This is a genomic window from Streptomyces sp. NPDC028289, from assembly GCF_055565975.1.
The window spans coordinates 471,366-527,030 of sequence record NZ_JBVHTI010000001.1 but is presented as its reverse complement, the minus strand read 5'-3'; the positions used below and the strand labels follow the sequence as shown (position 1 = coordinate 527,030).

54 protein-coding genes (1 of these 54 cut by a window edge) are annotated in these 55,665 nt (G+C 71.8%); 23 read left to right on the top strand and 31 right to left on the bottom strand.

Annotated features, from left to right (window positions below; all coding sequences use genetic code 11):
* The 7 genes from pulA to ACZ4UV_RS02390 form a co-directional block, all read left to right on the top strand.
* Positions 1–262: the 3' end of a pullulanase-type alpha-1,6-glucosidase gene (pulA, locus tag ACZ4UV_RS02420; protein ID WP_467835431.1), read on the top strand. It extends 5,111 nt beyond the left edge of the window; 262 of the gene's 5,373 nt are visible here — the last part of the coding sequence; its start codon lies off the left edge, out of view; the stop codon is at positions 260–262.
* 98 nt (positions 263–360) lie between these two features.
* Positions 361–1,995, top strand: coding sequence for a SpoIIE family protein phosphatase (locus tag ACZ4UV_RS02415; RefSeq protein ID WP_390037875.1), 1,635 nt, complete (start codon positions 361–363; stop codon positions 1,993–1,995).
* A 582-nt stretch (positions 1,996–2,577) separates the two neighbouring features.
* On the top strand, positions 2,578–5,274 hold the full coding sequence (gene lanL / locus ACZ4UV_RS02410) for a class IV lanthionine synthetase LanL (protein WP_467835427.1): 2,697 nt from the start codon (positions 2,578–2,580) through the stop codon (positions 5,272–5,274).
* A gap of 48 nt (positions 5,275–5,322) precedes the next feature.
* A complete protein-coding gene (locus tag ACZ4UV_RS02405; protein WP_293991177.1) occupies positions 5,323–5,478 on the top strand; it encodes a VenA family class IV lanthipeptide in 156 nt (51 codons plus the stop codon).
* 76 nt (positions 5,479–5,554) lie between these two features.
* Positions 5,555–6,655 carry an ATP-binding cassette domain-containing protein gene (locus ACZ4UV_RS02400; protein ID WP_467835424.1) on the top strand — a complete coding sequence of 367 codons (1,101 nt, stop codon included), beginning with the start codon at positions 5,555–5,557 and terminating at the stop codon, positions 6,653–6,655.
* On the top strand, positions 6,652–7,506 hold the full coding sequence (locus tag ACZ4UV_RS02395; protein ID WP_451021400.1) for an ABC transporter permease: 855 nt from the start codon (positions 6,652–6,654) through the stop codon (positions 7,504–7,506). The genes ACZ4UV_RS02400 and ACZ4UV_RS02395 overlap by 4 nt, the downstream gene beginning before the upstream one ends.
* A 71-nt stretch (positions 7,507–7,577) precedes the next feature.
* Entirely contained in the window at positions 7,578–7,934 is a 357-nt protein-coding gene (locus ACZ4UV_RS02390) for a 5-carboxymethyl-2-hydroxymuconate Delta-isomerase (RefSeq protein ID WP_451021401.1), read from the top strand.
* Between the two features lie 214 nt (positions 7,935–8,148).
* Here the strand turns inward: ACZ4UV_RS02390 and ACZ4UV_RS02385 are convergent, their stop codons facing one another.
* From ACZ4UV_RS02385 to ACZ4UV_RS02370, 4 genes are all read right to left on the bottom strand, one after another.
* On the bottom strand, positions 8,149–8,838 hold the full coding sequence (locus ACZ4UV_RS02385; RefSeq protein ID WP_451021402.1) for a TetR/AcrR family transcriptional regulator: 690 nt from the start codon (positions 8,836–8,838) through the stop codon (positions 8,149–8,151).
* Positions 8,839–8,894: 56 nt separating this feature from the next.
* On the bottom strand, positions 8,895–9,926 hold the full coding sequence (locus tag ACZ4UV_RS02380) for a PDR/VanB family oxidoreductase (protein WP_451021403.1): 1,032 nt from the start codon (positions 9,924–9,926) through the stop codon (positions 8,895–8,897).
* Positions 9,926–10,822: a metal-dependent hydrolase gene (locus ACZ4UV_RS02375; protein ID WP_467835419.1), complete on the bottom strand. Its 897-nt coding sequence runs from the start codon at positions 10,820–10,822 to the stop codon at positions 9,926–9,928. Before ACZ4UV_RS02375 ends, ACZ4UV_RS02380 begins: the two co-directional genes overlap by 1 nt.
* A 90-nt stretch (positions 10,823–10,912) precedes the next feature.
* A complete protein-coding gene (locus ACZ4UV_RS02370) occupies positions 10,913–12,841 on the bottom strand; it encodes a hypothetical protein (RefSeq protein WP_467835416.1) in 1,929 nt (642 codons plus the stop codon).
* A 162-nt stretch (positions 12,842–13,003) separates the two neighbouring features.
* Between ACZ4UV_RS02370 and ACZ4UV_RS02365 the strand changes: the two genes are divergently transcribed.
* The gene (locus ACZ4UV_RS02365; RefSeq protein ID WP_467835414.1) at positions 13,004–13,411 is read left to right on the top strand and encodes a hypothetical protein; all 408 of its coding nucleotides are present in this window, start codon (positions 13,004–13,006) and stop codon (positions 13,409–13,411) included.
* 97 nt (positions 13,412–13,508) lie between these two features.
* Here ACZ4UV_RS02365 and ACZ4UV_RS02360 read toward each other — a convergent pair whose 3' ends face one another.
* The 8 genes from ACZ4UV_RS02360 to ACZ4UV_RS02325 form a co-directional block, all read right to left on the bottom strand.
* Positions 13,509–15,059 (bottom strand): DUF1996 domain-containing protein, encoded by a 1,551-nt coding sequence (locus ACZ4UV_RS02360; protein ID WP_467835411.1) that lies wholly within the window; start codon positions 15,057–15,059, stop codon positions 13,509–13,511.
* A gap of 173 nt (positions 15,060–15,232) precedes the next feature.
* Positions 15,233–15,883, bottom strand: coding sequence for a response regulator transcription factor (locus tag ACZ4UV_RS02355; RefSeq protein ID WP_467835409.1), 651 nt, complete (start codon positions 15,881–15,883; stop codon positions 15,233–15,235).
* Positions 15,868–17,148 carry a sensor histidine kinase gene (locus ACZ4UV_RS02350; RefSeq protein ID WP_467835406.1) on the bottom strand — a complete coding sequence of 427 codons (1,281 nt, stop codon included), beginning with the start codon at positions 17,146–17,148 and terminating at the stop codon, positions 15,868–15,870. Before ACZ4UV_RS02350 ends, ACZ4UV_RS02355 begins: the two co-directional genes overlap by 16 nt.
* Positions 17,149–17,365: 217 nt before the next feature.
* Entirely contained in the window at positions 17,366–18,367 is a 1,002-nt protein-coding gene (locus ACZ4UV_RS02345) for an NAD-dependent epimerase/dehydratase family protein (protein ID WP_451023096.1), read from the bottom strand.
* 87 nt (positions 18,368–18,454) lie between these two features.
* Positions 18,455–19,042, bottom strand: a complete 588-nt coding sequence (locus ACZ4UV_RS02340; RefSeq protein ID WP_451023097.1) for a winged helix-turn-helix domain-containing protein — start codon at positions 19,040–19,042, stop codon at positions 18,455–18,457.
* A 388-nt stretch (positions 19,043–19,430) separates the two neighbouring features.
* Complete coding sequence (glnII, locus tag ACZ4UV_RS02335) at positions 19,431–20,462, bottom strand: glutamine synthetase (protein ID WP_293991202.1); 1,032 nt, start codon at positions 20,460–20,462, stop codon at positions 19,431–19,433.
* A 281-nt stretch (positions 20,463–20,743) separates the two neighbouring features.
* Positions 20,744–21,439 (bottom strand): hypothetical protein, encoded by a 696-nt coding sequence (locus ACZ4UV_RS02330; RefSeq protein WP_467835402.1) that lies wholly within the window; start codon positions 21,437–21,439, stop codon positions 20,744–20,746.
* Positions 21,440–21,556: 117 nt separating this feature from the next.
* Positions 21,557–21,925 carry an arsenate reductase family protein gene (locus tag ACZ4UV_RS02325; protein WP_351499187.1) on the bottom strand — a complete coding sequence of 123 codons (369 nt, stop codon included), beginning with the start codon at positions 21,923–21,925 and terminating at the stop codon, positions 21,557–21,559.
* 231 nt (positions 21,926–22,156) lie between these two features.
* Between ACZ4UV_RS02325 and ACZ4UV_RS02320 the strand changes: the two genes are divergently transcribed.
* Positions 22,157–22,477 carry a hypothetical protein gene (locus tag ACZ4UV_RS02320; RefSeq protein WP_293991212.1) on the top strand — a complete coding sequence of 107 codons (321 nt, stop codon included), beginning with the start codon at positions 22,157–22,159 and terminating at the stop codon, positions 22,475–22,477.
* Between the two features lie 312 nt (positions 22,478–22,789).
* Here ACZ4UV_RS02320 and ACZ4UV_RS02315 read toward each other — a convergent pair whose 3' ends face one another.
* Positions 22,790–23,974 (bottom strand): winged helix DNA-binding domain-containing protein, encoded by a 1,185-nt coding sequence (locus tag ACZ4UV_RS02315; protein ID WP_467835398.1) that lies wholly within the window; start codon positions 23,972–23,974, stop codon positions 22,790–22,792.
* A 38-nt stretch (positions 23,975–24,012) separates the two neighbouring features.
* Between ACZ4UV_RS02315 and ACZ4UV_RS02310 the strand changes: the two genes are divergently transcribed.
* Positions 24,013–24,369, top strand: coding sequence for a DUF2252 family protein (locus ACZ4UV_RS02310; RefSeq protein ID WP_467835395.1), 357 nt, complete (start codon positions 24,013–24,015; stop codon positions 24,367–24,369).
* A gap of 15 nt (positions 24,370–24,384) precedes the next feature.
* On the opposite strand, the gene ACZ4UV_RS02305 is transcribed toward ACZ4UV_RS02310, so the two are convergent.
* Positions 24,385–25,119 carry an alpha/beta hydrolase gene (locus tag ACZ4UV_RS02305; RefSeq protein ID WP_390037908.1) on the bottom strand — a complete coding sequence of 245 codons (735 nt, stop codon included), beginning with the start codon at positions 25,117–25,119 and terminating at the stop codon, positions 24,385–24,387.
* Positions 25,120–25,358: 239 nt separating this feature from the next.
* Between ACZ4UV_RS02305 and ACZ4UV_RS02300 the strand changes: the two genes are divergently transcribed.
* Positions 25,359–25,643: a hypothetical protein gene (locus tag ACZ4UV_RS02300; protein ID WP_390037910.1), complete on the top strand. Its 285-nt coding sequence runs from the start codon at positions 25,359–25,361 to the stop codon at positions 25,641–25,643.
* Between the two features lie 21 nt (positions 25,644–25,664).
* Here the strand turns inward: ACZ4UV_RS02300 and pspAB are convergent, their stop codons facing one another.
* From pspAB to glnA, 5 genes are all read right to left on the bottom strand, one after another.
* Positions 25,665–26,249, bottom strand: a complete 585-nt coding sequence (pspAB, locus tag ACZ4UV_RS02295) for a PspA-associated protein PspAB (protein WP_390038639.1) — start codon at positions 26,247–26,249, stop codon at positions 25,665–25,667.
* A gap of 2 nt (positions 26,250–26,251) precedes the next feature.
* Positions 26,252–27,172: a zinc metalloprotease HtpX gene (htpX, locus tag ACZ4UV_RS02290; RefSeq protein ID WP_467835391.1), complete on the bottom strand. Its 921-nt coding sequence runs from the start codon at positions 27,170–27,172 to the stop codon at positions 26,252–26,254.
* A 98-nt stretch (positions 27,173–27,270) separates the two neighbouring features.
* Positions 27,271–28,680, bottom strand: a complete 1,410-nt coding sequence (locus tag ACZ4UV_RS02285; RefSeq protein ID WP_467835388.1) for a hypothetical protein — start codon at positions 28,678–28,680, stop codon at positions 27,271–27,273.
* 106 nt (positions 28,681–28,786) lie between these two features.
* Positions 28,787–29,044: an SCO2583/SCO2584 N-terminal domain-containing protein gene (locus ACZ4UV_RS02280; protein ID WP_451022261.1), complete on the bottom strand. Its 258-nt coding sequence runs from the start codon at positions 29,042–29,044 to the stop codon at positions 28,787–28,789.
* A 102-nt stretch (positions 29,045–29,146) separates the two neighbouring features.
* Positions 29,147–30,556 (bottom strand): type I glutamate--ammonia ligase, encoded by a 1,410-nt coding sequence (gene glnA, locus ACZ4UV_RS02275; protein WP_123977765.1) that lies wholly within the window; start codon positions 30,554–30,556, stop codon positions 29,147–29,149.
* A gap of 211 nt (positions 30,557–30,767) precedes the next feature.
* Between glnA and ACZ4UV_RS02270 the strand changes: the two genes are divergently transcribed.
* Positions 30,768–31,235 (top strand): RDD family protein, encoded by a 468-nt coding sequence (locus tag ACZ4UV_RS02270; RefSeq protein WP_467835385.1) that lies wholly within the window; start codon positions 30,768–30,770, stop codon positions 31,233–31,235.
* 190 nt (positions 31,236–31,425) lie between these two features.
* Here the strand turns inward: ACZ4UV_RS02270 and ACZ4UV_RS02265 are convergent, their stop codons facing one another.
* A complete protein-coding gene (locus ACZ4UV_RS02265) occupies positions 31,426–33,066 on the bottom strand; it encodes an FAD-dependent oxidoreductase (RefSeq protein WP_390037921.1) in 1,641 nt (546 codons plus the stop codon).
* 212 nt (positions 33,067–33,278) lie between these two features.
* Here ACZ4UV_RS02265 and ACZ4UV_RS02260 point away from each other — a divergent pair, with 212 nt between their 5' ends.
* From ACZ4UV_RS02260 to ACZ4UV_RS02230, 7 genes are read left to right on the top strand one after another with little or no spacing between them, the layout of a single operon-like run.
* On the top strand, positions 33,279–34,349 hold the full coding sequence (locus tag ACZ4UV_RS02260; RefSeq protein WP_451021589.1) for a SchA/CurD-like domain-containing protein: 1,071 nt from the start codon (positions 33,279–33,281) through the stop codon (positions 34,347–34,349).
* Positions 34,350–34,396: 47 nt separating this feature from the next.
* Positions 34,397–34,810 (top strand): cupin domain-containing protein, encoded by a 414-nt coding sequence (locus tag ACZ4UV_RS02255; protein ID WP_390037925.1) that lies wholly within the window; start codon positions 34,397–34,399, stop codon positions 34,808–34,810.
* Positions 34,807–36,075, top strand: coding sequence for a beta-ketoacyl-[acyl-carrier-protein] synthase family protein (locus tag ACZ4UV_RS02250; protein ID WP_390037927.1), 1,269 nt, complete (start codon positions 34,807–34,809; stop codon positions 36,073–36,075). The genes ACZ4UV_RS02255 and ACZ4UV_RS02250 overlap by 4 nt, the downstream gene beginning before the upstream one ends.
* Complete coding sequence (locus ACZ4UV_RS02245; RefSeq protein ID WP_390037929.1) at positions 36,072–37,316, top strand: ketosynthase chain-length factor; 1,245 nt, start codon at positions 36,072–36,074, stop codon at positions 37,314–37,316. Before ACZ4UV_RS02250 ends, ACZ4UV_RS02245 begins: the two co-directional genes overlap by 4 nt.
* A 45-nt stretch (positions 37,317–37,361) precedes the next feature.
* Positions 37,362–37,613, top strand: a complete 252-nt coding sequence (locus tag ACZ4UV_RS02240) for an acyl carrier protein (RefSeq protein WP_351325347.1) — start codon at positions 37,362–37,364, stop codon at positions 37,611–37,613.
* A 1-nt stretch (position 37,614) separates the two neighbouring features.
* On the top strand, positions 37,615–38,094 hold the full coding sequence (locus tag ACZ4UV_RS02235; RefSeq protein WP_351499217.1) for an SRPBCC family protein: 480 nt from the start codon (positions 37,615–37,617) through the stop codon (positions 38,092–38,094).
* A gap of 34 nt (positions 38,095–38,128) precedes the next feature.
* The gene (locus tag ACZ4UV_RS02230) at positions 38,129–38,461 is read left to right on the top strand and encodes a TcmI family type II polyketide cyclase (protein WP_351715784.1); all 333 of its coding nucleotides are present in this window, start codon (positions 38,129–38,131) and stop codon (positions 38,459–38,461) included.
* Between the two features lie 81 nt (positions 38,462–38,542).
* On the opposite strand, the gene ACZ4UV_RS02225 is transcribed toward ACZ4UV_RS02230, so the two are convergent.
* From ACZ4UV_RS02225 to lipB, 6 genes are all read right to left on the bottom strand, one after another.
* Entirely contained in the window at positions 38,543–39,607 is a 1,065-nt protein-coding gene (locus tag ACZ4UV_RS02225) for a methyltransferase (RefSeq protein WP_451021587.1), read from the bottom strand.
* 42 nt (positions 39,608–39,649) lie between these two features.
* Entirely contained in the window at positions 39,650–40,750 is a 1,101-nt protein-coding gene (locus ACZ4UV_RS02220; protein ID WP_451021586.1) for a right-handed parallel beta-helix repeat-containing protein, read from the bottom strand.
* A 192-nt stretch (positions 40,751–40,942) separates the two neighbouring features.
* Positions 40,943–41,644 (bottom strand): DUF4191 domain-containing protein, encoded by a 702-nt coding sequence (locus ACZ4UV_RS02215; RefSeq protein WP_451021585.1) that lies wholly within the window; start codon positions 41,642–41,644, stop codon positions 40,943–40,945.
* Positions 41,645–41,714: 70 nt separating this feature from the next.
* The gene (locus ACZ4UV_RS02210) at positions 41,715–41,912 is read right to left on the bottom strand and encodes an SCO2195 family GlnR-regulated protein (protein ID WP_181806529.1); all 198 of its coding nucleotides are present in this window, start codon (positions 41,910–41,912) and stop codon (positions 41,715–41,717) included.
* A gap of 249 nt (positions 41,913–42,161) precedes the next feature.
* On the bottom strand, positions 42,162–43,127 hold the full coding sequence (gene lipA, locus ACZ4UV_RS02205) for a lipoyl synthase (protein WP_351499227.1): 966 nt from the start codon (positions 43,125–43,127) through the stop codon (positions 42,162–42,164).
* 131 nt (positions 43,128–43,258) lie between these two features.
* Positions 43,259–44,098: a lipoyl(octanoyl) transferase LipB gene (gene lipB, locus ACZ4UV_RS02200; protein ID WP_451023195.1), complete on the bottom strand. Its 840-nt coding sequence runs from the start codon at positions 44,096–44,098 to the stop codon at positions 43,259–43,261.
* A 248-nt stretch (positions 44,099–44,346) separates the two neighbouring features.
* Between lipB and ACZ4UV_RS02195 the strand changes: the two genes are divergently transcribed.
* Entirely contained in the window at positions 44,347–45,822 is a 1,476-nt protein-coding gene (locus tag ACZ4UV_RS02195) for a regulator (RefSeq protein WP_451023196.1), read from the top strand.
* 370 nt (positions 45,823–46,192) lie between these two features.
* Here ACZ4UV_RS02195 and ACZ4UV_RS02190 read toward each other — a convergent pair whose 3' ends face one another.
* Entirely contained in the window at positions 46,193–47,551 is a 1,359-nt protein-coding gene (locus ACZ4UV_RS02190; protein WP_467835376.1) for an NAD(P)/FAD-dependent oxidoreductase, read from the bottom strand.
* Positions 47,552–47,711: 160 nt separating this feature from the next.
* Positions 47,712–48,605: a TIGR01777 family oxidoreductase gene (locus ACZ4UV_RS02185; protein ID WP_351502393.1), complete on the bottom strand. Its 894-nt coding sequence runs from the start codon at positions 48,603–48,605 to the stop codon at positions 47,712–47,714.
* A gap of 72 nt (positions 48,606–48,677) precedes the next feature.
* Between ACZ4UV_RS02185 and ACZ4UV_RS02180 the strand changes: the two genes are divergently transcribed.
* Positions 48,678–49,166, top strand: coding sequence for a GNAT family N-acetyltransferase (locus tag ACZ4UV_RS02180; RefSeq protein WP_390037947.1), 489 nt, complete (start codon positions 48,678–48,680; stop codon positions 49,164–49,166).
* A gap of 14 nt (positions 49,167–49,180) precedes the next feature.
* On the opposite strand, the gene ACZ4UV_RS02175 is transcribed toward ACZ4UV_RS02180, so the two are convergent.
* Entirely contained in the window at positions 49,181–50,365 is a 1,185-nt protein-coding gene (locus tag ACZ4UV_RS02175) for a MarP family serine protease (protein WP_467835372.1), read from the bottom strand.
* Between the two features lie 189 nt (positions 50,366–50,554).
* Between ACZ4UV_RS02175 and ACZ4UV_RS02170 the strand changes: the two genes are divergently transcribed.
* Positions 50,555–51,433, top strand: coding sequence for a peptidoglycan recognition protein family protein (locus ACZ4UV_RS02170; RefSeq protein WP_451021843.1), 879 nt, complete (start codon positions 50,555–50,557; stop codon positions 51,431–51,433).
* A 72-nt stretch (positions 51,434–51,505) separates the two neighbouring features.
* A complete protein-coding gene (locus ACZ4UV_RS02165) occupies positions 51,506–51,745 on the top strand; it encodes a hypothetical protein (RefSeq protein ID WP_451021842.1) in 240 nt (79 codons plus the stop codon).
* Between the two features lie 18 nt (positions 51,746–51,763).
* On the opposite strand, the gene ACZ4UV_RS02160 is transcribed toward ACZ4UV_RS02165, so the two are convergent.
* Together ACZ4UV_RS02160 and aceE are read right to left on the bottom strand one after the other, a co-directional pair.
* Entirely contained in the window at positions 51,764–52,282 is a 519-nt protein-coding gene (locus tag ACZ4UV_RS02160; RefSeq protein ID WP_390038641.1) for a DUF4240 domain-containing protein, read from the bottom strand.
* Between the two features lie 97 nt (positions 52,283–52,379).
* On the bottom strand, positions 52,380–55,082 hold the full coding sequence (gene aceE, locus ACZ4UV_RS02155) for a pyruvate dehydrogenase (acetyl-transferring), homodimeric type (RefSeq protein WP_451021841.1): 2,703 nt from the start codon (positions 55,080–55,082) through the stop codon (positions 52,380–52,382).
* Between the last annotated feature and the right edge of the window lie 583 nt (positions 55,083–55,665).

Here is a 55,665-nt window from a genome sequence, read left to right as displayed (position 1 = left end):
CAAGCTCTCCTTCCCGCTGTCCGGGAAGGACGAGACGCCCGGCGTGATCACCATGGAACTCGGTGACCTCGTCGTCGTGTTCAACGCGAGCCCCGGCCAGCAGGAGCAGCGGGTGGGCACCCTGGCCGGAACCGGCTACCGGCTGCACCCGGTGCAGGCGTCGGGCGCGGACTCCGTCGTCAAGTCGGCATCGTACGAGCGGGAAACGGGTACGTTCGTGGTTCCGGGGCGCACGGTGGCGGTGTTCTCCCGGACGAGGTGACCGTGGCCTTACGTCGGTGGGGCAGGCCCGGCTCCCCCAGCTACCGCTGGGGGTACCCCCAGGTACTGCCCCACCGGCGTTGTCCAGGGGCTGGTTGAATGGACGTCAACGGCAAGCTGACAGACACGACCGTGCTGGTCGTGGACGACGAGCCCGCGAGCCGCTACGCGATGGGCACCGTACTGCGCCGGGCCGGTCACCAGGTCGTCGCGGTCGCCGACGGCCGGCAGGCGCTCGCCGAACTCGACGTACGGCTGCGCAAGGGGTCCCTGCCCGACGTGGCCCTCGTCGACGTGAACCTGCCGGACATGAGCGGCTTCGAGCTGTGCCGCCGGCTCAGGGAGCGGCCGCACATGGCCGGCCTTCCCGTCGTGCACTTCTCGGCCCTCCGCGTCGCCCCGGCGGACCGTTGCCCGGGGCTGGACACGGGGGCCGAGGCGTATCTGACGGTGCCCGCCGAGCCGGAGGAGATCGAGGCGGCGGTCCGGGCCGCGGTGCGCGCCGCCCGGCTGCGCGCCGACGACCAGGCGCTGGTACGGCGGCTGAAACTGCTGTCGGAGACGATCGTCACCATCCAGGCGGCGCGCTCGCTGCACGAACTGGCCGACGCCGCCGCGGACGGCGCCGCACGCCTCCTCGGCTGCCCCGCCGCCGTCTTCGTCCTCGACCAGGACGACGAGCTGTACTGCGGCCTGTACCGGGAGCGCACCTCGCTGGCCCTGCCGGACGAGGGCGCCCACCGGGACGTCGCCGGTCTGCTGCGGCGGCTCACCCGCGGGCAGTCCGGGGTCCGGATCACCACCGTGCCGACGCCGCTGTGGCCCACCGGTTTCTTCCGGCCCGGGGTGCAGCACGACGCCCGGCTGACGCTGGTCCTCACCCAGGACGGCAAGGTGCCGGTCTGCCTGGCCACCCCCACCCGCGGACAGCGCAGGGTCGACCCCGAGAACGAGGCGCTGCTGGCCCAGCTGGCCCAGGCCACCGCGCTCGCCGCCGAGCCGCTGCTCATGTACCAGGTGGAGCGGCATGTCGCGCTCACCCTCCAGCACAGCTTCCTGCCCCGCCCGCACCAGCTGCCCGACTTGCCGGGCGTCGACATAGCGGTGCGTTACGAGCCCGCCTCCCAGGAGACCGAGATCGGCGGCGACTTCTATGCCGCGCTGCGGGTCGGCGACGGGGTGCTCACCGCGGTGGGGGACGTCGTGGGTCACTCGCTGGACGCGGCCACCGTCATGGTCGAACTGCGGCACGCGCTGCGCGCCTACTGCCTCACCGAGAGCGACCCGGCCGCCCTCGCCGACCGCCTCGACCGGCTGCTCCAGCACTACCACGCCGAGGTCACGGCCACCGTCTGCCTGGCCCTCATCGACCCGGGGACCGGGCGCACCCGCATCGCCAACGCCGGGCACATCCCGCCGCTGATACTGGGCGACGACGGCAGCGCCGAGTACGTGAAGGCGTCCGGTCCGCTGCTCGGCGTGGGCCTGCCCCACCCGCCGCCCACCGAGCTGGTCCTCGAACCCACCGACCGGCTCCTGATGGTCACCGACGGCCTGATCGAGACCCGCGGCACCGACCTCACGGTCTCCATGGAACACCTCCGGGCCGCCGCCGGCGGCTCCCTGCCCGGCCTGGAGGCCCTGTGCGACACCCTCCTCGCCTGCTTCGGCCAGGACCGCGAGGACGACATCGCACTGCTTGCGCTGAGCCTGGCGGACCGGGCCGGTCGCTGACCGCGGGTCCGCCGCGGAGGAACGCGACCGGTCCCAGCTGGCGCTATGGCGAATTCGAGCGGAACCGAGCGGAATCGAGCGGAATCGCGCTAAGTCGAGCGGAATCGAAAGAAGGCGAGAAGTGGTACGGGATATTCCGTGCCGATAGCGTTCGTCGTGGCCACGGCTGTCACTATTCGTGGTCAATTCACCGCTTGATCGAAACCGCGGACCGGCCTATAAAGAATGTGGAGTGGAATCTTCCGTCGTCGGGCGTGTAAAGATCCGCTGGGAAATATGGGGTCGACGTGTCCGTGTGGGTCTCCTGAATCCATCCTTGTCACCGGGATTTGATTCGGGGTTAATTGGTGCACACTGTTTAGTAATCCCGGGTGCGCGTCCGCGTTGTCATCGAACGTGTGGATTATTTTCCGGCGCAACCGCGCTTATACGCCTGTATCTGCGCCGGACTGCGCCCTCTATTGTCGATGCAACACCGTGCGCTCATCCAGGCGAGTAGCGGCCCGACAGTTGCGAGTTGTACGTTTCTCCTCACCGAAGGCATATTCCAACCAGCGGTTCTCGCCGTTGAGAGGGACACGCATGACGAGCCACGCAACCGAATACGAACTCGAAAGTCTGCTCCGCCGGGCGTTGGAGACCACAGGCACCGGTGCGCGTTGGACGACCGACGCGGACGAGATGTGGTGCCGCCTTACCCACCAGTCCGGTATGCAACGTCGGCAGGGCTGGAAATTACACGTCTCCGCGACAGCCGCCTCCGCGCCGAAAGTGCTTGAGAAAGCCTTGGAAGTGCTGCTGCGCGACGAGTCGGGATTCAAGTTCGTGCGGTCGCTCGAACAGGTGGGCGCGCTCAATTCCCGCGCTACGCCACGGGGAAGCTCGGGCAAGTTCATCACCGTGTACCCGGCCTCCGACACCACCGCCGCCCGACTGGCGCTGGAACTGCACGAGGCCACGGCGGGACTGGCCGGCCCCCGGATCCTGTCCGACCAGCCCTATGCCCCCAACAGCCTGGTGCACTACCGCTACGGCGCCTTCGTCGGCCGGCGGCGACTTTCGGACCAGGGGCTGCTGGTCTGGTTCATCGAGGACCCCGACGGAAATCCCGTGGAGGACAAACGCACCGGGCAGTATTCTCCGCCCTCCTGGGCGGTCAGCCCCTTTCCCGCCGCGGTACCGCTGCCGCCACGGCAGGAAAAGAAGGCGGCGAGCCGCCCGGTGCTGCTCGGCGGCCGGTTCTCCGTGCGGGAAGCGATCCGGCACACCAACAAGGGCGGCGTCTACCGGGGCACCGACGTCACCACCGGCGCGCCCGTGGTGATCAAGGAGGCCCGGCCGCACGTCGAGGGCGACGCGTCCGGCTCCGACGTCCGCGACTGGCTGCGGGCCGAGGCCAGGACGCTGGAGAAGCTCAAGGGCACCGGGCTGGCACCGGAGCCGCTCGCGATGTTCGAGACGGGCGGGCACCTGTTCCTCGCCCAGGAGGAAGTACCGGGCGTGCCCCTGCGCAACTGGGTCGCCGAGCGCTTCCGGGACGTCGGGAGCGAACGCTACCGGGCGGACGCGCTCGCCCAGGCCGGACGCCTGGTGGAGCTGGTCGCGGCGGCCCACGCCCGCGGCTGCGTACTGAGGGACTTCACACCCGGCAACGTCATGGTCCGCCCCGACGGCGAACTGCGCCTGATCGACCTGGAGCTCGCCGTCCTGGAGGACGACGTCCCGCTCCCCACCCGGGTGGGGACCCCCGGCTTCAGCGCCCCCGAGCGCCTCGCGGACGCGCCGGTCTCCGCGACGGCCGACTACTACAGCCTCGGCGCCACCGTGTGTTTCGTGCTCGCCGGGAAGATACCGAACCTGCTGCCCGAGGAACCGGACACCAGGTCCGCCGAACAGCGGTTCGCGGAGTGGCTGGCCGTCTGCGACGAAACGTTGCGTCTGCCGGACGGCCTGCCGGAGGCGATCCTAGGGCTGACGAAGGACGATCCCGCCGAGCGCTGGGACCCCGTCAGGGCGCGCACGGCCCTCCGCGCCGCGGACCCGCCGCGACCGGGACGGTCCGCCGCCGGGTCGGGACGGTCCGCCGCCGGGCCGCCGCGGACGGCCGATCCGGACGAGGTGGTGCAGGACGCGATCACCGGCATGGTGGACCACCTCGTCGACTCGATGACCCCGCGCGACGACCGGCGGCTGTGGCCCGTGTCCACCATGGCCGGGGAGACCGGCCCCTGCACCGTGCAGCAGGGCGCCGCAGGTGTACTGGCGGTCCTGACCCGGTACTTCGAGCTCACCGGAGACCCACGACTGCCGGATCTCATCCGCACCGCGGGCACCTGGATCGCCGCCCGTACCGACACCCGCGCCATCCGTCCGGGCCTCCACTTCGGCGGCCGCGGCATCGCCTGGGCGCTGTACGACGCCGGACGCGCCGTCGACGACCGCACGCTCACGGACCACGCGCTGGCCCTGGCGCTCGCCCCGCTGGAGCCGACACCCAGTCACGACATCACCCACGGCTGCGCGGGCAGCGGACTCGCCGCCGCCCACCTGTGGCACTGTACCGGCGACCCACGCCTGGCCGAACTGGTCGTCGACGCGGCCGACCGGCTGGCCCACGCGGCCCAGCCCGAGTCGCCCGGCGTGAGCTGGCCCGTCCCCGCGGAAGCCGTCTCCGAAGAGGCCGGCAAACGCTACCTGGGCTTCGCGCACGGAACGGCCGGCATCGGCAGCTTCCTCCTCACCGCCGCGGACGTCTCCGACCGGCCGGAACACCTGGAGCTGGCCATCGCGGCGGGAGAGCACCTGGTGGCCAACGCCGTGCTGGTCGGCGGAGCGGCCCAGTGGCCGGCCCAGGCCACCGACCCGCCCACGGCCCCGTACTGGTGCCACGGTTCGGCGGGCATCGGCACCTTCCTGGTCCGGCTCTGGCGACGGACCGGGGACAAACGATTCGGCGACCTCGCCCGCGGCGCCACGCACGCCGTCGTGGAGCGTGCCTCCCGGGCCGCCCTCACCCAGTGCCACGGGCTGGCGGGCAACGGCGACTTCCTCCTCGACATGGCCGACGCCACCGGGGACCCCGGCTACCGGGCGATGGCCGACGGCCTGGCCCGCCTGATCGTCTCCGAACGCGCCCACCGCGACCGGCACGTCGTCTTCCCCAACGAGTACGGGGACGTCTCGACGAGCTGGAGCGACGGGTCCGCGGGAATCCTGGCGTTCCTGCTGCGGACCCGCCACACCGACTCCCGGCACTGGACCGTCCAGCAGCCGGGCTGAGCGACAGGAAAATCCCCCTGTCGCAACCGCTCACAGAAGGAGAATGTCATGGAGAACCAGGCCCTTGAGCTGCTGGCCGAGCTGCACGCCCTTCCGGAGACCGACCCGGTCGACTTCGACGGAGCGTCGTACTCCGGGACGTGTGCGTGCGTCGGCCTGCTGACGCTGCTCAACACGGTCTGTGTGGGCGTCAGCTGCGCCTGATCGAAGACCTCCGGCCGGTGACCGCCCTCGGGCGGCCACCGGCCGGAGCCGCATCCACGTGGACGAGGACCCGACCATGCAGCCACCCGCCGGTGACGACGCCCGCACCCGGACCGCCATGCCGACCGCCTCCGTCACGAACCCGGACGCCACACAGCCCGCCGCCCGGCCCGGGTACGCCATCAGCACACGCGGCCTGGTCAAGAGCTACCCGGGCCCGGACGGAACCACCACCCATGCCGTCCGCGGCCTGGACCTGGACGTGCTCGAAGGCGAGACCTACGCATTCCTCGGACCCAACGGCGCGGGGAAGTCCACCACCCTCGCCCTGCTGTGCGCGCTCGCCCGCCCCACCGCCGGTCGGGCCACCGTGGCCGGTATCGACGTGCTCGGCCGGCCGGACCGGGTACGCGCAGCGGTCGGGATGCTCTTCCAGCACAGCGCCCTGGACCCGGACCTGACGGCCGAACAGAACCTGCACATCCACGCCCGCCTCTACGGACTGCGCCGCCACCACGCCCGCCTGCGCGTCGCCGAGATGCTCGAAACGGTCGGACTGACCGACCGGCGGCGGTCCCCGGTACGCACCCTGTCCGGCGGCATGCGCCGCCGTCTGGAACTCGCCCGCGGCCTGCTGCACGCCCCTCGGGTGCTGTTCCTCGACGAGCCGACCACCGGACTCGACCCGCACGCCCGTGCCCAGGTCTGGGAGCACCTGCGCGCACTGCCCGACCGGCACGGCTGCACGCTCTTCGTCACCACCCACTACCTGGAGGAGGCGGAGCACTGCGACCGCCTCGGCATCATCGACCACGGCCGGCTCGTCGCCCAGGGCACGCCCCTCGCCCTGAAGGCCGCGATAGGCGACGACCGGGTGGTGCTGCGCACCGGCGACGACGCGGCGGCCCGACAGGTCGTGGGCCGGACCGCGCCGCCGGGCCACGCCGTCACCCTGGACACCGAAGGGGTGTCCCTGCGGGTACCCGACGGCAGCGCCTGGATTCCCCGCCTGTGCGTGGCGCTGGCGGACCACGGCATCGCGGTGCTCGCCGCGTCCGCGACCCCGCCGACCCTCGACGACGTCTTCTTCCACCACACCGGCCGCAGCATCCACGTCCCCGGCGGGCCGCACCGGGCACCGGCCGCCCCCGCGGCAGCAGCGCAGGAGGCCCCGTGACCGCACCCGCCACCCCTGACGCCCCTGGCCTCGGCCGTGCGCCCGGGACCCGCCTGCGCCATGAACTGCGCGCGGTCCACGCCCTGGTCCACCGCGATCTGCTGCGCCTGTCCGTCCAGCGCGTCCACACCGCCCTGATGCTGCTCCAGCCGGTGCTCTACCTGTTCGTGCTGGGCGGTGGCCTGGCCGCCCTGATCCCGGACTCCTCGCTGGGCGTCGGCTACCAGGCCTACCTCTTCCCGGGCATGCTGATCATGACGGTACAGGCGCCGGCCATCATCGTCGGAATCCGCCTGATCACCGACCGGCAGAGCGGCTACCTGCGCGAACTCCTGATGGCCCCGGTCCGCCGGTCCACCCTCCTGCTCGGCGGCTGCGCCGGCGGCACCGTCGTCTCCACGGTGCAGGGCGCCGTCCTGCTCGGCCTGGGCGGTGCCGTCGGCCTGCCCTACGACCCGCTCCTGCTGGTACTGCTCCTCGCCGCCCTGATCCTCGCCTCCTTCACCATCACGGCCCTGTCACTGCTGCTGGCCGTCAGCCTCGACCGGCCCGAGATCTTCCAGATGCTGCTCGGCCTGGTGATGATGCCGTTGCTGTTCCTCTCCGGCGGCTTCTTCCCGCTGGCGAACCTGCCGGGCTGGGCCCACACCCTGTCCGTCGTCAATCCGCTCGCCTACGGAGTGGACCTGCTCCGCCGCTGCATCGCGCTGCGGGTACCGCACCAGGCGGCCGGCGTCGGCGTCGAGTGGTTCGGCCGGCAGCCTCCGCTGCTCCTGGAGGGCTCGCTCCTGCTGGCAGGCGGAGTCATGGCCCTGCTCTGGGCGGCCCACCGCTTCGGCCGTCCCGAATGACACCCGGGCGCGCGCCGGTCCGCCGGGACGGGCCCTAGGCTGGGCCCGGTTGCCGTAGAACAGGAGTGCTCATGCCGCAGATCACCGTCGACTACACCGCCACGGCGGGCCCCGCCTTCGACAAGGCGGGCTTCGCCCGGGCCCTGCACACCGCCGTGGTCGAGATCGCCGCGGCCAGGCCCGAGGCCTGCAAGACCCTGTTCCGCGCCGCCGACGAGACCGCCTTCGGCTACGACGCCGACGGGGCGCACGTCATCGTCCACGTGACCTTCGGCCTGCTGACCGGCCGCACCGACGAGACGAAGGCGAAGCTCACCGAGACGACCCTGGAGCTGCTGCGGGAGCACCTGAAGCCGGAGGGGTTCGTCCTGCACGCGTCGGCGGAGGTGCGGGACCTGGATCCTTCGTACCGGAAGTACGAGGGCTAGGTCGCTTTCACCGGCGGAGGCTGTCGTTCGGGTGCCGCGCCGCGTGGGCTGGTCGCGCAGTTCCTCCCCCAGCCTTCGGCCGGGGGTACCCCCAGCGCCCCTGAAGGGGCGCTCACCGCAGCGCCCTGCTTTTTGGGGGCGCGGGGAACTGCGCGACCAGCCCCCACGCAGCCGCGGCCGAACGACAACCTGGGCGCCCCGTACCGGGACGGCGCTAGCCCGCCAGGGCGATCAGTCGGGCGGCCAGGTCGGCGAACGGGCCGTCGGTGGGCTCCCCTTGCACCATCCGCTTCACCAACGCCGTCATCTCCTCGTCGTACGCCGCGCTCACGGCGGTCAGCGCCGCGAAGTCGTGGACGAGCTGGATCTCCAGCTCGGCACGCGGGATGCGCCGCCCGTCCAGCCAGATCAGCGCGGTCGACTCGGCGAGCGAGATCCAGGAGCGGATGACCAGTTCCAGGCGGGGCGGCGCCTCGGTGACGTCGAGGTGGGAGAGGATCTGCTCGTAGGCGGCCTGCCGTACGGAGTCGATGAGGGCGTTGGTCGCCGAGGAACCGACCGCGGGGCCGCCGCGCATCAACGCGGCGAAACCGGGGCCGTGTTCGTCGACGAAGTCGAAGAACCGGCGCATCACACGCAGCAGCCTGGCCCCGAGCGGGCCCTCGTGCGGCTCGTGGAAGCGGCCCGCGAGATCCTCCGAGGCCCGCTTCAACGCGGCCTCGTACAGGCTGAGTTTGCCGGGGAAGTAGTGGTAGACCAGCGGCCGCGAGATGCCCGCGGCCGAGGCTATCTCGTCGATCGAGACCTCGTCCGGCGAGCGACGGCTGAACAGTTCGAGGGCGACGCCGATCAACTGCTGCCGCCGCTCCTCGACTCCCATCCTGCGGCGTACCCCGGTTGTCATGCGAACACCTTACCGATCGGATCCGGCCTTCCACGGACCCGACCCTTCACAGGCGCTCACAGATCCAGCACAAGTCTCCCACTTCGGGCCCGAGATACACAGATGAGCATCGAGTCGGCACGCTCCGTGTCCGTGAGCAGCTCGTCCCGGTGCTCCACCTCCCCTTCCAGCACGCGCTGTTGGCAGGTCCCGCAGAACCCCTGTGCGCAGGAGTACGGCGTGTCGGGCAGCTCCGCACGTACCGCGGCCAGCACGGACGAGTCGGCCGGGACCGTCAACGTCCGTCGGCTGCGCCGGAGTTCGAGTTCGAAGGCGTGGTCGCCGCCGATGTCGCTGCGCGGCGCGAAACGTTCGAGCCGGACCGCCGGGAACCGCTCCGCCACCGCCGCCATCAGCCCCTCCGGGCCGCAGCAGTACACCGCCGCGCCCTCCGGGACGGCCAGCGCGTCGAGGTCCGGACGCCCGTCCTCGTCCTCCGCGACGACCGTGACCCGCTCGTCCCCGGCCAGTTCCGCCAGGAACGGCATGGACCCGCGCGTCCGCCCGCAGTACAGCAGCCGCCACGCCACCCCGTCCGGCACGGCCCGCACCATCGACAGGATCGGCGTGATCCCGATGCCCCCGGCCACGAACACGTACGAGGCGGCGTCGACCAGCGGGAAGCGGTTGCGCGGCCCGCGCACCTCCAGCTCCATGCCCTCCACGACCTGTTCGTGGAGCTCCCGGGAGCCGCCCCGCCCGTCCGCGACCAGCCGGGCCGCGACCGTGTACGACGAGGTGTCGGCCGGGTCCCCGCAGAGCGAGTACTGCCGGACCAGCCCGGACGGCAGCACCACGTCGAGATGGGCGCCAGGCTGCCAGGCGGGCAACTGCCTGCCCTCCAGGCGCAGTTGCACGACCCCATCGGCCACCGTCCGGCGCGAGGCGACCAGGAGCCGCAGCGCCCGGGAGCGCGGTTGTCCGGAGGTCGGCGGGTCCAGGGCCGGCATCGGCCACAGCGGGGAGGCCTCGATACGGCGGCGCAGGGCCCGCCTGACGAGCAGCGCGGCGCCCGCTACGGCGACGACGGTCCGCAGCCTCGGCGTCATCACCTGCCCTCCTGCTCGGCGGCGCGCGCGGCGGGGGAGGAGGCCAGGTAGGCGACGGCCTGCTCGGTGGAGCCTTCCTGGGAGGGGTGGTAGGTCCGGCTGAGGTAGCGCGGGATCGACTTCAGCATGTCTCCGGTGGCGGGCAGCGTGCCGCGCCGGCCGGCGAGACGGAAGTCCCGGAGCCGGGCCCGGCCTTCGTCGAGCGTCGGGTCGTTCGCCATGAAGAAGCGGGCGCCGCGCTGCCACAGGAACACGATCGCCGTGAACGCCGTCGCCCAGGTCCGCACCCGGCGCCGGTAGCCGCCGTCGAGGTGCAGGAACAGGTCGAAGGCGACCGACCGGTGCTCGACCTCCTCGGCGCCGTGCCAGCGCAGCAGGTCCAGCATCGTCGGGTCGGCGCCGCGCCGGTCCAGTTCCCGGGCGTTCAGCACCCAGTCGCCGAGGAAGGCGGTGTAGTGCTCGATGGCCGCGATCAGCGCGACCCGTTCGAGCAGCCACCAGCGCCTGGCCCTCCCGGGCGGCAGGGTCCGGTCGCCGAGCAGCTTCTCGAAGAACCAGTCGACCTGCGCGGTGTACGGCGTCGGGTCGAGACCCTGTTCCCTGAGGTGGGGCAGCACCTCGTCGTGGGCCTGGGAGTGCATCGCCTCCTGCCCGATGAACCCGATGACGTCCGCGCGCAGCCGCTCGTCGCGGATGAGGGGCAGCACCTGCTTGTAGACGTGCACGAACCAGCGCTCGCCGGCGGGCAGCAGCATGTGCAGCACGTTGATGGTGTGCGTGGCGAAGGGGTCGCCGGGCACCCAGTGCAGAGGGGTGTCCTCCCAGGCGAAGGAGACGTTGCGGGCCTTGAGCTCGATGTGCTCGGACTGCACCGGCTGCGGCTGCTTGTTGGACATGCCGTCAATGTACTGACGGGTAGGTGGCCTGAGAAGACCTTCGGCCACCTTGTTTACGCGAGTGTCAGCAAGGGCTGTGGCGGCACCGGCTCACCGCAACCCGCTGATCTCCCGCCCGTCCTCCAAGGTCCCCGTCAACTGGGCCTGCGCCCCTTGCTTCGCCTCCGCCGCCATCGTCTGCTCCTGCGCCGACGCCGTGACCCCGCCGGTCGCCCGGATCGACGCGGTGTCGCGGCTGCCCGCGGCCAACAGGTACCACCGGCCGTCCCCGGACTTCCACAACACCCCGGCCAGCACGTGCGGATCGCGCGGACCGCAGGCCGTCACGTCGGCGCCCTTGGCCGCGACCGCCCCGTACCGGCTGCCCGGCGTCCGGAACTGGGCCAGCGACACGGTCCCGTCGCCCCGCCAGGTCTCGGCGCGCGTGCACACCCACGACCCGGTTCCACCGGCGTCCGGCAGTTGCTGCTCCGCGAACGCCCACGCGTTGACACTGCGCACCCCGGCCGACCGCTCCGCGGCCAGCGAGCAGGCGAACGGCGCCCAGTCGTCCAGCGCCGCCGCCCCCGAGGCCTCACCGGTCTTGCCGGGCCGCCCGGCGGTGAGCCGGGCCGGCGTCAGTTCGCCCAGGTCGGTCGCCAGGTGCACACCCTGGGCGTCGGTCAGCTGGAGCACGTTCCAGGACGTGCACGTCCCCTGCTGCACCGCGGGGCTGGCCAGCGGCCCCGTCACCCCGTCGGTCAGCCCGAGGTCCAGCGCGCCGGTCTCCGGCTTGGTCAGGTCCCGCTCGGCCGCCTCGGTGACCCAGGGGGCGGTCAGATAGCGCACGTTGCCGTCGGAGCGGCCCAGGACCAGGGCGCTCGCCTCCACGCCGGTCGCGCCGTCGGCACGGGCGAAGTCCAGGGCCGCGCCCTGGGTGCCATCCTTCGGTTCGGCGTAGCGGGCGATGCGCAGACCGTCGTAGAAGATCACCACCCGGGCGCTGTCGACCACCCCCGCGTACAGCAGCTGGGGCGGTCCGGCCGGGCCGCCGGTCTGGGTGCCGGGGGTCGCCGAGACGCGGACGGTGTCGCCGGGGCGGGCCCAGACGGCGAGGGCGCGGCGCAGCAGCGCGGTGTCGCTGGTGAGGGCGCCGCGGGCCGGCCAGACGGAGAAGTCGGTGCGCGCGGCGGTCTTCCAGACGGTGGCCGGGACCTTCGTCAGCTGAGCCGGGTCCAGGGCGGCCTGGGCGGCCGGGTTCTGCGCGTACACCGGGGCGGCCGCGCCGTCGGCGCCCCAGCCGCCGCCCGGCAGCGCGACCAGCGCCCCGCACACGGCGAGGGCGGCGGCGGCGGCGAGCGCGGCCTTGGTGTGCCGGCGGCGGCGCACCAGGTCGGTGGGCCGGGCCTGCAGGGAACAGGGGTCGAACTCGGGGGAGTCGAGCAGCGGGTACTCGGCCGGGACGCCGTTCGCCTCGGCGAGCGGGCCCTCGGGGTGCTCGACGCCGGCCGCCCGGAGGAGCTCCCGGACGTCGTCGTCGGGGAGCTGTTCGAGGCCGCGCAGCGCGTAGGCGGCGCGGGCCGGGCCGGAGAGGCCGGCGAGCCGCTGGTCCAGGGCGAGTTCGTCGGCGCCGCCGGAGCGCGGGAAGAGCCGCAGGCCCCACACCTGGGGGAGCAGCGGCGGCAGCTGGGCGCGCCTGGGCCACGCGGTGAGCCGGAGCGGCCGGCCCGCCTCCAGCGCCGTACGCACCACTTCGAGGCGGACCAGGGCGTACCCGGGGTCGGTCCGCCGCCCGCTCGACTGGGCCGGGACCACCGGGACCTGCTTCCGGCCCCGCGGGAGCGCCCGCTGGACCAGGGAGTGCGCGGTCAGGACGCGGCGGCCGCGGGCGAGCCCCGGTGGCAGCACCAGGTAGGCGAGCCGGACCAGCCGTGGGTAGTGCTCGACGAGCGCGGCCTCGGCCTGCTCGACATCGACGGCCGGATGCGTGGCTCCGGCGGAGGCGGCTGCGTGACGCTGGGCTACATCCTGTGACTGCACGTCCTGAAGAACGAGCGACCCGTTGGTTGGTCACCGCCACCCGGGTGACACTGCGGTGTCCGTGCGATGTGAGCCGATGTGAGTGCTTCGCGGCCCGCAGCCGTATCGAAGGGGACGGGCCCCTGAAGGCACCCGGGGCCGGCAACGCGACCGGAGGAACAGATGAGGTTGACCCGACCGATGCTCGCCGTGGCCGGCGCCGTGGCCGTACTGGCGCTGGCGGGCTGTGGATCCGGAGACGGCCAGGCGGAGGCGAAGATCCCGGTCACCGCGACCGGCAGCCTGGAGAGCCTGGCCGCCAAGGTGAAGTGCACCCCGGACATGCAGATCGACTCCGACGAGGTCCGCCAGGCGATCTGCAAGGTCTCCGCCGGCAAGTTCGTCTTCGCCACCTTCGCCACCGACCGCGGCCAGCGCGAGTGGATCAACGACGCGAAGGACTACGGCGGTTTCTACCTCGTCGGCCGCAAGTGGGTCGCCGTCGGCACCGACAAGGTGGTGAAGGCGCTGCAGACCACGCTGGGCGGCGAGGAGGAGATCGGCGTCGACCACAGCAAGCACACCAGCTGAGGTTCGCGAGCCGATCGGCACATACGAGAGCGGGCGGTGGGAGAATCCCACCGCCCGCTTCGTGCTACCGGCCCCGGTACGGCCGGTCAGCTACTGCTCACTGGCACTTGCGGCCGGTGTTGACGCAGTTGGCGATCTTCGCCGCCAGGTTGTTCTTGGTGACGCTGATGAAGTCGTCGTGGTCGGTGGCCGCCTTGTGCAGCTGCTCGGGGAAACCGTCCACGGCGTAGGCGTTCTTGACCTGGCCGTTCACGATGCTCGGCTGGGCCAGGTTGTACACCAGGCGCATGGTCAGCTGCGGGATCGCCTTGAAGCCGTTCGGGCAGACACCGCTCGCGGGGTCCGCGAAGGCCACGTGCGTACGGTGGTTGGCGCTGTCGATGTTCACGCCGTCCCAGCAGCTCTGGAAGGCGAACGTACGCACCACCTGGCTGCCCTTCGGGCAGATCGGGTACTGCTCGGTCAGCTGGACCTTGTTCTCGAAGCCGGTGCAGCTCCAGTGCGCGTTGGCGTTGGCCAGACCGTTCGTGGTGGTCTTGGCGTCACCGGTGATGATGCGCAGGAACTGGGGCATCGCGACGACCTTGCTGGCCGGGCTGCCGACGTACTTGATCTGCGCCTGGACCGGCGTGATGATCTTGCCGACGTTGCCTTCCTTGCCACCGCCGAGCGCGTTCGCGTCGAACTCCTGCGAGCCGTCCTGCTCACGCACGACCGGCCAGTAGTACGCCGAGAGGTCACTCTGGTTCTGGCAGCTGGAGGGGGCGGCCAGCAGCGAGTCGTTCGTGGAGAACGCGTTGACCTTCTGGTTGCCGACGTAGTCGTGCTCGTGGTGCGCGCCGTTGGTCACGCCGGGTGCCACAATGACGTTGTCGGTGTTGTGGTTCTTGTTCTGGTTCGTACCGCAGCGGGTGGTGAAGGAACCGGTCGAGGCCTGGGCGCCGTTCTGCGGCTTGCCCTGGACGTTCGCCGCGACCTTGGTGATGTCCACGAAGTCGGCCGCGGACGGGCCGTTGCCGGCCTGGCCGCCGGCGCCGACGTCGACCGGGGTGCTGGCGCTGGCACTCGGGGCGGCACTGGCCTGGCCGCCGTTGTTCTGACCGCCGTTGTTGTTGTTCTGGCCGCCGTTGTTGTTCTGGCCACCGTTGTTGTTGCCCTGGCCGGCGGTGGTCTGGTTGGCGGCCTGCGTGGTGCAGGCGGCGAGCTGCGACAGCGCGCTGTCGAACTGGCCGCCGACCCGCGTGATGTCGATCCTGATCCGGTCGATCGTGGCCGCCCGCTTCTCCTTCAGGGGGCCGACGATCGCGTTCTGGACGAAGTTGGCGTCGTTCGCCTGCGCCTGACGGGTGGAGGCGAGCCGGGAGTAGGCCTCGGTGATCTGCTTGTCGAGGTTCGCCAGTTCCGTCGCCACCCCCTGCTTGGCCTTGTCGGGCACACTCGTCAGCTTCTGGCCGACGTCGGGGCAGGAGATGGTCGCCACCGTCGCGGAGGCGGCCTTCGTGTAGTTCTGCGCCGAGTTGTTCGACTCATGAGCCGAAGCGTTCATCTGCGCATAGAGCAGCCCGCCTCCGCCGAGTGCGACAGCCGCCGATGCGGCTATGACCTTGACGGTCAGCGGCGAACGGCGTTTGCGTATGTTGCGTCCCATGGAACTCCTCAGACCTTCCTTGCGGGGCGGCATCGAGGCGCCCGACAGGAGTGAAGCGGCGTCCTTTCATACGCACCCCGTCTCAGGCGTGTTCAGCCGCCTCACAAATTCATCAGAGATTTGTTACGCACTTGGGGCACAACTACCGTTTGAGCAGGGCGATTTCTGGAAAATCAGCGGTCGCGGTCCAGATACGCCAGCACCGCGAGCACGCGCCGATTGTCATCGTCCGACACCTCGAGTCCCAGTTTGGTGAAGATGTTGGAGGTGTGCTTCGCGATGGCCCGTTCCGTGACGACGAGCTGAGCGGCGATCGCGGCGTTGGACCGGCCCTGCGCCATCAGCTCCAGGACCTCCAGCTCCCGCGGTGTCAAGCCCCCCAGCGGCCGGTCGTCGACCCGCCGGGACAGCAGCTGCTGGATCACCTGCGGATCCATCGCCGTACCGCCCGCCGCGACCCGCCGTACGGCGTCCACGAACTGCTCCGCGTCGAACACCCGGTCCTTCAGCAGGTAGCCCACCGCGCCGCTGCCGTCGGCCAGCAGCTCGCGTGCGTACAACTGCTCGACGTGCTGGGAGAGCACCAGCACCGGCAGCCCCGGCCGGTCCCGCCGGGCCCGGAGCGCGCACTGCAGCCCCTCGTCGGTGTGCGTCGGCGGCAGCCGTACGTCGACCACGGCCACGTCCGGCGCCAGCTCGGCCAGCGCGCGGTCGAGTTCGGGGCCGGACTCGACGGCGGCCGCGATCTCGAAGCCGTAGGCCTCCAGCAGCCGGACCAGTCCGTCGCGGAGCAGGAACAGGTCCTCGGCTAGGACAACGCGCACGGAATCTCCATCGTGACCATGGTGGGGCCGCCCGCGGGGCTGCTGACGGCCAGGACGCCGTCGAATGTACCCAGCCGCCGCTCCACCCCGGCGAGCCCCGACCCGGCCCCGACCACCGCGCCGCCCCGGCCGTGGTCCGTGACCGAGACCCGCAGCATCCCGCCGCCTTCCTTCACGTGATGCAGGTCGACCCAGATCCGGTCGGCACCGGAGTGCTTGACCGCGTTGGTCAGCACCTCGCTCACCGCGAAGTACACGGCCGACTCCACCGGCGGGTCCGCCCGCCCCGGCAGCTCCACCGTCACCTCGGTCGGCACCGGCAGCCGCAGCGCCAGCGCCCGTACGGCGTCCCCGAGCCCGCGCTCGGCCAGCACCGGCGGATGAATGCCCCGGACCAGGTCCCGCAGCTCGCCCAGCGCGTCCACGGACGCCTGCCGGGTCTGCGCGAGCAGCTCCTTCGCCTTCGCCGGGTCCTTGTCCAGGAGCATCTCGATCGTCCCGAGGTCCATGCCCATGGCGACCAGCCGGGCCTGCGCCCCGTCGTGCAGGTCCCGCTCGATCCGGCGCAGCTCGGCGGCCGACGTGTCCACCGCGTCCTTCCGGGTCTCGGTCAGCACCCGCACCCGCTCGACGAGTTCGCCCCGCCCCGGGTCGAGGACGGCACGGGCGAGGCGGAAGTGGGCGGTCAGCAACCGCGGGCACAGGTACCAGGCGCCGACCAGCAGCACGGCGGCGGTGGCCGCGGCGCCGAACGCGGTGGCCTGGTTGGTGACCGGAACGAAGCCGTACCAGTAGGTGCCATCGAGGGTGAGCACCCGCCACAGCCCGGCGGCCACTGCGAACCCCTCGAACGGATAGAACAGCAGCACCGCCGGCAGCAGCGCGGTCACGAACCCGGCCGTCATGTCCGTGAACAGCCACAGCACGTCCCGCCCGACCTGCGGGTCGCGCAGCATCCCGAAGGTCCTGGCCCACGGGTTGGCGTCCGCCGGGACCGGCCGGTACGCCGACCGGATCCGCACCCCGCACCACTCGTACGCGAGCCGCCGCCGCACGTCCGCCACGTCCCGCACCCCGCCCAGGATCCACGGCGTGGTGACGATCCCGACCCCGATCGGGATCAGCGCGACCGAGACCGCGGCCAGCGCGAAGCAGAGCACCGAGACCGGCAGAATCACCAGCGCCAGCACCAGCCCCCGCACGGCGGCGAGCAACACCTCCCGCGTCCTGGCACGGAAGCCCCCGCTGTTCGTGTTCGTCGTCATGCCGTCAGTCTGTCCGACGGGCCGATCGGGGGTCACTGGCCTGAAGCCCCATGTCAGGGGGTGGTGCTGGATACACCCCGCGACATGCCGTGTGTCGACTGCGGCGCCGTCGTGGCTTGTCGCGCAGTTCCCCGCGCCCCTTCAGGGCGCTGCCGGTTGGCGCCCCTTCAGGGGCGCGGGGAACGGCGCGATCGACCCCCACCGGCCCGCGGCCTGATCACGACCCGATCCGCCCCACTCCAAGCACCCTCGCTTCGACGTCGGGGTCGAGCCCCATACCCGCCCGCACCGACGCCGCGCCGCCCCTCTCCTGGAGCCACTTCCACGTGTCCGCCACCGTCTCCTCCACCGGCCGGCACCGCAGCCCCGTCGCCACCGCCCGTGACACGGCCAGCCGGTGCACACCGTCGTGCAACTCGCTGCCCGGCGGCACCCACACCGGCAACTGCACCCATGGCTCGATCCCGGCCGCCAGGATCGCCTCAGGGTCGGTCCACCGGAGCTCGGCGTCCGAGCCGGTGCTCCGGCGGCACGCCTCGAGCAGCTCGCCCATCGTGGCGTGCCCCTGCGGGCTCACCAGGTTGTACGGCCCGGACAGGCCCTGTTCGACCGCTCCGAGGGTCCACTCGGCGAGGTCGCGGGCGTCCACGAACTGCACGGGCAGTTCGCGCGGGCCCGGCGCCAGCACCGGCCCGCCCCGCGCGATCCGGTTCAGCCACCAGGGCAGCCGGCCGACGTTCTCGTACGGCCCGAGGATCAGCCCGGCTCGCACCAGCACCGAGCCGTCCGCGCCGAAGGACTCCACGGCGGCCAGCTCACCGCCCAGCTTGTCCTGTGCGTACTCGGTCGCCTCCGCGTCCGCCGCGGCCCCCGTCACCAGGGCCGCGTCCTCGGCGTAGTCGGCCGGGCGCGGCCAGTCGTAGACCGAGCAGCTCGACACGTACGCATACCGTCCGGCGCGGCCCCGCAGCAGCCGTGCCGTCTCCTGTACCGCCCGGGGCGCGGCCGACCAGGTGTCGACGACCGCGTCCCACTCGGTGCCGTCCGCCAGCGCGGCGAGGCCGTCGGGTGCGGTGCGGTCGCCGTGCAGCGACCGCACCCCGGCCGGGGGCCGGCGGCTGCCCCGGTGGAAGACGGTCACCTCCCAGCCGCGCCCGAGCGCCGCCTCGACGACCGCCCGCCCCACGAACTCCGTACCGCCCAGCACCAGAAGCCTCATGCCGTTGATCGTGCCCCCGGGAGGACGCCGGACGTAAGAGGGTTCAGCCGAGGGCGGAGCGGCCCTTCCCGGCCCGTCCGCAGTCCGTCAGCGGCCGGTGGGCGGCGTGTACTTGTATCCCACCCGCCGGACCGTCTGGATCGCCCGGCGGTGCTCCGCGCCGAGCTTGCGGCGCAGCCGGGCCACATGGACGTCGACCGTGCGGCCGTCGCCGACGTGGCCGTAGCCCCAGACCGTGGTGACCAGCTGGTCGCGGGTGTGCACCCGGCCCGGATGCGCCACCAGATGGGCGAGCAGTTCGAACTCCAGGTAGGTGAGGTCGAGTTCGCGGCCGTCGACCTGGGCGGTGCGCTCCACGGTGTCGACGGTGACGAGCGGCCCGGTGCCGGTCGCGGCCGGGGCGGGGTCCGTGGCCGGCACCTGCGGGTCCGGCACGGCGACCGGCAGGAAGGGCGGCTGCTGGTCCGCCGGGACCAGCACCAGGTAGCCGATCATCGGCGGCTGGCCCGGCAGGGTGGGCAGGGCGTGCTGCGGGGCGGGCAGCCAGGTGGCGCCCGGTGGCAGCAGCTCCGTCATGTCCACGACCTCGTCCCGGTCGACGGCACGCAGCCGGTGCCGGGCGGGCGAGGAGGTGCCGAGGGCGGAGGCGGGGGAGAGAGAACGGGTGGTCGCCATGAGACGTCAGCTCTTTCGCGCGAGGAGTCAGTCGGTCGAGGGCGACGGCCGCGATTCGTGGTCGGGCGCGCCGCGGGGACGTACTGCTTTCCGCGCTGGCCGAAGGCCGGGGTGTACGGCTTTAGAGGGCCCGCGCGTTCGTCGCGCGGCAACACACCCGGTCGAAGTCGTGGTGCTGACGGGAAGGCCAGAACGGCTCGAGGTCCTGGCGACCCGTCGCGCTGCACTTCTGGAAGCTGGCCATGCGCCCATTGAAGCAGACACAGCCGGGAAACAGGACCCTCCTCTCACTGCTTGGACGCTTCTTGGCACGACTCCCGGCACGACGCCATGCCGAAGGGGCGCCCACCGTCATGGTGGGCGCCCCTTCGGGAGAGTTGTCCGCGGATCAGACCTGGCCGGCCTTGTCCAGGGCGGTGCAGCAGGTGTCGACGATCAGCCGCGTCACGACGTACGGGTCGACGTTGGCGTTCGGGCGGCGGTCCTCGATGTAGCCCTTGCCGTCCTTCTCGACCTGCCACGGGATGCGGACCGAGGCACCGCGGTTGGAGACGCCGTAGGAGTACTCGTTCCACGGGGCGGTCTCGTGCAGGCCCGTCAGGCGGTCGTCGATGCCGGCGCCGTAGTTCTTGACGTGGTCGAGGGGCTTGGAGCCCTCGCCGAGCGACTCGCAGGCGGTGATGATCGCGTCGTAGCCCTCGCGCATCGCCTTGGTGGAGAAGTTGGTGTGCGCGCCGGCGCCGTTCCAGTCGCCCTTGACCGGCTTGGGGTCGAGGGTGGCGGAGACACCGAAGTCCTCGGCGGTGCGGTAGAGCAGCCAGCGGGCCACCCACAGGTGGTCGGAGACCTCCAGCGGGGAGACCGGGCCGACCTGGAACTCCCACTGGCCGGGCATGACCTCGGCGTTGATGCCGGAGATCGCGAGACCCGCCTTCAGGCAGTTGTCCAGGTGGGCCTCGACGATCTCGCGGCCGAAGATCTCGTCGGCGCCGACACCGCAGTAGTAGCCGCCCTGGGGGGCCGGGAAGCCGCCCTCGGGAAAGCCCAGCGGACGGGACCCGTCGAAGAAGGTGTACTCCTGCTCGATGCCGAAGATCGGCTCCTGCGCGGCGAACTTCTCGGCGACCTCGACCAGCGCGGCACGGGTGTTGGAGGAGTGCGGGGTGAAGTCGATGTCCAGGACCTCGCACAGGACGAGGACGTCGTCGCCGCCGCGGATCGGGTCCGGGCAGGTGAAGACCGGCTTCAGCACACGGTCCGAGGAGTGCCCCTCGGCCTGGTTCGTGGAGGACCCGTCGAAGCCCCAGATCGGCAGCGCGTCGAGACCGGCGGGGGCGCCCGCGATGATCTTCGTCTTCGAACGCAGCTTGGCCGTCGGCTCGGTGCCGTCGATCCAGATGTACTCAGCCTTGAAGGTCACGGGCCACATCCTTCGGGGTGGGTCGGGCGCACTTGCGGGTGCAGTGGCGCTACGGCACTGGGGCGCCTCGGTGTTGCCCGGAAGCCTGTCAACAGGCGATTTCCCGATCATTGCTCGAATGTGAACCCAGTGTTACCTGGTGGTTCTGTGGTGCGACTCACGTTGTGAGACCCGGGCGGGCGGGGTACGGAGCCCAATTCGGGCGTCGTACCGACCCTTCGTGGCGGCTGCCGGCTTTCCCTCCGTGAAAGCCGGCAGCCGAGCCTCGACCCGTCGCCCGGTCAGCCCACCTTCTCGATCAGCGCACGGCGGATCAGGAACTTGCCGGGCTCCCGGACCTGTTCGAAGGCCGCGTTGTTGAGCAGCACGCAACTGCCCGAGACCGACGTGACCTTCACGGTGGTGGACTTGTTGTTGTCCAGGTTGGTGACCTTCAGCGTGGTCCCCGCCGGGAACTGGTTGCTGGAGGCGGCCGGCGCACCGGCCTCGCCGGACAGCGTGACGGTCGAGCCCTTGCAGACCTGCTGCCCGGAGGCGGCGGCGCCCCCGGCGTTGCCCGTGCCACCGGTGGCGGCGCTCTGCGAGGGGGCCGCCGTGGCGGTCTGGCCGGTCTGGCCCGTCTGCGTCCCGTTCGCCGCCTGGGAGCCCTGAGCCGACTCCCCAACGACGCAACCGGACGCCTTCTGCTGGACCTTGATCTGCTCGATGACCGCCTGGCGGTTGGCGATCCGGGCCGCCGACTGGGCGTCCGGGTTCGCCTGCTGGCCGGCGATGAACTTCTGGTTGTTGCCGAGGGCCGTGGCCAGCCCCGAGCAGACGGTCGAGTCCGCGGCCGACGACAGTGTCTTCGCGCTCTGCGAGGACTGCGCGGCGTTCGAGGTGGACGCCAGGACGAAGGCCCCGCCGCCGGCCACCGCTGCGGCGCCGACCAGCAGCGCGATCGACTTCTTGGCTCCGAGAGTTCTCCTACGCGACATGCGCGCCTCCTGAAAGGGGGGGAACGTACGCCGGTAGGTACGAGATATCGAACGTCGTTACTCAGCGGTTACGGGAGTCACGGAAGTAACGTGCGTCACAGTGGAGTTGAGGACTGCTCAGCTCTTGCTTCTGGTCAGTGCTTCCTGTACGGCCTCGTCGGTACGGGCGACGACCGCCGTGCCGTCGTCGGCGGTGATGATCGGCCGCTGGATGAGCTTGGGGTGCTCGGCGAGGGCGGCGATCCACCGGTCGCGCGCGCCCGCGTCCCGCGCCCACTCCTTCAGTCCCAGCTCCTTGGCGACCGACTCCTGGGTGCGGGTGATGTCCCACGGTTCGAGCCCGAGCCGTTCCAGGACGGCCCTGATCTCGTCCTCGGTCGGTACGTCCTCCAGGTAGCGGCGGACGGTGTAGTCGGCGCCCTCGGCGTCGAGCAGGCCGATCGCGCTGCGGCACTTCGAGCAGGCGGGGTTGATCCAGATCTCCATGCGGGAAACGGTACGCGAGCCGCCTTCCGGAGCCGCTCTGTTCGAATTTAGGGGGGTGTCGCGCGAGCCCCTCGGGCACATCGCGCCCCACTCGAAAAACCCTGCTCCACCTGGCTGTTCGGTGTCCTTGTGGGCTGTCTCGTTGTCAGTGCCGGCCGGTACACTGGAAGCAGTGTTCGAGAGAGTCGCCGGGATGTCCGGAGGCGCTCTGACCGCGACAGGAGGATGCCTGTGCCCGCTGCCGCACTGAAGCCGAAGCCGAAGTCCCTGCCGACCCAGTCCACCGCGAAGCGTGCGGTGCTGCTCGACTCGCCGTACGCGCCGGCGGAGAAGCGCCCGCTGCCGGCCGGGCGGCCACGCGAGTGGTACGTCACCCACAACCGCCGCCTGAAGGCCATGCGCCTCGCCATCGCCCTGCTCGACTCCGGCGTCTACCTGCCGGGGCAGGCGCGCAACGAGACGATACGGAGCACGGCGGAGAGCATCGGGATCCACCCGCCGTCGGACACGACGTGCCACATGGTGCGGGCGCTGATGCGATATTCGCGGTGAGCCGGGGGGTGCCGGGTGCCGTGCGTTCTGCGCGGCGCCCGGCGCTTGTCCGACCGGGGGCTGCCGCCCCCGGGCCCCCGCCTCCGGGGTGCGGCCGTTGTGTTCTGGCTGCGGGCCGGTGGGGGCTGATCGCGCAGTTCCTCCCCCAGCCTTCGGCCGGGGGTGCCCCCAGCGCCCCTAAAGGGGCGCTGCAGTCGCGTCAGCTACATAGCTGCGGGCAATCGTGCCGCTGGGGCGGCACGGGTGGGCGCAGCGGCACCCTGCAAGCGCCGGTAAGCGTCCCCACCCCCGGCCCTCACCCGCAGGGCCCGCTCACCCGCTCAGCTCCCGCTCCAGCGGTGTGCGGAATCGTGGGGTCACCTTCGCGGCTCCCACCCAGCCGCGCAGCCGTTCCGCCTCCGTCGCGACCGCCTGCTCCGCCTCCCGGCGGATGCCCGGATCGGGGATCCGCCAGACGATCTCTCCGTCCCGGCGCTGCGCCCAGCCGCCCACCACCAGCCCGTTCCACCACACCGTGGGCCCCACGTTGCCGCTTCTGTCGAAGAGCAGCGGCCGCAGCTCCGGCGGCAGGTACCAGTCCCGCCGCTGCCATGCCATGGCCGTCGGGTCGAGAGCGGGGAGGAGGGCCGCCCAGGGGTGGGACGGCCCGGTGACCGCCGGCAGATCGCCGGCCGTGACGTACCCCGTGTCGTCCTCGTCCAGGGTCACCGGCTCGGCTCCGATCGCGGTCAGCGCCCGGCGGACCTCGGTCACCCGCCACCCCGTCCACCACTTGAGGTCCGCCTCCGTGGCCGGGCCGCAGGCGTGCAGCCAGCGGTTCAGCAGGACCGCCTGGGACTGTGCCGGGTCCAGCTCCGGATGGTCCGGCGCCGCCGCCCAGCGGAACTGGCTCGACGTCCAGGAGCCCAGCGGGCGGCCCCGCACCACCTTGCCCTCCACGCCCAGGACCCGCAGCAGACGCGTCGAGACGGTGTGGACGCCCTCGTAGCTCTTGCCGGCGGCGTACGCGAACTGTTCGCGCAGGCGTGGTTCGGCGGCCGCCAGCTCCGTCGCCGTCGCCTGGCCGAGCCGGGCCAGCTCGGCCAGCGTCGAGGACTCGACCTCCGCGAGCCAGGCCGCGTCCGGGGCACCGGCCCGCGCCATGTCCTTGAGCAGGGCGGCGCGTTCGCGGGCGGCCACCGTCAGGCCCGTCGAGGCGTGGACGACCGCCGTGAGGTCCGCGGGAAAGACGAACACCGTGTGCCGCATGCCGTGCATCCGCACCAGGGTGCGGTCCTCGTACAGGGCCCGCTCCGTCTCCGGCACGGTCTTCGCCGCCTCGGCCAGCCGCGCCCCCACCGCCAGGTGCACCGTCGCCGGGTCCGAGCCGTGCAGCGCCACCAGCGCCTCGGCGACCTCCTCCGGCGTCGTCGCCCGCGCCGGGCCCGCCAGTCGGTGGCGCAACGCCAGCCGGGCACGCCGCTCCGCCACCCCGATGTGCCGCCGCCCGTCGCTCATGCCGACCTCCCCGTGGACTCCTGACCGCATCCTGCCCGATGCCACTGACAATCACCTGTTCGCCGGACTCGGCATGCGGGCGCCCCCGCTCCTCCCTCTCACTGCGATCAGCAGGTCAAGGAGGGAGCAGTCGACCGAGGGGAGCGTCGTATGACCACACCCGCCGACCGTGCCGCCCGCAAGCGGGCCCCCGTTCGGCGCACGCCCTTCTGGCTGCCCGACGTCGACCGCCCGGCGACCGCATCGCCATCGCCGCCTACCTGGGCGACACCGACACCTTCGACCACGCGGTCGCCGACTTCGCCCTCGCCTACGCCGACCAGACCGCCACCGACCACGCCGGCCTCGGCTCGGCTGTCACGGCGGGCGTCCTGACGGCGGCGCCGGGGGTCTGAGCCGGCCCCTCGCGGTCAGCCGTGGTGCTTCAGCAGCAGTGCCACGAACTCCCGCCGGTCGACGGGGTGGTCACGGAACCAGAGGCCCAGCCGGTGCTCCGCGTCCGGGAGTTCGAAGCGGGTGTACCGGGACCGGGTGCGCAGGGCGTCCTGGAGGGCGGCCGTGACCTGCGGCGGGATCACCGCGTCCGTGCCCGGCACGGCGAGTACGGCCCGGCCCGCGTAGGAGCGCAGCACCTCCAGAGCGGGTGAGGTGCGCCAGGCGTCCGGGGTGCGGATGAGCTCGGTGAAGCGGCCGGTGCCGTCGCCGAACGGGACGTCCCAGGCCTGCGGGGTGTAGACCGCGGGGGAGCAGAGGCCGATCGCCCGGGCCCGGTCGCCGTAGTGCCGTACGAGATCCGCGACCGTCTGGCCGCTCATGCTGAAGCCCACCAGGATCAGCGGGCGCTCCGACCCCGCCTGGGCGTCGATCACCGCCGTCGCCTGCTCGAAGCGGCGGCGCAGGCTCAACTCCTTCAGCGTGCCCGTGCTTTCGCCGTGGCCCGAGAAGTCGAAGGCCAGGGCGGGGCAGCCGTGGGCGGCGAACTCCGCGAGCAGCGGGCGCAGTCGCCGCTCGCTGCCGTTGCCCGCGCCGTGCAGGAGGACGGCGACCGGTCCGCCCGTGCCGTCCGTGCCGCGCGCGGCCGGGGCGCGGACCCCGCTGAGCCGTTCGCCGTCGTACTCGTGGGTGAAGCCGGTGAGTTGGTCCATGCCGCACATTCACCCACGGGTGCGTCCGCGGGTGCACGCACGAAAACGGGATGCACGCCGAGTGACCGGCTGCTTACTCTGGAGAGGCGTTGCGGAGTGGTCCACCACCGCTTTCCGAAGGTCCGGCCGAGCCTTGGGGACCCGGGACTACACTGCCGCGCACCGACGGACGGCCGCCCGTCCCCCGCGCGCCGTCGGATCCGTCGACCGCTCACACAACCACGCCACGGAGGCCCGTCATGGGCACCATCGTCCTATCCGGAACCGTCGTCCTGGTCATCCTCGGATTCGGCAACCACAACTGGTGGCTCGCCGCCGTCGCCCTGCTCTTCCTGTACGTGCAGTACGGGCGGGGCTCGTCGTCGGCCTCCTCGTCGGGCGGTCCGTCCGGCGGGGGAGGGGGCACGGCCGGCGACTACAAGACGTACCGCGACCGCCGCGACCAGCAGGCCAAGTGGGAGCGCCGCTACCGCCGCGAGCGCCCCCTGGAGTTCCGGCGCCAGCAGAAGGAGAAGGGGAAGTAGGCCGCAGATGCCCCTGGCCGGTCAGAGGCCGGGGGCACCCCAGACCGGGAACCAGCGGCTGAGGTCCTGCTCGATCCGCAGGTCGCCCGCGAGCGCCGCCTTCACCTGCAACTCCAGCGCGCTGTCCCGCCGCTGACCGGAACCGGGCAGCGGCGCGAAGGGATAGAAAGTGCCCCGTTTGTAGAGATAGACGAGCGCGAGCCTGCGCCCGCGCTCGTCCTCGAAGGCGGCCAGGGAACAGAGCAGCTGCGGGCCGAAGCCGTTGACCTCCATCGAGCTGTTCACCGCGTGCAGGTCGTTGACCAGTTGCGGAAGCTGGTCCGGGGGGCGTTGCGAGACCAGCCAGGAGTACCCGTAGCCGTCCTGGTGCAGCTCCACCGGAACCCCGCCGCGGTCCGAGTCCGCGTCGAGGAGCGCCTGGACCTCCCGGTGGGTCTGCTCGAAGGCCGCGCCCTCCACGGTGGCGAAGCACACCGCGCCCCCGCCGGTGGGCCTGAACCCGGCCGCCGCCTCCAGCGTCACCGCCGCCGACGGCAGCGCGAACAACTGGTCGAGATCGGGCGCGACCGGCTTCGTACGGCCCAGCAGGATGTCCAGGAACCCCATGCTCACCCGGCCTTTCCGGGCGTCGCCGCCTCACCCAGCTCCGCCGAGATCAGCCCCAGCTGCTCAAGCCGCTGCTCCAGGGGCGGGTGGGTGGAGAAGAAGCGCTCGATGCCGGGCTCCTTGCCGGTCGCCGGCGTGAAGTAGAACGCGTTGAAGGCCTGGGCCGTGCGCAGGTCCTTGGTCGGGATCCGGGCGATGTCGCCGGAGACCTTGGTGAGCGCGGACGCCAGCGCGGAGGGCCGGCCGGTGAGATGCGCGGCCGCGCGGTCGGCGGCCAGCTCCCGGTACCGGGACAGGGCCCTGATCAGCAGGAAGCTGATCGCGTACACGGCCGCGGAGACCCCGATGATCGCGGCGAACACGGCGGCGGTGTTCTGGTCCCGCCGGCCCCCGCCGAGGAGCTGCGAGTAGAACGCGAACCGCACGATGAGTCCCGCGATCACGCCCAGGAAGGACGCGACGGTGATCACGGCGACGTCCTTGTGCGCCACGTGCGACAGCTCGTGCGCTAGCACGCCCTCCAGCTCGGCGGGCTCCAGCCGCCGCAGCAGCCCCGTCGTCACACACACCACGGCGTGGTCGGGATTGCGCCCGGTCGCGAACGCGTTCGGCATGTCCATCTCGGAGACGGCGACGACCGGCTTCGGCATGTCCGCGATGGCGCACAGCCGGTCCACCACGGCATGCAGCTCCGGGTACTCCTCCCGCTCCACGACCCGCCCGCGCATGGCGAACATCGCGATCCGGTCGGAGAACCAGAACTGCGCCACGAACATCGCGCCCACCAGCACGACGACGAGCAGCCACGACTTCAGCAACACGATCAGCGCGGCAACGAAACCGACGTACAACAACCCGAGCAGAAACAGCGTGACCGCCATCCGCACGGTCAGCCGCCGGTCGCTCCGGAAGCGGCTCTGCATCTTGCACCACCCCGCAGTCAGGCACTCGTCCCGCTGTCCAGTGTGCACCTGCGCCGTCCCATGGGGAGGTTCCGAACGGCCCTAGTAGCGGCAAAGGCTCAGCCCGGTACGCCGGCCTCCCGCTTGCGCCTGGTCAGCACCCACTCGCTGAACAGATGCCGTCCCCGGTCCAGCAGCGCCGCCACCTCCTCGGACCCGAGCGGTACGTCCGGCGTCGGGTGCCACTGCTGGACGGACCGCTCGGCCCAGCCCCGCAGTTTCACGTCCGGGTCGTCGAGCAGCGCGACCGCAGCCCGCAGCCGCACGAGTCCGCCCCGCGCGTCCAGCAGCCGGAACGCGGCGACCCGCGCATGCCGCGCCCGGCCGGGCGCCAGCCGGTCCGTGAGCCACCCGGCGTCCAGCGCCCCGGCGGACGGCAGCAGGTTCACGGTCCCCGCCCGGACGACGCCCGGAGCCGGGTCGTCGAGCAGCTCCCGGAACCGTGGAACGTCCGTGATGTCGAGGATCCGCAACCCGGCCAGCGCCCCCGCCCGCACGCCGGGGGAGGAGTGGGCGAGCAGCGACGCCAGCAGCCCGGCGTCCGCCCGCTCTCCGCACTCGGCCAGCCCCATGACCGCGCCGGGCGGCAACGCGGGGTCGCCGGTGTCGGCGGCCCGGCGCCGGTACCAGGGCAGCGGATCGGTGCCGTACTGCCGCACCACGTACCGCGCGCAGGCACGTACGACGCCGGACCGGTCGGCGAGGAAGTCCGCCGCCCGCTCCGGTCGTCCGGCCCGCCGCAGCGCCGTCACCCCGGTCGAGCGGACTCGTGGCCCGCGTGCGGCCAGCAGCGGTCCGAGCACGTCGTCGGCGGCTGCGCCCTCCGGTACGAGGGCCACCGCGGCCTCGGCGCAGAGGGTCTGGACGGCGGGGTCGGAGTCCCGGGCGGCGGCCCGTGCCAGCTCGGCGGCGGACAGCATCCCTTCCGCCACGGCCAGGCGGTGGGCGAAGCGCCGGACGGTACGGTCGCCGTCGGCGCGCAGCCGCTCGAGCTGCTCGCGGGACGCTCCCCGCAGGACGTCGCCGAGCACCTCGACGCCGAAGGCGCCGCGCCCGCGCCGGCCGAGGAGCAGGATCAGGGGCGCGAGCGCGACGGCGGCGTCCGCGTCGAGGCTCTCGCGCAGCAGCTGCCGGGCCCGCTCCCGTACCGGTGCGACCCAGTCCGCACAGCGGATGACGACCAGCGGCAGCAGCGCGGGAAACCGCGCCGCCGTCTCCAGCGCCGCCTCCCTGATCCGGCCGTCCCGATGACAGAGGGCGAGCGCGGCCCGCGGCTCGGTGAGCGCGTTGCGGGCCTCGCCGTCGAACTCGGCACGGCTGGGCAGCGCGTCACGCAGCAGCCAGGACCGCGCACCGGCGTCCAGGGCGAGCCACCCACCCGGACCGCTGCCCTCGATCACGTCGCAGGGCGCGGCCCCCTCGGCAACCCGCAGCGCCACCGCTTCGCCGTCCTCGAACTCCCCGCGCATGCCCGTACCCCGTTTTTCGCGTGCCGTCCGGGCGATGGTAGGCGGACAGGTGGGCGCCGGTCGCGCCGATTACCCGAGGCCGAGGACGGGCCGACGGGCCGGATTCCTAGTACGGCGCCCGCGTCTGCATGTACCCCAGCAGCAGGATCACCGCCGCCACGCACCCCACGACCACCGCCGTCGACACCCACGACGACCGTCGCGGTGCCACCGGTCCCGGATCCGGCCGGAACGGCACCGGGTCCGGCGGGTTCTCGCGCCAGCGGGCGGCCAGCATGCGCGCCCGGGCGGACGGCTCCTTGTGTTCCGCCTCGGCGGCCCATCCGAGGTCGAACTCCCGGTCTTCCTCGTCCTGTTGAGACACCCTGATTCCCCCGTATCGAACATGCGTACCGACGCACGATACGACGGAGCCCCCGCCCTGAGAAACAGGAACGGGGGCGCCGAGCGGCCGAAGCGGCGTCTGTCACACGTCGAAGTACAGCTCGAACTCGTGCGGGTGCGGGCGCAGCTGCAGCGGGGCGATCTCGTTGGTGCGCTTGAAGTCGATCCACGTCTCGATCAGGTCGGGCGTGAAGACGTCACCGGCGAGCAGGAACTCGTGGTCGCGCTCCAGGGAGTCGAGGACGGCCGGGAGGGAGGTCGGGACCTGGGCGACGTTCGCGTGCTCCTCGGGAGCCAGCTCGTAGAGGTCCTTGTCGATCGGCTCGGCCGGCTCGATCTTGTTCTTGATGCCGTCCAGACCTGCGAGGAGCAGGGCCGAGAAGGCCAGGTACGGGTTGCCGGAGGAGTCGGGCGCACGGAACTCGACGCGCTTGGCCTTCGGGTTCGAACCCGTGATCGGGATACGCATCGCGGCCGAGCGGTTGCGCTGCGAGTACACCAGGTTGATCGGGGCCTCGAAGCCCGGGACCAGGCGGTGGTACGAGTTCACCGTCGGGTTGGTGAAGGCGAGCAGCGACGGAGCGTGCTTCAGGATGCCGCCGATGTAGTAGCGGGCGGTGTCCGACAGACCCGCGTAGCCGGCCTCGTCGTAGAACAACGGGGAGCCGCCCGCCCACAGCGACTGGTGCACGTGCATGCCCGAGCCGTTGTCGCCGAAGATCGGCTTCGGCATGAAGGTCGCGGTCTTGCCGTTGCGCCAGGCCACGTTCTTCACGATGTACTTGAAGAGCTGGAGGTCGTCGGCGGCGGCGAGCAGCGTGTTGAACTTGTAGTTGATCTCGGCCTGGCCGGCGGTGCCCACCTCGTGGTGCTGGCGCTCGACCTGGAGGCCGGACTTGGCCAGCTCCAGGGAGATCTCGGCGCGCAGGTCGGCGAAGTGGTCGACCGGCGGGACCGGGAAGTAGCCGCCCTTGTAGCGGACCTTGTAACCGCGGTTGTCCTCGAGCGCGCCCGTGTTCCAGGCACCCGCCTCGGAGTCGATGTGGTAGAAGCTCTCGTTCGCCGAGGTGGCGAAACGGACGCTGTCGAAGACGTAGAACTCGGCCTCGGGGCCGAAGTACGCGGTGTCGGCGATACCGGTCGACGCCAGGTACGCCTCCGCCTTCTTCGCCACGTTGCGCGGGTCACGGGAGTACTGCTCGCCCGTGATCGGGTCGTGGATGAAGAAGTTGATGTTGAGCGTCTTGTCCCGGCGGAACGAGTCCACCCGGGCGGTCGACAGGTCCGCGCGCAGCGCCATGTCGGACTCGTGGATCGCCTGGAAACCGCGGATCGACGAGCCGTCGAACGCGAGCTCCTCGTCCGGGTCGAACGCCTCGACGGGCAGCGTGAAGTGCTGCATGACGCCCGGCAGGTCGCAGAAACGGACGTCGATGAACTTGACGTCCTCGTCCGCGATGAACTTCTTGGCCTCGTCGGCGTTCTGGAACATCCAGCTCCTCCTACTCCCGGCCGTTCCCGTGCCGGGGTGGTAGTTCGTTCGTGCGGCCAGTGCGGTGGCACACGCTGTTCTCGACCCTAGGGACGGGTGATTTCTCGGGCGTGACCCATTTGTTTCGCTGAAGTTAACCGACCTCGGTTCCACGGTAGCCCGTGGCACCCCGCCGACCCAGGGCCCTGGCCGGGCCCAGTACCGTGGACGGGTGGACAACAGGCAAGCAATCGGATCGTGGCTCTCCGGGCCCCGCGCGGCCATGGAGGACGCGGGCGCCGAGTTCGGGTACCGGGGCGAGCAGCTCGGTCTGCCGGAGGAGGGGCCGGGCTCCATCGCCCGCCCCGGGCGGCGGCTCGGCGCGCTGGTCGTGGACTGGGCGCTGTGCGTCTTGATCGCATACGGCCTGATCACGCACGGCTACACCCCGGCGACCAGCAACTGGGCGCTGCTCATCTTCTTCGTCCTCGGGGTCCTCACGGTGGGCACGATCGGCTTCACGCCGGGTAAGCGGCTGTTCCGGCTGCGGGTGGTCGGCGTCGGGACGGGCCGGGTGCAGCCGCTGCGCGCACTGGCCCGCACGGTGCTGCTGTGCCTCGCGATCCCGGCACTGGTCTGGGACCGCGACGGCAGGGGCCTGCACGACCGGCTGGCGAAGACCGTAGAGGTCCGTATGTGAGGCAGCGGTTCGGCTGCGGGTGCGTGGGGGCTGGCCGCGCAGTTCCTCCCCCAGCCCCTTACGGGGCGCTGCAGTCGCGTCGGCTACATGGCTGCGGGCAGGCGTGCCGCAGGGCGGCACGGGTGGGCGCAGCGGCACCCTGCCAGCGCCGGTAAGCGACCCCACCCCCCACCTCAGCCCCCACCCCGGCTCACCTCCTGCGCAGCACCCGCGCCAGCACCTCCCGCAGCTCTCCCTCCGGATCGGGCACGGCGGCTTCCGAGCGCCACGCCACGAACCCGTCCGGACGGACCAGTACCGCCCCGTCCGCCGTCGTACCGTGCGCCGCCGCCCAGTCGCCGTCCTCCGAGTCGTACACAAGATCGCCCGCCGGGCCGATGCGGTACGTGTCCAGCCGCAGCCGTTCCGTGTCCGCGATCCGCCGGGCGGCGGCGTGCCAGGCCGCGCCCCCTGCCGAGGCCGCGTCGCTCAGCAGCACCAGTGACCGCTCGTACAGGTCGAGCGTGGACACCCGTTCCCCCTCCCGGCGCAGCCACAGGTGCGGGGCCCGGCTGCCCGGCTGGCCGGTGAGGTTCATCCCATTGGGCACCAGCGGCTGGTCCGGGTCGGCGCCGAGCACCGCGCCCTTCGGGTACCGGTAGCCGAGGACGATGTTGAGGATGCCGCCGCGCCGGTCGGCGCCGACGCCGGGAGCCGGCGCGAAGCCGGGGTGGCTGTGCTCGACGGAGCGGGCGGAGGCGCGGGCGCTGGTGGCGAGGGCGACCGGGCGGCGCTCGGCGTCGTAGGAGTCGAGGAGCCCGGGGCCGGCCCAGCCGTCGAGGACCGCTGCCAGCTTCCAGGCGAGGTTGTGGGCGTCCTGGATGCCGGTGTTGGAGCCGAAGGCCCCCGTCGGGGACATCTCGTGCGCGGAGTCGCCGGCCAGGAAGACCCGCCCGGACGCATACCGTTCGGCCACCCGTTCGGCCGCCCGCCAGGACGCGCGGCCGGTGACCTCGACGTCGAGGTCGGGGACGCCGACGGCCCGCCGGATGTGCCGGGTGAGCCGCTCCTCCGTGAACTCGTCGAGGGTCTCGCCGCGTTCGGGGTGCCAGGGCGCGTGGAAGACCCAGCGCTCCTTGTTGTCGACGGGGAGGAGGGCGCCGTCGGCCTCCGGGTCGGTGAGGTAGCAGCAGATGAAGCGGCGGTCCCCGACCGTGTTCTGCAGCAGCTTGGAGCGGAAGGTGATGCTGACGTTCGCGAACAGGTCGCCGGGGCCCGTCTGGCCGATGCCGAGCCGGCCGCGGACCGGGGAGCGCGGTCCGTCGGCCGCGACCAGGTAGTCCGCGCGGACGGTGTACATCCGGTCGGAGTCACGGTCGCGGACGTACGCCGTCACTCCTTCGGGGTCCTGTTCGAAGGACTCCAGCTCGTGGAAGTAGCGCAGCTCGCCGGTGAGCGACTCGGCCGCCCGGCGGAGCACCGGTTCGAGGTCGTTCTGGCTGCACAGGCACCAACCCGTAGGGCTGAACCTCGCGAGTCCACCGCCCGGGTCGATCTCCTTGAACAGCCAGTCGCCGGCGTCGCCGACCAGCGTCGGGGCCTGCAGGATGCCGTGGTTGTCGGCGAGGAGGGAGGCCGCGGCCTTGATGTCCGGCTCGATGCCCGCTCTCCGGAACAGCTCCATCGTCCGCACGTTGTTGCCCCGGCCGCGTGGGTGGATCGAGGTCCCGGAGTGTCTCTCTACGAGCATGTGGCGTACGCCCAGCCGGCCCAGGAAGAGGGACATGGACAGGCCCACGAGGGAGCCGCCCACCACGAGGACGGGGACCTGGTGATCGGTTTTCTGGTGCATCGGGCACTCCAGAGGCGGGTGTTGGTGCGTCAGGTGCGTTGGAACGTCCATGCCCCGTCCGGGCCCCTTCGGGAGGGGTTCGGCGTGCTCAATCACCCACCTGGTTCACGCGAGTCGCGCGCATCGGAGGACCGGCACAGGATCAAGAAGCGCTGACGCCGCGTCATCGGCGAAGGCGCAGGCCGCTGCCCAGCGAAGGAGATGTGCGAAGCATGACGACGATCTCGGAAAAGGTTTCGGCAAAGCCGACCCGAACGACCCGCCCGGTCTCGACACGGGTCTCCCAGTCCGTCTTCGACGGCTCCCGGCTCCGGGTCGTCCTGCTGGTGGACGTCTACGACGGCGCACAGCAGCAGTTCCTGGAGGCCTACGAGCAGCTGTGCAACCAGGTCGCCCAGGTGCCCGGCCACGTCAGCGACCAGCTCTGCCAGTCGATCGAGAACCCCTCCCAGTGGCTGATCACCAGCGAGTGGGAGAGCGCCCCGCCGTTCCTCGCCTGGGTGAACAGCGAGGAGCACGTGGAGATGGTGAAGCCGCTGCACAACTGCGTCCGCGACACCCGCTCGCTCCGCTTCCACGTCGTACGGGAGACCGGCGGCCCGTCGGCGGACGCCGTCCGTGTCCTGCAGGCCCGGCCACGGATGGGCGACGGCGTGATCCGCCACGCGCTCACCTTCACGGTCCGGCCGGGCAGCGAGGCCAAGGTCGCGAAGATCCTCGCGGACTACGCCTCGCCCGAGGCGAAGGTCGACGACTCCACCCGGCTCTGCCGCACCTCCCTGTTCATGCACGGCAACCGGGTGGTGCGGGCCATCGAGGTGCGCGGTGACCTGATGGCCGCCCTGCGCCACGTCGCCCGGCAGCCCGAGGTGCGGGCCGTCGAGGAGGCCATCAACCCCTACCTGGAGCAGGAGCGCGACCTCAACGACCAGGAGTCCGCACGGGTGTTCTTCACTCGGGCGGCGCTGCCGGCCGTCCACCACGTCAGCGCCGAGGAGCTGGCCGAGGGCGAGCGGCACGCGCTGTACTACCCGGCCCGTCCGGGCTGCGGGATGCGGCTCGCGGAACTGCTGGCGCAGCAGGACGAGGCCTCGTCCGAGGACCCGGCGAGCCCGGTGCTGCACAGCACGGTCTTCCAGCGCGACGACGTCGTCGTCCGCCTGGTCGAGCAGCGGCCCGGTACGCCGGTGGACGTCACCCCGGCCCACGCGCTGACCGCCCTGCTGGACGGCGACGCGGTGCGGATGCAGCTCCTCACCGACCGCCGCTCCCCGGACGCCTGACGCCTGACCCTTCACCGTTGCATCACCCCCCACGGAGGAACGCAGACATGCAGCCCATTCCGAAGATCGTGGACCTCAGCGAGGTCGAGCCCAACACCCGGCGCGGCGGCGATCTGCGCGCCATGCTCACCCCGGCCACGGTGGGTTCCACCAGCGGTTTCATGGGTGTGGCCATCGTGCAGCCGGGCGACCGCATCGCCGAGCACTACCACCCGTACTCCGAGGAGTTCGTGTACGTCGTCTGCGGCGACATGGAGGTCGACCTGGACGGCGAACCGCACCAGCTGCGGCCCGAACAGGGGCTGATGATCCCCATGAACATGAAGCACCGCTTCCGCAACGTGGGGAACGTCGAGGCCCGGATCGTCTTCCACCTCGGCCCGCTGGCCCCGCGCCCGGCCCTGGGCCACGTCGACACGGAGGAGACGGAAGCCGTCACCGTGGGGCAGGTCCGGTCGTGACCCGGCGCGTGGCGGTTACGGGCATAGGCATCGTCGCTCCGGGGGGTGTGGGCGTACCGGCGTTCTGGGATCTGCTCGCCTCGGGCCGGACCGCGACGCGCGGCATCACCTTCTTCGACCCCTCGGGCCTCAGGTCGCGGATCGCCGCCGAGTGCGACTTCGACCCGGCCGCGCACGGCCTGGACGCCGAGGAGATCGAGCGGGCGGACCGGTACATACAGTTCGCCCTGGTCGCCGGCGACGAGGCGGTCCGGGACTCCGGCCTCGACCTCGGCCGGGAGGACCCCTGGCGGATCGGGGTCTCCCTGGGTACGGCCGTGGGTGGCACCACCCGTCTCGAGCACGACTACGTCCTGGTGAGCGGCGCGGGTCAGCGCTGGGACGTGGACCACCGGCAGGCGCAGCCCCAGCTGCACCGGGCGTTCTCCCCGAGCACGCTCGCCTCCGCGGTGGCGGAACGTTTCGGCGCCCAGGGTCCGGTCCAGACCGTGTCCACCGGCTGCACCTCGGGCCTGGACGCCGTGGGCTACGCCTTCCACACCGTCCAGGAGGGCCGCGCCGACATCTGCATCGCCGGTGCCTCGGACTCCCCGATCTCACCCATCACCATGGCCTGCTTCGACGCGATCAAGGCCACCTCCCCGAACAACGACGACCCCGAGCACGCCTCCCGCCCGTTCGACAACCGCCGTGACGGGTTCGTCATGGGCGAGGGCGGCGCGGTGCTCGTCCTGGAGGAGCTGGAGCACGCGAAGGCCCGCGGCGCACACATCTACTGCCAGCTCGACGGCTACGCCACCTTCGGCAACGCCTACCACATGACCGGTCTCACCAGCGAGGGCCTGGAGATGGCCCGCGCCATCGAGACCGCCCTGGACCACGCCCGCCTCGACCCCACCGCCATCGACTACGTCAACGCGCACGGCTCCGGCACCCGGCAGAACGACCGCCACGAGACCGCCGCTGTGAAGAAGGCGCTCGGACAGCACGCCTACAGCACGCCCATGAGCTCCATCAAGTCCATGGTGGGCCACTCGCTCGGCGCCATCGGCGCGATCGAGGTCGTCGCCTGTGTGCTCGCCCTGGCCCATCAGGTCGTCCCGCCCACCGCGAACTACGAGACCCCCGACCCCGAGTGCGACCTCGACTACGTGCCGCGCGTCGCCCGCGAACGGCGCCTCGGCGGCGTCCTGTCCGTGGGCAGCGGGTTCGGCGGCTTCCAGTCCGCGGTGATCCTGACCCGGCAGAGAGGACGGACACCATGAGCGAACCCCCTTCTCGGCGGGCGGCCGTCACCGGCATCGGTGTCGTCGCACCCAACGGAACCAGCACCGAGACCTTCTGGAAGTCCGTCCAGGAGGGACGCAACGTCCTCGACAAGGTGACCCGCGACGGCTGCGAGCACCTGCCCATGAAGGTGGCCGGAGAAGTCCGCGACTTCGACCCGGCGGCCGCCGTCGAGGAACGCCTCATCGTCCAGACCGACCGCTTCACGCACTTCGCGATGGCCGCGGCCGACCTGGCACTGGAAGACGCCCGGCTCGGCCGCGCCGACACCGACGGCTCGCCGTTCGACATCGGCGTGGTCACCGCGGCCGGCTCCGGCGGCGGCGAGTTCGGCCAGCGCGAGCTCCAGCAGCTGTGGGGCAAGGGCAGCCGCTTCGTCGGCCCCTACCAGTCCATCGCCTGGTTCTACGCGGCCAGCACCGGCCAGATCTCCATCCGGCGCGGCTTCAAGGGGCCCTGCTCGGTGGTCGCCGCCGACGAGGCCGGCGGCCTGGACGCCCTCGCCCACGCGGCCCGCGCGGTCCGCCGCGGTACGGACGTCATCGTGGCCGGCTCCACCGAGGCGCCGATAGCTCCGTACTCGGTGGTCTGCCAGCTCGGCTACGAGGAGCTCAGCCGGGAGGCCGACCCGGCCCGCGCCTACCGCCCGTTCACCGACCAGGCCTGCGGGTTCGTGCCGGCCGAGGGCGGCGCCATGCTCGTCGTGGAGGACACCGGCTCGGCCCGCCGCCGCGGACTGCCGGTCCGGGCCACCCTCGACGGCCACGCGTCGACCTTCACCGGCGCCTCCCGCTGGGCCGAGTCCCGGGCCGGGCTCGCCCAGGCGATCCGCGGGGCGCTGGCCGAGGCCGGCTGCGCCCCCGAGGAGATCGACGTGGTCTTCGCCGACGCCCTCGGCGTGCCCGAGGCCGACCGGGCGGAGGCGCTGGCCATCACCGACGTCCTCGGCGCGCACGGCAGGCGGGTGCCGGTCACCGCGCCCAAGACCGGGATCGGCCGGGGCTACTGCGCCGCCCCCGTCCTCGACACCGCGGCCGCGGTGCTGGCGATGGAACACGGGCTGATCCCGCCCACCCCCGGCGTCTTCGACATCTGCCACGACCTCGACCTCGTGACCGGCAGCGCCCGTGCCGCGCAGCCACGCACGGCACTGGTGCTCAGCCGGGGCCTCATGGGGTCGAACTCGGCGCTCGTGCTGCGCCACGGCGCGGCCGGGTGAGTCGAACACACCAGCTGCCCAGCAGCGATAGCAGAAGGAGTTGCTATGAGCATCACCGTGGACGAACTGTCCGAACTCATGAAGAAGGCCGCCGGCGTCACCGTCGCCCCGGCCGACCTCCAGGACCGGGCCGACAGCGGATTCGACGTCCTCGGCGTCGACTCGCTCGGCCTGCTCGGCATCGTCGGCGAGCTGGAGAACCGGCACGGCGTGCCCATGCCGGTGGACGCCGAGCGGTGCAAGACGCCCCGCCAGTTCCTCGACCTCGTCAACAGCGCCATGCCCGCGGGAGCCTGACATGACCGGACACACCCAGAACGAGATCACCATCGCCGCGCCCGTCGACCTGGTCTGGGACATGACCAACGACGTGGCCAACTGGCCCCAGCTGTTCAGCGAGTACGCCAGCGCCGAGATCCTCGAGGACGACGGGAAGAAGGTCACCTTCCGGCTGACCATGCACCCCGACGAGAACGGCAAGGTGTGGAGCTGGGTCTCCGAGCGCGAGGCGGACCGCCGCAACCTCCGCGTCAAGGCCCGCCGGGTCGAGACCGGCCCGTTCGCGCACATGGACATCCTCTGGCAGTACGAGGAGGTGCCCGCCGGCACCCGGATGGTCTGGACCCAGGACTTCGCGATGAAGCCGGAGGCCCCCGTCGACGACGAGTGGATGACCGACAACATCAACAAGAACTCCAAGGTCCAGATGGCCCTGATCCGGGACAAGATCGAGAAGGCCGCCACCGGCCGGCGCCCCGACCCGGCCCTCGCCGACTGAGCCGGCCGTCCGGAAGACAGGAACGGAGAGACACGTGCACCAGGCCCTGATCGTCGCCCGTATGGCACCGGGCTCCGCGCCCGACATCGCGAAGGTGTTCGCGGAGTCCGACCGGGGAGAGCTGCCGCACCTCGTCGGGGTGGTCCGGCGCAGCCTCTTCCAGTTCGGCGATGTGTACATGCACCTCGTCGAGTCCGAGCGCGAGCCGGGACCGGCCATCGCCAAGGTCACCTCGCACCCCGAGTTCAGGGACATCAGCGACCGTCTCACGGCGTACGTCAGCGCGTACGACCCGGAGACCTGGCGTTCCCCGAAGGACGCGATGGCCCAGCGCTTCTACCTCTGGGAGCGCGACGGCGGCGCGTGACCCCGCGTACCGCCGTACGCCAACGGTGCCGGACCCGCGCACGACGCGGGCCCGGCACCGGCGCGTGCCGGGCCGCCCGTGTCAGGCGGGCACCGTGCAGTCGAAGGCGTGCAGGTACGGGTTGACCGGCCGGATGTCGTTGACGCTCAGGCCCGCGTCGCCCAGCCGCCGCACCATGCTGTCGGTGGTGTGCTTGGCCCCGCCGACGTTCAGGAGCAGCAGCAGGTCCATCGCGGTGCTGAACCGCATCGACGGGGTGTCGTCGACCAGGTTCTCGATCACCACGACCCGGGCCCCGGGCCCGCCCGCCGCGACCACGTTGGCGAGCAGCCGCGAGGTGGACTCGTCGTCCCACTCCAGGATGTTCTTGATGATGTAGACGTCCGCGTCGACCGGTACGGCCTCCCGGATGTCACCGGGCACCACCCGCGCCCGGTCCGCGAGGTCGCCGCCCTCGCGCAGCCGGGGCAGGGCCTTCTCCACCACCTTGGGCAGATCCAGCAGGTAGCCCCTCATCGCCGGGTACTTGTCCAGCAGGCTGGCCACCACGTGCCCCTGCCCGCCGCCGAGGTCCGCGACCGAGCGGCTGCCGGACAGGTCGAGCAGGGCCGCGACCTCCCGGGCCGACTGCTCGCTGGAGGTGGTCATCGCCCGGTTGAAGACGTCCGCCGACTCCGGCGCGTCCTCGTTCAGGTAGACGAAGAACTCCTTGCCGTAGAGGTCCTCGACGACGTTGCGGCCGGTGCGCACGGCCTCGTCGAGCTTGGGCCAGGCGTCCCAGGTCCACGGCTCGGTGCACCACATGGCGATGTAGCGCAGGCTGTGCGGGTCGTCCTCGCGCAGCAGCCGGGAGGTATCGGTGTGGGCGAACGTCCCGTCCGGCCGCTCGGCGAAGACGCCGTAGCAGGACAGGGCGCGCAGCAGCCGGCGCAGCGGCTTCGGGTCGGTCTTCACCGCCGACGCCAGGGACTCCACGGTCATGGGGGCGTCCCCGAGCGCGTCGGCGACGCGCAGCCGGGCGGCGGCGCGGACGGCGGCGGCACAGGCCGCCCCGAACACGAGCTCGCGCAGCCGCATCGACGGCGGCGGAGCGTCCTCCTCCAGCCCCTTGGCCGGCGTCGTGAGGTCGCGTGCTGGTGCGGTCATGTGCCGCCTTCCTTCCTGGTGGGGTGTCGTACGGCCGTCAGGTCAGCACAGACCCGCGGGCTTGGACTTCTTGCAGGTGTTGTCCTTGAAGGCGTTGCCGTGCTTGCTGGCCTCCTGGTTGACCAGGTCGGCGGGGGAGTTGCCCGACAGCTTGTTGCGGGTGATCTGGTTCTTGTCGCTGGTGACACCCACGAAGCTCTTGAAGACCACGACACCGCCCGACAGCGGCGACTTGCCGGAGTTCCCGGTGACCGTGTTCCCGGTCACCACGGTGTTCTCGGCGCCGGTCAGCACGATGCCGGAGCCCTGCAGGAAGGACAGCCGGGCGGTCTTCTTGCAGTACTTGTTGTTCTTCACGACCTGGTTGTCGGCGACGGTCAGGTGACCGGCCTTCGGCTTGTTCTCGTCGCCGACGACGAACACGCCCGCGCAGTTCCCGGTGACCGAGTTGTCCGAGACCGTGAGGTTGCGCAGCCGGCGGACGGTGACGCCGATGCGGTTGTTCTCCAGGAGGTTGTGCTCGACGACCGTGCCGAACGTGTCGACGGCGCCCTTCTCCGTGGTGACGGAGTTGGCGAGGAAGATGCCCGCGTCGCCGTTGTTCCGGGCGATGTTGTTCTGGTACATGCTGTGGACCGAGCGCTCCTCGGCGAGGCCCCACTGCCCGTTCTTCACGGCGGCCACGCCGTGCACGCGCAGGTCGGCCGCGCCCACGGCCATGACGCCGGTCCGGGAGAACCCGGTCACGGTCATGTGGGCGATGGTCACGTCCTCGACGGGCTGCTTCTTGGCGCCGACCACGCAGATGCCGTTGCCCATCTCGGCGCAGGACTTCACGGCGGTCTTCTTCGTGCCGCTCATGGCCTTCTTGGACTTCTTCGCCTTCTTGACCGGCTCGAGCACGGTGTCCGGGCCCACACCACGCAGGGTGAGGCCGGGCGTGGTCACCTTGACGCTCTCGTGGTAGGTGCCGGCCAGCACCAGGACCGTGTCACCGGGCTCGGCGGCGTCGACCGCCTTCTGGATGGATTCACCCGGGTGCACGGTCAGAACGCCGTGCGAGGAGGTCGCCGGAGCGGCGCCGAGGAGGGAGCCGCACAGGGCGGCGCTGCACGCGAGGTATGTGATATGGCGTTTTGTCACATCTGGCAGGTTAGGAGCAGATGACCCGATAAACGCCGGGATGCTCCGTTCGGCGGCGTGTCATGAGCGCCCCGCAGGGGCGCGGGGCTGTGTCGATATGCGGCTCCGCCGCGTGGGCGCGAGAAACCACGAAGGCGCGGCAGTCGCACACGCAACCACCGCGCCCGAGCTCGTAGGCGTGCCTACCGCCGTTTACCGCCCCCGAGGCCCACCCTTCGGCATCCGCATCCCCTTGGGCATCGGCCCCTTCGGCAACGGCATGTTGGACATCAGGTCCCCCATCGCCCGCAGCCGGTCGTTGGTGGTCGTCACCTGGGGCCCCGTCAGCACGCGAGGAAACTTCAGCATCGTGGTCCGCAGCTTCTTCAGCTCGACCTGGCCCTCGCCCGTGCCCACGATCACGTCGTGCACCGGCACGTCGGCCACGATCCGGGCCATCTTCTTCTTCTCGGCGGCCAGCAGGGTCTTCACCCGGTTCGGGTTGCCCTCGGCGACCAGGACGATGCCGGCCTTGCCGACCGCCCGGTGCACCACGTCCTGGCTGCGGTTCATCGCCACCGCCGGCGTCGTCGTCCAGCCCCGCCCGATGTTGTCCAGGACGGCGGCCGCGGCGCCCGGCTGGCCCTCCATCTGGCCGAAGGCCGCCCGCTCGGCCCGCCGGCCGAAGACGATCGCCGTCGCGAGGAACGCGAGCAGCAGGCCCAGGATGCCCAGATAGACCGGGTGGCCGATCAGGAAGCCGATCACGAGGAAGACGGCAAGGGTGCCGAGACCGACACCCGCAAGTACAAGACCGATCATCTTGTCGGCCTTGCGGGTCATCTTGTACGTCAGGACGATCTGCTTCAGTCGTCCCGCATTCGCAGCGTCCGCTGCGGGTTCCTTCCTCGCCATGCCCCGAAGTCTACGTGGCCCCGGGAGTGCCGACGACGGCAGTGTCCCGACAAGGGCCGCGGAAGGGGCGTCAGGAGCGGCCGGCGGCCTGCTCGAGGAAGCGCTGGGCCTCGACCCGGTCCTTGGCGCGACGGCGGTCTTCCAGCACGGAGGTCCAGGCGTTCTGGCGTGCGGTGCGCTGGCCGCCGCTCATGAGCAGCGACTCGACGGCGCGCAGCGCGTCGGTGAAGGACGGGATCGCGGTGGCGCGAACGGGCGCGGCCTGCATGGTGGAGGTCCCCCCTCGAGGTGGGTGTACGTGCTGTGATACCAGGGTCACTGTTCGGTGTTACCAGGGCGTGACCGACCGGTCAAACGCCAATGAAACCTTGATACGCGGGCCCGGAACGCCGACGCGGCCCTGACGGCGTCCTCATCAGCGAGGACTGTCAGGACCGCGTCCATTCGGTCACTACTGGTCAGTAATGGTTTGTGCGTGAATTCACACGCTCGGCGGCGGGGCCGGTCCGGACCGCCGTCACACCGCCTGCGCGGCGACGAACGCGCCCCGCTTCTCGACGGCCATCTGGTACAGGCGGCCGGCACGGTACGAGGAGCGCACCAGCGGGCCGGACATGACACCGGAGAAGCCGATCTGCTCGGCCTCCTCCTTCAGCTCCACGAACTCCTGCGGCTTGACCCAGCGCTCGACGGGGTGGTGCCGCACGCTCGGGCGCAGGTACTGCGTGATGGTGACCAGCTCGCAGCCGGCCTCGTGCAGCTGGCGCAGCGCGTCGCTGACCTCCTCGCGGGTCTCGCCCATGCCGAGGATGAGGTTGGACTTGGTGACCAGGCCGAAGTCGCGGGCGGCCGTGATGACCTTGAGCGAGCGGTCGTAGCGGAAGCCGGGGCGGATCCGCTTGAAGATCCGGGGCACGGTCTCGACGTTGTGCGCGAAGACCTCGGGGCGGGCCGAGAAGACCTCGGCGAGCTGCTCGGGGACCGCGTTGAAGTCGGGGGCGAGGAGCTCGACCTTGGTGCGGCCGGCCTCGCGCTCCGCCGTCTGCGCGTGGATCTGGCGGACCGTCTCCGCGTACAGCCAGGCGCCGCCGTCCTCCAGGTCGTCGCGGGCGACGCCGGTGATGGTCGCGTAGTTCAGGTCCATGGTGACCACGGACTCGCCGACGCGGCGCGGCTCGTCGCGGTCGAGTGCCTCGGGCTTGCCGGTGTCGATCTGGCAGAAGTCGCAGCGCCGGGTGCACTGGTCGCCGCCGATGAGGAAGGTCGCCTCGCGGTCCTCCCAGCACTCGTAGATGTTCGGGCAGCCGGCTTCCTGGCAGACCGTGTGCAGGCCCTCGCTCTTCACGAGGTTCTGCATCTTCGTGTACTCGGGGCCCATTTTCGCCCGGGTCTTGATCCACTCGGGCTTGCGCTCGATGGGGGTCTGGCTGTTGCGGACCTCCAGGCGCAGCATCTTGCGTCCGTCGGGTGAGACTGCGGACACGACCGGCTCCCTAGCGATTGATTCTTCGGCGACCTTCAGGGTACGCCCGTTGATTTGAATGCCCGGTGTGGGTGCTGGCCCCTGGGGGCTGCCGCCCCCAGACCCCCGCTTCGGCCTGAACGGCCTCGTCCTCAAACTCCCCCAGAGGGGGCACCCCCAGACGGGCTGACGGTCACTGGTGTTTTCTCGATCACCCTCGGCTTGAGTTCCGCGTTCTCCAGGACGTCCTTAAGGTGCCGCTCCACCACCGGCAGCACCTCTTCGATCGTCACGTCCCGGCCGAGCTCGCCCGCGAGGGAGGCGACGCCGGCGTCCCGGATGCCGCACGGGATGATCTTGTCGAACCACTTGTTGTCCGGGTTCACGTTGAGCGCGAAACCGTGCATGGTCACGCCCTTGGCGACGCGGATGCCGATGGCGGCGATCTTGCGGTCCTCGCGGCGCTGGCCGGCGTTGGAGGGAGCGTACTCCGGGCCGTTGAGGCGGGGGTCGAACTCCTCGTCCGTCAGCCGCGGGTCGAAGTCCAGGGAGAGGCCGCCGAGGGCCTGCGGCCGCTGCTCGACCGGGTCGCCGAGCACCCACACGCCGCTGCGCCCCTCGACCCGGGTGGTCTCCAGGCCGAACTCGGCGCAGACGCGGATCAGCGCCTCCTCCAGACGCCGGACGTGGGCGACCACGTCCACCGGGCGCGGAAGCTTCTGGATCGGGTAGCCCACCAGCTGGCCCGGGCCGTGCCAGGTGATCTTGCCGCCGCGGTCCACGTCGATGACGGGGGTGCCGTCGAGCGGCCGCTCGTTGTCCGCGGTGCGGCGGCCCGCCGTGTAGACCGGTGGGTGTTCGAGCAGCAGGACCGTGTCGGGCGCCTCGTCGGCGAACCGCGCCGCGTGCACCCGGCGCTGCTCGTCCCACGCCTCCTGGTACTCGACGGCGTCCGCGCCGAACCCCATACGGACGAACCGCAACTCACTCACGGCAAGCGCCTCCCTCAGGCGATGGGTGTGTCAGGCACATAACGTGCCCAAGCCACTGTACGTCCGTCCGTTGCGCGTCAGCCCCGGGGCCAATCCTCACACGATCGGATGAATGAGCGTCGAGATGTGCGATCGACTGCTCACTCTCCGCTACATTCGCGCCGTCCACGAGCACCAAAAGGGCTGCTCACCGGCAATCCGGGCACAAGCGACCGAGCTGAGCCAGAAGGCAGGAGACCGCACCCCAGATGACGGACCGACCCGCGCAGCGCACCCCCAACCGCCAGCTCGCCGCGCTCATCGCAGAAGCAGGGTTCTCCAACGCGGGTCTGGCCCGGCGCGTCGACCAACTCGGACTCGAACACGGGCTGGATCTCAGATACGACAAGACATCGGTCACCCGGTGGCTGCGCGGCCAGCAGCCCCGGGGGACCACCCCCGCCCTGATCGCCGAGGTCTTCACCCGGCGCCTCGGCCGCCGGCTCACCGCCCAGGACCTGGGCCTCGACGCCTGCGCCCCGGTCTACGCCGGGCTGGAGTTCGCGGCCACCCCCGAGGAGGCCGTCGACATCGTCAGCGGGCTGTGGCGCAAGGACTCCGGCAGCCACGCCGAGCTCCGCAAGATCGCCTTCACTCCGGCCGGGCTGGTCGTCCCCAGCCGGGACTGGCTGATCGGCCGCGCCGACGACAAGGTGGCCCGTGGCGAGCCGGCGGCACCGGCGGCCGCGGCGCGGGTGCCGGCCCAGACCCGGCCCGCCGCGCCCAAGTCGCTGCCGCTCGCACCGGTGCGGCCGCGCGGGCAGGCCGAGCGCGGGCCCGGCCAGAAGGTGACCGGCGGCGACATCGCGGCGCTCCGCTCGGTCGGCGAACTGTTCCGCTCCCTCGACGACCAGTACGGCGGCGGTCACGCCCGGCAGGCCCTCGTCCGGTACCTGGAGCACGAGTGCGAGCCGATGCTGCGTGGCACGTACGGCGAGCAGACCGGCCGCAGGCTGTTCGGCGCGGCGGCCGACCTGACCCGGCTCGCGGGCTGGACGTCGTACGACATCGCCGCGCACGGCCTCGCCCAGCGCTACTTCGTCCAGTCGCTGCGGCTCGCCCAGGCGGCGGGGGACCGGTCCTACGGCTCCTACGTCCTCGTCACCATGAGCCGCCAGGCGGTCTACCTCGGCCACGGCCGGGAAGCGGTGCAGCTCGCGCGCGTCGCCCAGCAGGGCGTGGGCACGAGCGCCCCGCCGGTCGTCCAGGCCCTGCTGCACGCGGCCGAGGCGCGCGCCCACGGGGTCCTCGGCGAGGTGCGCGCCTGCACGGGCGCCCTCGTCCGTGCCGAGCGCGCCCTGGAGGCGGCCCGTCCCGGCGACGAAGTCCCTTACTGGGCGCGCTTCTTCGACGAGGCCCAGCTCGCCGACGAGTTCGGTCACTGCCACCGCGACCTCCAGCAGTTCCGCGCGTCCGCGCAGCACGCCGAGCGCTCCCTCCAACTCCGTGCGCCCTCCTACGCCCGCAGCCGCCTCTTCTGCCGGGTGGTCCTCGCCACGGCCCGCCTGGGCCTCGGTGAACTCGACCAGGCGTGCGCGCTGGGTGTGGAGGCGGCGGGTGCGGCGGCGGAGATGCGCTCGGTACGGGCGACCGAGTACGTACGGGACTTCGAACGCCGACTGGAGCCGTACAAGGACGCGGCGCCGGTGAAGGGGTACCGGGAGAAGGTCGCCGCCCTGATCTGACGGTCCGCTGCGGCTGCACCTTCCTTTCCGCCGCAGCGGTGATCAGCCGCGACGGCGCCGTTCGGCGGTGCCGAGCCGGCCGTCGCCGCGCGCCGTTGCCGGTTCCGGTCGTCGGCCGGGGTGTCGCGCCGTCGTGGTTGCTCGCGCAGTTCCCCGCGCCCCCGAGGGGGCGCTGTGCGGCGCCCCCTTCCTTCCGTCGTCATGGTGATCAGCCGCGACGGCGCCGTTCGGCGGTGCCGAGCCGGCCGTCGCCGCGCGCCGTGGCCGGTTCCGGTCGTCGGCCGGGGTGTCGCGCCGTCGTGGTTGCTCGCGCAGTTCCCCGCGCCCCCGAGGGGGCGCTGTGCGGCGCCCCCTTCTTGCAGCCCCGGCGCTATGCGGCCCGGCGTTGCGCAGGCTCTGCTCGGGTCATGGAGCCTGCGGTGCCCAGGTCTGTGAGGATCGCTGCCGTTGCCCGGTGGGCTGAATGCAGGGCTCCCTGGACGGTGCTGGTGTCGCGGTGGTCGCCGCAGACGTAGAGGCCGGCCAGGAGGCGGACGGGGCGGCGGAGGTCGTGCGGGGGGCGCATGGCGGGGATGGCCTCGGGGGTGTGGTGGACGGCGAGGGTCTCCCAACGGCGGGTGGATGTGCCGTAGAGGCGGGCCAGGTGCATGCGGACCGCGGTGTCGATGTCCGCGGGGGGTGTGCCGAGGAGGGTGGAAGAGATCAGGGCGCGGCCCTGGGGGGCCCGGCTCGGGTCGATGTTGCTGACGACGGAGGTGTGGGAGACGGGGCCGCCCCGGTCGGCGTCCAGGAGGAGGGACGTTCCGGTCGTGAGCGTCGCCGCTTCGTCCGTGGTGTGGTGGACCACCGTCACCCGGTGGAAGTCCGGGACGCGCAGGCCCGGGAGCAGATCGGCGGCGGCCCTCGCGTCCGTGGCGAGCAGCACCGCACGGCAGCGGATCTCGCCGTGGTCGGCCGTCGTCACCGACGTGGTGGAGACCGAGGTGACCCGTACGCCGGTGTGGACCGTGCCGGGCGGGAGGGCGCGGGCCAGGAGGTCCGGGAGGACCTCGGCGCCGCCCTCCGGGACGCAGAGCCGTCCGCTCGCGAAGGAGCGCAGGGCGAGGTCCGCGCAGCGGCTGGACGTCGTCAGCTCGGGGTCGCAGAGGAGGGCCGCGAGCAGCGGGCGCAGGAAGCCGTCGATCGTGCGGGCGGGTACCCCGCGCTCCGCGAGGGCGTGGGCGGCGGGGAGCTCCGGGCGGGCGAGGATGCGTTCGACCGGGGTCGTGGCGATGCGGCCCAGCGCGGCGCCCAGGCGGGCCTGGTCGACCGCGCCGCCCATCGGCGCGGTCGACCGTGGCGGCGCCACCGGCGAGCCGCCCCTGGGGGCGCTTGCCAGGGCGCGCACGGCGTACAGTGCGCCCCTCGCGCTTCCGCCGCCCGCCGGAGCGCCGGCCCGATGCCTGCGCCCGTCCCGATGCAGCAGCACGCCGGGCGCGTACCGGCGCAGAACCAGGGCGTCCAGTCCCGGGGCGAGGCGTAGCTCCGGATAGGACGTGGACAGGAGCTGCCCGATCCGGTCGAGCCGGAAGCCGTCCACCTTCTCGGTCGACATGCGTCCGCCGACGTAAGGGGCGGCCTCCAGGACCGCGGTCGTCACTCCTGCGCTGTTCAGCCGATGAGCCGCGGAGAGTCCGGCGATACCGGCCCCCACGACGACGACGTCCGCCTGGTACGCGGGCTCATGCACGAGGCCCCTCCTCGATTGCGCGTCCGGTGGAGACGTGATGCCCCCAACAAGCTCCGGGGATACCCGAGTTCGGGTCGAGGTTAGGGCGGTGAACGGTCAAGGGCAGTCGCGCATGAACAGGGCACGGTCGCACGCCGGTCGCATACGGTCACACGGGCCGTCAGGCCGCCCGGATCGCGTCCTCGATGCCCGGGAACGCGAAGGTGAACCCCGACTCCAGCAGCCGCTTCGGCACCACCCGTTGGCTGCCGAGCACGTCCCCCGCCATCTCGCCGAGCGCCGCCCGCAGCACCGGGGAGGGCACCGGGAAGAGGGCCGGGCGGCGCAGCACCCGGGCCATCGCGGCGGTGATCTCGGCGTTGGTCAGAGGATGTGGTGCGGTGAGGTTGAACGGGCCCGACAGACCCTCAGTCTCCATCAGGAACCGGATCGCTGCCACCTCGTCGTGCAGCGCGATGAACGACCAGTACTGCCGGCCGTCCCCCAGCCGGCCGCCGAGGCCGGCCCTGAAGAGCGGGAAGAGCCGGCCCCAGGCCCCGCCGCCACGGGCCACCACCAGTCCGGTGCGCGTGAACACCGTCCGTACGCCCGCCTCCTGCGCCGGGGCCGCCGCCTCCTCCCACTCCACGCACAGCGACGGCAGGAAGCCGTCCCCGGGCGGGGCGTCCTCGTCCACGGCCCGGTCGCCGGTGTCGCCGTAGATGCCCATCGCGCTGCCGCTCACGAACACCCGCGGCGGGTCCGGCATCGCCGCCACGGCCTCCGCGAGCGCCGCCGTGCCGAGTACCCGGCTGTCCCGGATCTCCTGCTTGTAGGCGGCCGTCCAGCGCCGGTCGCCGATCCCGGCCCCGGCGAGGTTCACCACCGCGTCGCAGCCGGCCAGGCCCGCGGTGTCCACGTACTGCCCTCCCGGGTCCCAGCAGACCTCCTCGGCGCCCCGGGCGGCGCGCCGCACCAGGCGCACCACCTCGTGCCCGTCCGCCCGGAGGGAGCGCACCAGGGCGCTGCCGATGAGGCCGGACGCGCCGGCCACCGCGATACGAGAGCGTTCCATGGTCACCAGCATGCCGGGAATCAGCGCGGAAAACCCGTGAGGGTCCGCTCTCGCCCGTCCTAGGGTGACCGCATGCCTGATCCGTACATACGCACCGCCCTGCCCGACGACGACGAGGAGCTCTCCGCCCTCGACCGCGCCACCTGGTCGTACCTGCACGCGGTCCTGCCGCCGCCGCAGCCGCCGTACGACCCCTTCTTCAGCGAGCGGCACGCCCCCGAGGACACCCTGGTCGCCGAGCTCGACCGGCGCATCGTCGGCTACGTCCGCCTCGGCCTCGCCTACAAGATCGCCTCCAACGCGCACGTCCGGCAGATCCAGGGCCTCGCGGTCGCCGAGGAGGCCCGCGGCCGGGGCGTGGCGCGGGCGCTGCTGCGGGCGGCGATGGAGGAGGCCCGCCGCCGCGGCGCCCGCCGGATCCGGCTCGGCGTCCTCGGGCACAACACCCCGGCGCGCCGGCTCTACGAGTCGGAGGGCTTCGCCGTCGAGGGCGTACTGCCCGGGGAGTTCTTCCTGGACGGCGAGTACGTCGACGACGTGGTCATGGGCCGGCCGCTGTGACGGCCGGGACGTGATCAGGACGTGATCAGTTCGCCCGTGTCCACCGGCGAGGTGGCGTGCGCCGCGCGCGACGCGTCCGTGGCCACCTCGTCGGCGGTCAGCACGTACCCCGTCTCGTCGTCGGACGTGGAGCGGGCGAACACCACGCCGTACACCTTGCCGCCGGTGGTCAGCAGCGGACCGCCGGAGTTGCCGGGGCGGACCGTGGAGCGGATCGAGTAGATCTCCCGGGTCACCGTGGCATCGCCGTAGATGTTCTGGCCGGTGGCCTGCACCTTGTTCGCCACGGTGGCCGCCTGCAGGTTCAGGTCGCCGTCCTGCGGATAGCCGGCCACCACCGCGGAGTTCCCGCGCGCCGCGCTCGTGTGGAACCTCAGCACCGGAGCCCGCAGCTGCGGCACGTACAGCACCGCCACGTCCCGGTCCGGGTCGAAGAGGACGACCTGCGCGTCGTAGGACGGACCGACCCCGCCGATCCGCACGCTCGGGTTGTCGATGCCGGCCACCACGTGCGCGTTGGTCATCACGTGCTCCGGCGCGAACACGAACCCGCTGCCCTCGCGGCCCTGGGTGCCGGAGGAGCCCTCGATCTTGACCGTGGAGCGCTTGGCCGCGTTCGTGGCCGCCGCCGTGACGTTGTCCCCGGAGGGCTTGGCGACCCGGGCCGTCGACTCGTTCTCGAACGGGTTGAAGACCTGCGGGAAACCCGCCTCGGTCAGCGCCGAGGTGGCCCGCGAGAACCAGGCGGGCGTGGTGTCCGGCATGGTGTCCTGCACGGCGCCGAGCAGCTTCGAGTCCCGTATCGCCGTCGTCACCGCGGGCGACGAGGACGCGCCGAGGACGCTCGCCGCCACCCAGGACACGATCAGCACCGCCACCGAGTTGGCGACCGCCCCGCCTATCCCGTCGGCCACCCTGAGCGGCCCCTCGTCCAGCTCGCGGCGCAGCCGCAGCGCCAGCCGCCCCGCCAGCTCGTGCCCCACCACCGCCGGCACCAGCACCGTCAGCACCGCGGCCACCGTCGCCGTCGCCGTCCCGCGCGTGACCAGCTCCATCACCCAAGGCAGCACCCACACGCCGATCACCGCGCCGCCCACGAACCCGGCCAGCGACACGCAGCCGGCCACCAGCCCGCGCCGGTAACCGGACGCCGCGTAGACGAGGACCACCAGTACGAGCACCAGGTCGAGCAGGTCCACTGAGCCGCCTTTCTCTCGGTGCCCTTAATACGGTCCGGACAGGTCCGGTGATCAGTTCACGCGCCCCGGGCCCCGGGAACCGGCCACGCGCACGTGTACCCCCTGAAACGCCCCGGACCGGGACGATGGTTCCACCAGGTGGCACAGCACACATCGCGGGCGCAGTCGATCACCCCGAGAGTGATTGCCATGCGTGTCTTCCCAAGAGCGGGGCGGCGCACCCGGATCACCGCCCTGACGCTGCTCGGCTGCCTGCCCGGCGCCGTCGCCGTCCTCGCCCTGGTGCTCTCCGCCCAGGGCGCCGACCGGTCCGTCGCGATCCACCTGGCCGCGCCCGAGCCCGCCGGCCCCGCCACCCGCCACCGGGCACCACGGCCGTACATCGTGCCGCGCTCGGCCTGGCTGGACGCCTCCGTCCGCCGCACCCAGCCGCCACCGCGCTACGACGACCAGGTCCTCGCCGTCTTCGTGCACCACACCGACTCGCCCAACGGCTACTCCTGCGCGGAGAGCCCCGAGATCATCCGCCGCCTGTACACCGGCCAGACCGGCGACCGCGCCTGGGACGACATCGGCTACAACTTCCTCGTCGACCGGTGCGGCACCATCTACGAGGGCCGCGCGGGCGGCGCGGACCGGGCCGTCACCGGCGCGCACACCCAGGGCTTCAACCACCGCACCGCCGGCATCGCCGCTCTCGGCACCTTCACCGCCGGGGTACCCGTGCCGCGCGCCATGACCGACGCGATCGCCGCCGTCGCCGCCTGGAAACTCGGGCTCGCCGACGTCGACCCGCGCGGCAGCGCCCGGCTGGTCTCCAGCAACGGCCTCAGCCGCTACCGGGAGGGCACCACCGTCGCCCTGCCCGCCGTGGCCGGCCACCAGGACGGCTACCGGACCAACTGCCCCGGAGCCGCCCTCGCGGCCCGCCTCCCGGAGATCAGGGAGACGGCGGCCCGGCTGCAGGGCAGGGGGACCCTGGCGGGGACTCCCCTGCGGACGCTCATGGAAACGGCCCCGGCAACCTCCCTCGGACCACCCGCGAAGACGTCCACAGGAACGCCATAGGCCGCACGCAGGCCGTTCAGATCCCCGCGTCCTACCGTCAGGGACATCAGAAGCCGACTGGAGGCGGGGATCATGAACAGCAGTCGTACCGAAGCCCGTACGCAGGCCACGGAGAAGGCCGGTTGGGTCAGGTCGTCCAGGGGCCCCTGGGCCGTGGTCTGCGCGGTCGCGACGGTCGTCCTCGGCCCCGCCGCGGTCACCGCGTCCGCCCTCGACCAGGCCAACGCGGCGCCGATGCACCACGCGGTCAAGGCCGAGCAGACCCAGGCGTACATCCCGTCGGACGTGACTCGCCGCCGTACTGCGGCCTGAGCCGCACCCGCCCGGCCCCTACCCCTTGAAGCGGTCCCACAGCCTGGGGAACCGCTCGGCGAGCAGCCGGCCGTTCTCGAAGTCGACCGGGGTGCCCTCGGGTTCGGAGGGCGCGGGGGCGATGCCCAGGTCCGGCGCCACCGTCCCGGTGAGCTGTTCGTACGCCTCGTCCGCCGCGTACCCCAGCTCCTCGCCGTCGCCGTCGATCTCCTCGTCGAAGTCGGACAGCAGCTCCGCCAGCGCGTCCGGGTCGTGCAGCGCGCCCTCGAAGACCTCCCGGCCCTGGCCGATGAGCCAGCACCGGAAGAAGTCGAACGCGTCGTCGCTGGCCCCGTCGAGCAGCACCCAGGCGGCGCCCCACAGGTCCCAGCGGTAGGCGCGGTTGTAGCGGGCTTCGAAGTGCCGGGCGAAGTCCAGGACCACGTCGGGCTCCAGCTGGAGCAGCCGCTCCACGAGCAGGTCGGCCTGCTCCTCGGGGTCGCCCTCGGCGGACTCGCGGGTGGTGTCGACCAGCTCCCAGAACTCCGTCTCGTCCATCACGGGTCCAGCATCGTGCCTGGGCGGCGGGGGCGCACGCGGAGTGGTGCGGATTGTTATCCACCGTCACTCCGGCGTGCGCCGCCCCGTCAACCGCTCAGAGCGCGTAACGCTCCCGTGCTTCCTTCACCGCGGTCGCCTTGACCTCGCCGCGCCTGGCCAGCTGGGCCAGGGCCGCGACGACGACCGACTCGGCGTCGACGCCGAAGTGGCGGCGGGCCGCGTCGCGGGTGTCGGAGAGACCGAAGCCGTCGGCGCCGAGGGAGGCCCAGTCCTGCTCGACCCACTGCGCGATCTGGTCCGGGACCTGGCGCATGTAGTCGGACACGGCCAGCACCGGGCCCTCCGCGCCGTGCAGCGCCTGGCGCACGTACGGCACCCGCTCCTCGCCGCGCAGCAGGGCCGCGTCCGCCTCCATGGCGTCACGGCGCAGCTCCGTCCAGGAGGTCGCGGACCAGACGTCGGCGGCCACGCCCCACTCCTCGGCGAGCAGCCGCTGCGCTTTGAGCGCCCAGTGGATCGCCGTACCGGAGCCGAGCAGCTGGATGCGCGGGGCGTTCGCCGGCACCGACAGCCCGGCGGACTCCGCCGTGTTGAAGCGGTACAGGCCCTTGACGATGCCCTCGTCGATGCCGAGCCCGGCCGGCTTGGCGGGCTGCGGGAGCGGCTCGTTGTAGACGGTCAGGTAGTAGAAGACGTTCGGGTCCTCGCCCGGTGCCGACTCGCCGTACATACGGCGCAGACCGTCCTTGACGATCGTCGCGATCTCGTAGGCGAAGGCCGGGTCGTACGACAGCGCGGCCGGGTTGGTCGCGGCGATCACCGGGGAGTGGCCGTCGGCGTGCTGGAGGCCCTCGCCGGTCAGGGTGGTACGGCCGGCGGTCGCGCCGACGAGGAAGCCGCGGCCGAGCTGGTCGCCTAGCTGCCACATCTGGTCGGCGGTGCGCTGCCAGCCGAACATCGAGTAGAAGATGTAGAACGGGATCATCGCCTCGCCGTGCGTCGCGTACGCGGTGGACGCGGCGATGAAGTCGGCCATCGAACCGGCCTCGGTGATCCCCTCGTTGAGGATCTGGCCGTTCTTGGCCTCCTTGTAGTACATCAGCTGGTCGCGGTCGACCGGCTCGTACGTCTGGCCCTTGGGGGAGTAGATGCCCAGGGAGGGGAACAGGCTCTCCATGCCGAAGGTGCGCGCCTCGTCCGGGACGATCGGCACCCAGCGCTTCCCGGTCTCCTTGTCGCGGACCAGGTCCTTGACGAGACGGACGAAGGCCATCGTCGTCGCCACGTTCTGCGAGCCGGAGCCCTTGTCGAAGGAGGCGAAGGCCTTGTCGGCGGGGGCGGGCAGCGGGGCCAGGGCGTGCGTACGGCGGGCGGGGGCCGGACCGCCGAGGGCCGCGCGGCGCTCCTGGAGGTAGCGGACCTCGGGGGAGTCGGCGCCGGGGTGGCCGTAGGGCACCACGCCGTCGGCGAAGGCGCTGTCCGGGATCGGCAGCTCCAGCAGCTCCCGCATCGTCTTGAACTCGTCCACCGTCAGCTTCTTCATCTGGTGGTTGGCGTTCTTCGACGCGAAGCCCTCGCCGAGGGTGTGGCCCTTGACCGTCTGGGCCAGGATCACGGTCGGCGCGCCCTTGAACTCGACGGCGGCCTTGTACGCGGAGTACACCTTGCGTGCCTCGTGGCCACCGCGGGAGAGGTGGAAGCACTCCAGGATCTTGTCGTCGCTCAGCAGCTTCGCCATCTCGGCGAGCGCGGGGTCCTTGCCGAAGAAGTCGGCGCGGATGTAGGCGGCGTCGCGGGTCTGGTACGTCTGCACCTGCGCGTCCGGTACCTCGCGCAGGCGTCGTACCAGCGCGCCGGTGGTGTCGAGCGCGAACAGCTCGTCCCAGGCGGTGCCCCAGAGTGTCTTGACGACGTTCCAGCCGGCGCCGCGGAACTGGGCCTCCAGCTCCTGCACGATCTTGAAGTTGGCGCGGACCGGGCCGTCGAGGCGCTGCAGGTTGCAGTTGATGACGAAGGTGAGGTTGTCGAGACCCTCACGGGAGGCGAGTGCGAGGGCGGCCGTGGACTCCGGCTCGTCCATCTCGCCGTCGCCGAGGAACGCCCAGACGTGCGAGGCGGTGAGGTCCTTGATGCCGCGTGCGGTCAGGTACCGGTTGAAGCGGGCCTGGTAGATGGCCGAGAGCGGGCCGAGGCCCATGCTCACCGTCGGGAACTCCCACAGCCAGGGCAGGCGGCGGGGGTGCGGGTACGACGGGAGGCCGTTGCCGCCGGCCTCCTGGCGGAAGTTGTCGAGGTGCGCCTCGGTCAGGCGGCCGTCGAGGAAGGCGCGGGCGTAGATGCCGGGGGAGGCGTGGCCCTGGATGTAGAGCTGGTCACCGGAGCCGTCCCCCTCCTTCCCCTTGAAGAAGTGGTTGAAGCCGGTCTCGTACAGCCAGGCGGCCGAGGCGAAGGTGGCGATGTGACCGCCGACGCCGTGCTTGCTGCCCCGGGTGACCATCGCGGCCGCGTTCCAGCGGTTCCACGCGGTGATCTTCCGCTCCATCTCCTCGTCGCCGGGGACGGCCGTCTCGGCGGCGGTGGGGATGGTGTTGAGGTAGTCGGTCTCCAGCAGCTTCGGCAGCGCGACGCCGTCCGCCTCGGCGTGCTCCAGCGTGCGGCGCATCAGGTATGCGGCGCGGTGCGGCCCGGCCTCCCTGGCCACGGCGTCCAGGGAGGCCTGCCATTCGGCGGTCTCCTCCGGGTCCCGGTCGGGGAGCTGGTCGAGCGCGCTCGGCTGGATGGCCTGGGGGTCGGTCATGTCGCCGCCTTCCTCAGTCGAAGGGGGTTCCCTCATCGGTAAGGGGTTCTTCGGGGGTGCCCTTGGTCTTTGGCAGGACAGGGCTGAGGGCCCGGGTGCGAGCCCGTCGGTGACTCTAACTCCCTGATCGATGATCGATCAAAGGGTTCAAGGGCAAAACCTCTCGATTCCGAGAAAGTCGGCACGGCGTGCCTTCGGCAATGGCACCGGGTGACGTGATCCAGCCGACGTTTACGCAGGTGGGACGGTGTTTGAGCGGGGGTGTGCTCTTGTGTGGGAGGGGGGCGACCATCTCTTTTCCGCCGCGACGGCGATCAGCCGGGACGGCGCTCTTCGGCGGTGCCGAGGTGGGTGTTGCCACTCGCGCGGGTGGTGGTTGCCGGTCTGGTGCCGCGTCGTCGTGGCTGGTCGCGCAGTTCCCCGCGCCCCTGAGGGGCGCTGTTCGGCGTGCCCTATTTCCGCCGCGGCGGTGCTCAGCCGGGACGGTGCTCTTCGGCGGTGCCGAGGTGGGTGTTGCCACTCGCGCGGGTGGTGGTTGCCGGTCTGGTGCCGCGTCGTCGTGGCTGGTCGCGCAGTTCCCCGC

Bases quoted from the DNA above. Each gene is read 5' to 3' on its own strand.
- ACZ4UV_RS02365 (WP_467835414.1), top strand. From the start codon at position 13,004: ATGAGGTTGACCCGACCGATGCTCGCCGTGGCCGGCGCCGTGGCCGTA.
- htpX (WP_467835391.1), bottom strand. From the start codon at position 27,172: ATGCAGAGCCGCTTCCGGAGCGACCGGCGGCTGACCGTGCGGATGGCG.
- ACZ4UV_RS02170 (WP_451021843.1), top strand. From the start codon at position 50,555: ATGCGTGTCTTCCCAAGAGCGGGGCGGCGCACCCGGATCACCGCCCTG.
- ACZ4UV_RS02340 (WP_451023097.1), bottom strand. From the start codon at position 19,042: ATGGCGACCACCCGTTCTCTCTCCCCCGCCTCCGCCCTCGGCACCTCC.
- ACZ4UV_RS02405 (WP_293991177.1), top strand. From the start codon at position 5,323: ATGGAGAACCAGGCCCTTGAGCTGCTGGCCGAGCTGCACGCCCTTCCG.
- glnA (WP_123977765.1), bottom strand. From the start codon at position 30,556: ATGTTCCAGAACGCCGACGAGGCCAAGAAGTTCATCGCGGACGAGGAC.
- ACZ4UV_RS02345 (WP_451023096.1), bottom strand. From the start codon at position 18,367: ATGAGGCTTCTGGTGCTGGGCGGTACGGAGTTCGTGGGGCGGGCGGTC.
- lanL (WP_467835427.1), top strand. From the start codon at position 2,578: ATGACGAGCCACGCAACCGAATACGAACTCGAAAGTCTGCTCCGCCGG.
- ACZ4UV_RS02255 (WP_390037925.1), top strand. From the start codon at position 34,397: ATGCAGCCCATTCCGAAGATCGTGGACCTCAGCGAGGTCGAGCCCAAC.
- ACZ4UV_RS02390 (WP_451021401.1), top strand. From the start codon at position 7,578: ATGCCGCAGATCACCGTCGACTACACCGCCACGGCGGGCCCCGCCTTC.
- aceE (WP_451021841.1), bottom strand. From the start codon at position 55,082: ATGACCGACCCCCAGGCCATCCAGCCGAGCGCGCTCGACCAGCTCCCC.
- ACZ4UV_RS02310 (WP_467835395.1), top strand. From the start codon at position 24,013: ATGCCACTGACAATCACCTGTTCGCCGGACTCGGCATGCGGGCGCCCC.
- ACZ4UV_RS02330 (WP_467835402.1), bottom strand. From the start codon at position 21,439: ATGTCGCGTAGGAGAACTCTCGGAGCCAAGAAGTCGATCGCGCTGCTG.
- pspAB (WP_390038639.1), bottom strand. From the start codon at position 26,249: ATGGGGTTCCTGGACATCCTGCTGGGCCGTACGAAGCCGGTCGCGCCC.
- ACZ4UV_RS02265 (WP_390037921.1), bottom strand. From the start codon at position 33,066: ATGCACCAGAAAACCGATCACCAGGTCCCCGTCCTCGTGGTGGGCGGC.
- ACZ4UV_RS02415 (WP_390037875.1), top strand. From the start codon at position 361: ATGGACGTCAACGGCAAGCTGACAGACACGACCGTGCTGGTCGTGGAC.
- ACZ4UV_RS02305 (WP_390037908.1), bottom strand. From the start codon at position 25,119: ATGGACCAACTCACCGGCTTCACCCACGAGTACGACGGCGAACGGCTC.
- ACZ4UV_RS02235 (WP_351499217.1), top strand. From the start codon at position 37,615: ATGACCGGACACACCCAGAACGAGATCACCATCGCCGCGCCCGTCGAC.
- ACZ4UV_RS02315 (WP_467835398.1), bottom strand. From the start codon at position 23,974: ATGAGCGACGGGCGGCGGCACATCGGGGTGGCGGAGCGGCGTGCCCGG.
- ACZ4UV_RS02380 (WP_451021403.1), bottom strand. From the start codon at position 9,926: ATGACGCCGAGGCTGCGGACCGTCGTCGCCGTAGCGGGCGCCGCGCTG.
- ACZ4UV_RS02240 (WP_351325347.1), top strand. From the start codon at position 37,362: ATGAGCATCACCGTGGACGAACTGTCCGAACTCATGAAGAAGGCCGCC.
- ACZ4UV_RS02385 (WP_451021402.1), bottom strand. From the start codon at position 8,838: ATGACAACCGGGGTACGCCGCAGGATGGGAGTCGAGGAGCGGCGGCAG.
- ACZ4UV_RS02375 (WP_467835419.1), bottom strand. From the start codon at position 10,822: ATGTCCAACAAGCAGCCGCAGCCGGTGCAGTCCGAGCACATCGAGCTC.
- ACZ4UV_RS02210 (WP_181806529.1), bottom strand. From the start codon at position 41,912: ATGCAGGCCGCGCCCGTTCGCGCCACCGCGATCCCGTCCTTCACCGAC.
- ACZ4UV_RS02300 (WP_390037910.1), top strand. From the start codon at position 25,359: ATGGGCACCATCGTCCTATCCGGAACCGTCGTCCTGGTCATCCTCGGA.
- ACZ4UV_RS02245 (WP_390037929.1), top strand. From the start codon at position 36,072: ATGAGCGAACCCCCTTCTCGGCGGGCGGCCGTCACCGGCATCGGTGTC.
- ACZ4UV_RS02400 (WP_467835424.1), top strand. From the start codon at position 5,555: ATGCAGCCACCCGCCGGTGACGACGCCCGCACCCGGACCGCCATGCCG.
- ACZ4UV_RS02260 (WP_451021589.1), top strand. From the start codon at position 33,279: ATGACGACGATCTCGGAAAAGGTTTCGGCAAAGCCGACCCGAACGACC.
- ACZ4UV_RS02195 (WP_451023196.1), top strand. From the start codon at position 44,347: ATGACGGACCGACCCGCGCAGCGCACCCCCAACCGCCAGCTCGCCGCG.
- ACZ4UV_RS02225 (WP_451021587.1), bottom strand. From the start codon at position 39,607: ATGACCGCACCAGCACGCGACCTCACGACGCCGGCCAAGGGGCTGGAG.
- ACZ4UV_RS02160 (WP_390038641.1), bottom strand. From the start codon at position 52,282: ATGGACGAGACGGAGTTCTGGGAGCTGGTCGACACCACCCGCGAGTCC.
- ACZ4UV_RS02165 (WP_451021842.1), top strand. From the start codon at position 51,506: ATGAACAGCAGTCGTACCGAAGCCCGTACGCAGGCCACGGAGAAGGCC.
- ACZ4UV_RS02185 (WP_351502393.1), bottom strand. From the start codon at position 48,605: ATGGAACGCTCTCGTATCGCGGTGGCCGGCGCGTCCGGCCTCATCGGC.
- ACZ4UV_RS02285 (WP_467835388.1), bottom strand. From the start codon at position 28,680: ATGCGCGGGGAGTTCGAGGACGGCGAAGCGGTGGCGCTGCGGGTTGCC.
- ACZ4UV_RS02350 (WP_467835406.1), bottom strand. From the start codon at position 17,148: ATGACGACGAACACGAACAGCGGGGGCTTCCGTGCCAGGACGCGGGAG.
- ACZ4UV_RS02325 (WP_351499187.1), bottom strand. From the start codon at position 21,925: ATGGAGATCTGGATCAACCCCGCCTGCTCGAAGTGCCGCAGCGCGATC.
- ACZ4UV_RS02215 (WP_451021585.1), bottom strand. From the start codon at position 41,644: ATGGCGAGGAAGGAACCCGCAGCGGACGCTGCGAATGCGGGACGACTG.
- ACZ4UV_RS02360 (WP_467835411.1), bottom strand. From the start codon at position 15,059: ATGGGACGCAACATACGCAAACGCCGTTCGCCGCTGACCGTCAAGGTC.
- ACZ4UV_RS02180 (WP_390037947.1), top strand. From the start codon at position 48,678: ATGCCTGATCCGTACATACGCACCGCCCTGCCCGACGACGACGAGGAG.